This window comes from Nocardioides cavernae (assembly GCF_016907475.1).
Taxonomy (GTDB): Bacteria; Actinomycetota; Actinomycetes; order Propionibacteriales; family Nocardioidaceae; genus Nocardioides; species Nocardioides cavernae.
Genome location: NZ_JAFBCA010000001.1, coordinates 2,099,130 through 2,154,716, shown reverse-complemented (window position 1 = coordinate 2,154,716; position 55,587 = coordinate 2,099,130). Strand labels below are relative to the sequence as shown.

At 72.1% G+C, this 55,587-nt stretch carries 55 protein-coding genes (2 of these 55 running past the window's edge); 11 read left to right on the top strand and 44 right to left on the bottom strand.

The features are described from left to right. The 4 genes from JOD65_RS10060 to JOD65_RS10045 all read right to left on the bottom strand — a co-directional run. On the bottom strand, positions 1-262 hold the 5' end (the start) of the coding sequence (locus JOD65_RS10060; protein WP_191196585.1) for a type 1 periplasmic-binding domain-containing protein. It extends 1,136 nt beyond the left edge of the window; 262 of the gene's 1,398 nt are visible here — the first part of the coding sequence; the start codon lies at positions 260-262; its stop codon lies beyond the left edge, outside the window. A gap of 46 nt (positions 263-308) precedes the next feature. Continuing rightward, on the bottom strand, positions 309-1,580 hold the full coding sequence (locus JOD65_RS10055) for a hypothetical protein (protein ID WP_191196584.1): 1,272 nt from the start codon (positions 1,578-1,580) through the stop codon (positions 309-311). Then, the gene (locus JOD65_RS10050; protein WP_191196583.1) at positions 1,577-2,602 is read right to left on the bottom strand and encodes a WxL protein peptidoglycan domain-containing protein; all 1,026 of its coding nucleotides are present in this window, start codon (positions 2,600-2,602) and stop codon (positions 1,577-1,579) included. Before JOD65_RS10050 ends, JOD65_RS10055 begins: the two co-directional genes overlap by 4 nt. Positions 2,603-2,718: 116 nt before the next feature. Next, positions 2,719-4,392, bottom strand: coding sequence for a hypothetical protein (locus tag JOD65_RS10045; protein WP_191196582.1), 1,674 nt, complete (start codon positions 4,390-4,392; stop codon positions 2,719-2,721). 205 nt (positions 4,393-4,597) lie between these two features. Here JOD65_RS10045 and JOD65_RS10040 point away from each other — a divergent pair, with 205 nt between their 5' ends. Continuing rightward, positions 4,598-5,311, top strand: a complete 714-nt coding sequence (locus tag JOD65_RS10040; RefSeq protein WP_204811083.1) for a class E sortase — start codon at positions 4,598-4,600, stop codon at positions 5,309-5,311. Between the two features lie 3 nt (positions 5,312-5,314). Beyond that, positions 5,315-5,470: a hypothetical protein gene (locus JOD65_RS10035; protein ID WP_191196581.1), complete on the top strand. Its 156-nt coding sequence runs from the start codon at positions 5,315-5,317 to the stop codon at positions 5,468-5,470. A 67-nt stretch (positions 5,471-5,537) separates the two neighbouring features. Here the strand turns inward: JOD65_RS10035 and JOD65_RS10030 are convergent, their stop codons facing one another. The 14 genes from JOD65_RS10030 to JOD65_RS09965 form a co-directional block, all read right to left on the bottom strand. Next, complete coding sequence (locus tag JOD65_RS10030) at positions 5,538-6,281, bottom strand: maleate cis-trans isomerase family protein (protein WP_191196580.1); 744 nt, start codon at positions 6,279-6,281, stop codon at positions 5,538-5,540. Beyond that, positions 6,278-6,961: a hypothetical protein gene (locus tag JOD65_RS10025; RefSeq protein ID WP_191196579.1), complete on the bottom strand. Its 684-nt coding sequence runs from the start codon at positions 6,959-6,961 to the stop codon at positions 6,278-6,280. The genes JOD65_RS10030 and JOD65_RS10025 overlap by 4 nt, the downstream gene beginning before the upstream one ends. Then, a complete protein-coding gene (locus JOD65_RS10020; protein ID WP_191196578.1) occupies positions 6,961-7,791 on the bottom strand; it encodes an SDR family oxidoreductase in 831 nt (276 codons plus the stop codon). The genes JOD65_RS10025 and JOD65_RS10020 overlap by 1 nt, the downstream gene beginning before the upstream one ends. Beyond that, positions 7,788-8,762 carry a calponin homology domain-containing protein gene (locus JOD65_RS10015; RefSeq protein ID WP_204811081.1) on the bottom strand — a complete coding sequence of 325 codons (975 nt, stop codon included), beginning with the start codon at positions 8,760-8,762 and terminating at the stop codon, positions 7,788-7,790. The genes JOD65_RS10020 and JOD65_RS10015 overlap by 4 nt, the downstream gene beginning before the upstream one ends. Further along, positions 8,759-9,517, bottom strand: a complete 759-nt coding sequence (locus JOD65_RS10010) for a hypothetical protein (protein WP_191196577.1) — start codon at positions 9,515-9,517, stop codon at positions 8,759-8,761. Before JOD65_RS10010 ends, JOD65_RS10015 begins: the two co-directional genes overlap by 4 nt. After that, the gene (locus tag JOD65_RS10005; RefSeq protein WP_191196576.1) at positions 9,514-10,761 is read right to left on the bottom strand and encodes an aromatic ring-hydroxylating dioxygenase subunit alpha; all 1,248 of its coding nucleotides are present in this window, start codon (positions 10,759-10,761) and stop codon (positions 9,514-9,516) included. Before JOD65_RS10005 ends, JOD65_RS10010 begins: the two co-directional genes overlap by 4 nt. Before the next feature lie 14 nt (positions 10,762-10,775). Further along, the gene (locus JOD65_RS10000) at positions 10,776-11,771 is read right to left on the bottom strand and encodes a dienelactone hydrolase family protein (RefSeq protein ID WP_204811079.1); all 996 of its coding nucleotides are present in this window, start codon (positions 11,769-11,771) and stop codon (positions 10,776-10,778) included. Further along, positions 11,768-12,577, bottom strand: coding sequence for an oxidoreductase (locus JOD65_RS09995; protein WP_191196575.1), 810 nt, complete (start codon positions 12,575-12,577; stop codon positions 11,768-11,770). Before JOD65_RS09995 ends, JOD65_RS10000 begins: the two co-directional genes overlap by 4 nt. Positions 12,578-12,732: 155 nt before the next feature. Then, positions 12,733-14,175: an aldehyde dehydrogenase family protein gene (locus tag JOD65_RS09990; protein WP_191196574.1), complete on the bottom strand. Its 1,443-nt coding sequence runs from the start codon at positions 14,173-14,175 to the stop codon at positions 12,733-12,735. A 10-nt stretch (positions 14,176-14,185) separates the two neighbouring features. Beyond that, positions 14,186-15,412, bottom strand: a complete 1,227-nt coding sequence (locus tag JOD65_RS09985) for an FAD-dependent oxidoreductase (RefSeq protein WP_204811077.1) — start codon at positions 15,410-15,412, stop codon at positions 14,186-14,188. Beyond that, positions 15,409-16,302, bottom strand: coding sequence for an isocitrate lyase/PEP mutase family protein (locus tag JOD65_RS09980; RefSeq protein ID WP_191196573.1), 894 nt, complete (start codon positions 16,300-16,302; stop codon positions 15,409-15,411). The genes JOD65_RS09985 and JOD65_RS09980 overlap by 4 nt, the downstream gene beginning before the upstream one ends. Next, positions 16,299-17,765 carry an aldehyde dehydrogenase family protein gene (locus JOD65_RS09975; protein WP_204811075.1) on the bottom strand — a complete coding sequence of 489 codons (1,467 nt, stop codon included), beginning with the start codon at positions 17,763-17,765 and terminating at the stop codon, positions 16,299-16,301. The genes JOD65_RS09980 and JOD65_RS09975 overlap by 4 nt, the downstream gene beginning before the upstream one ends. 35 nt (positions 17,766-17,800) lie before the next feature. Beyond that, positions 17,801-19,123: an acyl-CoA dehydrogenase family protein gene (locus JOD65_RS09970; RefSeq protein WP_191196571.1), complete on the bottom strand. Its 1,323-nt coding sequence runs from the start codon at positions 19,121-19,123 to the stop codon at positions 17,801-17,803. Then, complete coding sequence (locus tag JOD65_RS09965; protein ID WP_191196570.1) at positions 19,120-20,442, bottom strand: flavin reductase; 1,323 nt, start codon at positions 20,440-20,442, stop codon at positions 19,120-19,122. Before JOD65_RS09965 ends, JOD65_RS09970 begins: the two co-directional genes overlap by 4 nt. A gap of 169 nt (positions 20,443-20,611) precedes the next feature. Between JOD65_RS09965 and JOD65_RS09960 the strand changes: the two genes are divergently transcribed. Then, the gene (locus JOD65_RS09960; protein WP_191196569.1) at positions 20,612-21,319 is read left to right on the top strand and encodes a GntR family transcriptional regulator; all 708 of its coding nucleotides are present in this window, start codon (positions 20,612-20,614) and stop codon (positions 21,317-21,319) included. A 6-nt stretch (positions 21,320-21,325) separates the two neighbouring features. Here JOD65_RS09960 and JOD65_RS09955 read toward each other — a convergent pair whose 3' ends face one another. Continuing rightward, on the bottom strand, positions 21,326-22,954 hold the full coding sequence (locus tag JOD65_RS09955; protein ID WP_191196568.1) for a nitrilase-related carbon-nitrogen hydrolase: 1,629 nt from the start codon (positions 22,952-22,954) through the stop codon (positions 21,326-21,328). 75 nt (positions 22,955-23,029) lie between these two features. Between JOD65_RS09955 and JOD65_RS09950 the strand changes: the two genes are divergently transcribed. After that, complete coding sequence (locus JOD65_RS09950; protein ID WP_191196567.1) at positions 23,030-24,400, top strand: MFS transporter; 1,371 nt, start codon at positions 23,030-23,032, stop codon at positions 24,398-24,400. Between the two features lie 15 nt (positions 24,401-24,415). Here the strand turns inward: JOD65_RS09950 and JOD65_RS09945 are convergent, their stop codons facing one another. The 3 genes from JOD65_RS09945 to JOD65_RS09935 are packed head-to-tail and all read right to left on the bottom strand — an operon-like array spanning position 24,416 to position 26,897. Beyond that, on the bottom strand, positions 24,416-25,036 hold the full coding sequence (locus JOD65_RS09945) for a cupin domain-containing protein (RefSeq protein WP_191196566.1): 621 nt from the start codon (positions 25,034-25,036) through the stop codon (positions 24,416-24,418). Further along, positions 25,033-25,680 carry an isochorismatase family protein gene (locus JOD65_RS09940; RefSeq protein ID WP_191196565.1) on the bottom strand — a complete coding sequence of 216 codons (648 nt, stop codon included), beginning with the start codon at positions 25,678-25,680 and terminating at the stop codon, positions 25,033-25,035. Before JOD65_RS09940 ends, JOD65_RS09945 begins: the two co-directional genes overlap by 4 nt. After that, entirely contained in the window at positions 25,680-26,897 is a 1,218-nt protein-coding gene (locus tag JOD65_RS09935; RefSeq protein WP_191196564.1) for a CaiB/BaiF CoA transferase family protein, read from the bottom strand. The genes JOD65_RS09940 and JOD65_RS09935 overlap by 1 nt, the downstream gene beginning before the upstream one ends. A gap of 56 nt (positions 26,898-26,953) precedes the next feature. Between JOD65_RS09935 and JOD65_RS09930 the strand changes: the two genes are divergently transcribed. Then, the gene (locus JOD65_RS09930; RefSeq protein WP_204811073.1) at positions 26,954-27,850 is read left to right on the top strand and encodes a hydroxymethylglutaryl-CoA lyase; all 897 of its coding nucleotides are present in this window, start codon (positions 26,954-26,956) and stop codon (positions 27,848-27,850) included. Between the two features lie 57 nt (positions 27,851-27,907). On the opposite strand, the gene ilvC is transcribed toward JOD65_RS09930, so the two are convergent. The 5 genes from ilvC to JOD65_RS09905 all read right to left on the bottom strand — a co-directional run bounded on the left by ilvC (position 27,908) and on the right by JOD65_RS09905 (position 33,365). Continuing rightward, complete coding sequence (gene ilvC, locus JOD65_RS09925) at positions 27,908-28,936, bottom strand: ketol-acid reductoisomerase (RefSeq protein WP_307821065.1); 1,029 nt, start codon at positions 28,934-28,936, stop codon at positions 27,908-27,910. A 31-nt stretch (positions 28,937-28,967) separates the two neighbouring features. Further along, on the bottom strand, positions 28,968-29,516 hold the full coding sequence (gene ilvN / locus JOD65_RS09920) for an acetolactate synthase small subunit (protein ID WP_191196562.1): 549 nt from the start codon (positions 29,514-29,516) through the stop codon (positions 28,968-28,970). A gap of 79 nt (positions 29,517-29,595) precedes the next feature. Then, entirely contained in the window at positions 29,596-31,350 is a 1,755-nt protein-coding gene (locus JOD65_RS09915; protein WP_191196561.1) for an acetolactate synthase large subunit, read from the bottom strand. Positions 31,351-31,610: 260 nt separating this feature from the next. After that, entirely contained in the window at positions 31,611-32,294 is a 684-nt protein-coding gene (locus JOD65_RS09910; RefSeq protein WP_191196560.1) for a 4a-hydroxytetrahydrobiopterin dehydratase, read from the bottom strand. A gap of 54 nt (positions 32,295-32,348) precedes the next feature. Then, a complete protein-coding gene (locus JOD65_RS09905; RefSeq protein ID WP_191196559.1) occupies positions 32,349-33,365 on the bottom strand; it encodes a S66 family peptidase in 1,017 nt (338 codons plus the stop codon). Between the two features lie 25 nt (positions 33,366-33,390). Between JOD65_RS09905 and JOD65_RS09900 the strand changes: the two genes are divergently transcribed. Continuing rightward, entirely contained in the window at positions 33,391-33,840 is a 450-nt protein-coding gene (locus JOD65_RS09900; protein WP_191196558.1) for a DUF6973 domain-containing protein, read from the top strand. On the opposite strand, the gene JOD65_RS09895 is transcribed toward JOD65_RS09900, so the two are convergent. Beyond that, positions 33,837-34,442 carry a TetR/AcrR family transcriptional regulator gene (locus JOD65_RS09895; RefSeq protein ID WP_204811071.1) on the bottom strand — a complete coding sequence of 202 codons (606 nt, stop codon included), beginning with the start codon at positions 34,440-34,442 and terminating at the stop codon, positions 33,837-33,839. The genes JOD65_RS09900 and JOD65_RS09895 overlap by 4 nt on opposite strands. 43 nt (positions 34,443-34,485) lie before the next feature. Here JOD65_RS09895 and JOD65_RS09890 point away from each other — a divergent pair, with 43 nt between their 5' ends. Next, the gene (locus JOD65_RS09890; RefSeq protein ID WP_191196557.1) at positions 34,486-35,193 is read left to right on the top strand and encodes a hypothetical protein; all 708 of its coding nucleotides are present in this window, start codon (positions 34,486-34,488) and stop codon (positions 35,191-35,193) included. Here JOD65_RS09890 and JOD65_RS09885 read toward each other — a convergent pair. The 8 genes from JOD65_RS09885 to JOD65_RS09850 form a co-directional block, all read right to left on the bottom strand. Next, the gene (locus JOD65_RS09885) at positions 35,174-35,638 is read right to left on the bottom strand and encodes a deoxycytidylate deaminase (protein ID WP_191196556.1); all 465 of its coding nucleotides are present in this window, start codon (positions 35,636-35,638) and stop codon (positions 35,174-35,176) included. The genes JOD65_RS09890 and JOD65_RS09885 overlap by 20 nt on opposite strands. Further along, positions 35,635-36,051 (bottom strand): VOC family protein, encoded by a 417-nt coding sequence (locus tag JOD65_RS09880; RefSeq protein WP_191196555.1) that lies wholly within the window; start codon positions 36,049-36,051, stop codon positions 35,635-35,637. Before JOD65_RS09880 ends, JOD65_RS09885 begins: the two co-directional genes overlap by 4 nt. A gap of 1 nt (position 36,052) precedes the next feature. After that, on the bottom strand, positions 36,053-36,814 hold the full coding sequence (locus tag JOD65_RS09875) for a GNAT family N-acetyltransferase (protein WP_191196554.1): 762 nt from the start codon (positions 36,812-36,814) through the stop codon (positions 36,053-36,055). Beyond that, the gene (locus tag JOD65_RS09870; RefSeq protein ID WP_191196553.1) at positions 36,811-38,031 is read right to left on the bottom strand and encodes a kynureninase; all 1,221 of its coding nucleotides are present in this window, start codon (positions 38,029-38,031) and stop codon (positions 36,811-36,813) included. Before JOD65_RS09870 ends, JOD65_RS09875 begins: the two co-directional genes overlap by 4 nt. A gap of 49 nt (positions 38,032-38,080) precedes the next feature. Next, a complete protein-coding gene (ilvD, locus tag JOD65_RS09865) occupies positions 38,081-39,772 on the bottom strand; it encodes a dihydroxy-acid dehydratase (RefSeq protein ID WP_191196552.1) in 1,692 nt (563 codons plus the stop codon). Between the two features lie 64 nt (positions 39,773-39,836). Next, positions 39,837-40,484 (bottom strand): helix-turn-helix domain-containing protein, encoded by a 648-nt coding sequence (locus JOD65_RS09860; RefSeq protein WP_191196551.1) that lies wholly within the window; start codon positions 40,482-40,484, stop codon positions 39,837-39,839. A gap of 317 nt (positions 40,485-40,801) precedes the next feature. Beyond that, on the bottom strand, positions 40,802-41,260 hold the full coding sequence (locus tag JOD65_RS09855; RefSeq protein ID WP_191196550.1) for an SRPBCC family protein: 459 nt from the start codon (positions 41,258-41,260) through the stop codon (positions 40,802-40,804). 74 nt (positions 41,261-41,334) lie between these two features. Continuing rightward, positions 41,335-42,435: a WD40/YVTN/BNR-like repeat-containing protein gene (locus tag JOD65_RS09850; RefSeq protein WP_191196549.1), complete on the bottom strand. Its 1,101-nt coding sequence runs from the start codon at positions 42,433-42,435 to the stop codon at positions 41,335-41,337. Between the two features lie 62 nt (positions 42,436-42,497). Here JOD65_RS09850 and JOD65_RS09845 point away from each other — a divergent pair, with 62 nt between their 5' ends. Genes JOD65_RS09845 through JOD65_RS09835 form a run of 3 tightly spaced genes read left to right on the top strand, consistent with a single transcriptional unit; the run spans position 42,498 to position 45,177 of the window. After that, positions 42,498-43,061, top strand: a complete 564-nt coding sequence (locus tag JOD65_RS09845; RefSeq protein ID WP_191196548.1) for a PadR family transcriptional regulator — start codon at positions 42,498-42,500, stop codon at positions 43,059-43,061. Between the two features lie 13 nt (positions 43,062-43,074). Beyond that, on the top strand, positions 43,075-43,986 hold the full coding sequence (locus tag JOD65_RS09840; RefSeq protein WP_307821064.1) for an EamA family transporter: 912 nt from the start codon (positions 43,075-43,077) through the stop codon (positions 43,984-43,986). 36 nt (positions 43,987-44,022) lie between these two features. Beyond that, the gene (locus JOD65_RS09835) at positions 44,023-45,177 is read left to right on the top strand and encodes a PQQ-dependent sugar dehydrogenase (protein WP_191196547.1); all 1,155 of its coding nucleotides are present in this window, start codon (positions 44,023-44,025) and stop codon (positions 45,175-45,177) included. Positions 45,178-45,203: 26 nt separating this feature from the next. Here the strand turns inward: JOD65_RS09835 and JOD65_RS09830 are convergent, their stop codons facing one another. From JOD65_RS09830 to JOD65_RS09815, 4 genes are read right to left on the bottom strand one after another with little or no spacing between them, the layout of a single operon-like run. After that, positions 45,204-46,028: an ECF transporter S component gene (locus JOD65_RS09830; protein WP_191196546.1), complete on the bottom strand. Its 825-nt coding sequence runs from the start codon at positions 46,026-46,028 to the stop codon at positions 45,204-45,206. Further along, a complete protein-coding gene (locus tag JOD65_RS09825; RefSeq protein ID WP_307821062.1) occupies positions 46,025-47,641 on the bottom strand; it encodes an ABC transporter ATP-binding protein in 1,617 nt (538 codons plus the stop codon). The genes JOD65_RS09830 and JOD65_RS09825 overlap by 4 nt, the downstream gene beginning before the upstream one ends. Continuing rightward, positions 47,638-48,738, bottom strand: coding sequence for an energy-coupling factor transporter transmembrane component T (locus tag JOD65_RS09820; RefSeq protein WP_191196545.1), 1,101 nt, complete (start codon positions 48,736-48,738; stop codon positions 47,638-47,640). The genes JOD65_RS09825 and JOD65_RS09820 overlap by 4 nt, the downstream gene beginning before the upstream one ends. A 5-nt stretch (positions 48,739-48,743) precedes the next feature. Continuing rightward, positions 48,744-48,890 (bottom strand): hypothetical protein, encoded by a 147-nt coding sequence (locus JOD65_RS09815; RefSeq protein WP_191196544.1) that lies wholly within the window; start codon positions 48,888-48,890, stop codon positions 48,744-48,746. Positions 48,891-49,005: 115 nt separating this feature from the next. Between JOD65_RS09815 and JOD65_RS09810 the strand changes: the two genes are divergently transcribed. Further along, positions 49,006-49,638 carry a hypothetical protein gene (locus JOD65_RS09810; protein WP_191196543.1) on the top strand — a complete coding sequence of 211 codons (633 nt, stop codon included), beginning with the start codon at positions 49,006-49,008 and terminating at the stop codon, positions 49,636-49,638. 274 nt (positions 49,639-49,912) lie between these two features. Here JOD65_RS09810 and JOD65_RS09805 read toward each other — a convergent pair whose 3' ends face one another. The 4 genes from JOD65_RS09805 to gatA all read right to left on the bottom strand — a co-directional run. After that, complete coding sequence (locus JOD65_RS09805) at positions 49,913-51,676, bottom strand: prenyltransferase/squalene oxidase repeat-containing protein (protein ID WP_191196542.1); 1,764 nt, start codon at positions 51,674-51,676, stop codon at positions 49,913-49,915. Positions 51,677-52,006: 330 nt separating this feature from the next. Further along, a complete protein-coding gene (locus tag JOD65_RS09800) occupies positions 52,007-53,419 on the bottom strand; it encodes a prenyltransferase/squalene oxidase repeat-containing protein (RefSeq protein ID WP_191196541.1) in 1,413 nt (470 codons plus the stop codon). Positions 53,420-53,581: 162 nt separating this feature from the next. Continuing rightward, complete coding sequence (gene gatB, locus JOD65_RS09795; RefSeq protein ID WP_204811069.1) at positions 53,582-55,075, bottom strand: Asp-tRNA(Asn)/Glu-tRNA(Gln) amidotransferase subunit GatB; 1,494 nt, start codon at positions 55,073-55,075, stop codon at positions 53,582-53,584. Between the two features lies 1 nt (position 55,076). Continuing rightward, positions 55,077-55,587, bottom strand: the end of a protein-coding gene (gene gatA, locus JOD65_RS09790; protein ID WP_191196540.1) for an Asp-tRNA(Asn)/Glu-tRNA(Gln) amidotransferase subunit GatA. It continues 1,031 nt past the right edge of the window; 511 of the gene's 1,542 nt are visible here — the last part of the coding sequence; its start codon lies beyond the right edge, outside the window — the gene reads right to left on this strand; its stop codon occupies positions 55,077-55,079.

Below are 55,587 nucleotides of genomic sequence, written 5' to 3'. Positions count from 1 at the left end.
CGGTGACCTTCTTGACGCCCTCGAGGTCCGTGCCGACGAAGACCACCTTGACCGCGTCGTCGGTGACGCCGGCACCGACGCCCTCGGCGCTGGCCGAGACCGTGCCGCCGGCGACCCGGTCGCCGACGACGGCGCCCGGCATGACGGTGCCGCACCCGGCCAGCGCGAGGCCGGCGGCGACGACCACGGCGGCACCGCGCAGCAGAAGTGACCGGTCGTGGTCTCGACCGGCCCTGCGGCTCGCGCGCGCCTGCTCCACCATCGGGTCTCCGTCCTCTGTTCGTTGCGACAATATACGATATCGAGTTCTAGGCGGAACCTTTCTGCCGATCGCGTCGCTCCAGCCATCGATCGGCCGCCTCGATGTCAACCACGGCATCGGCAGACACGCGGGCGCCGTCGCGGACCTGCGCAGGCGGAGGATCGAGCAGCTCGTCGATCAGACTGCGACCACGGCCACCGCGCCTGGCCAGCCACCGCTCGACGGCCGCCAGGTCGACGACCGCTGCGCCAGTGTCGTCAGAGGGCGCGTCCGGCAGGCGGGTGCCACCAGCGAGCAGCGCCGCCAGGTCGCGCGCCTCGAGCCGGCCGTCGACCTTCCTCAGCACCCTGGACCGGCTCGCAGCCCGCGGGCTGACCAGGAAGCCGCCGAGCGCTTCGACGTACACCACGTCGGGCAGGGCGTAGCCCTCGGCCGTGGCACGGTGCCGCGCAGCTTGGGCTGCCGCGTCGGCACGACGACGGGCGGTCATCCGGCGCCGGATCCCCCAGACGAGCAGCACCAGACCGAGCACGTTGAGCGCGATCAGACCCCAGGGGTAGGCGGTCCAGGTGGTGCTGGCGGCGGTCGCCGGGTCGTCCCCGACCTGCGCGACGACCCGGTAGTCACCGAAGGCGGCGATCGGGAGGCCGACGGTGACCGACACCTCGACGCTCTGCAGCGGCTCGATGGTCAGGTCGGTCGTGGTCGTCGAGGTCGGCTCGGTGGACGCGCTCTTCCCGACGCCGAGGCGCACCTGCGGGTTGACCGCCGGCGCCGTGCCGGTGTTCTGCAAGGTGAGGACGACACGGCGCTCGGGCGCAGCCCCGAAGAGTGCGGCCGGGCCGCCGCTCCCCTCCAGGCGGACCTCTGTCACCTCGAGCCGGGGCGCAGGGACGACCGGTTCCGGCGGGGTTCCGACGGGGTGCCCGATGACCGTGAAGGGTGCATCCACCGCCACCGTCGATCCCTGGTAGGACGCAACGCGCACCACGCAGGGGCAGGGCGCGGGCGGCCGGCCCACCAGGAGGTCGAGCTCGATCATGCCGTTCTCGGTGGCGCTCGCCAGGACTGCTCCTGACTGGTCGCAGGTGCTCGAGCCCCCGATCGCAAGGTCACCGCAGAGCACCGCCTGCACCTGGGTGAAGGCCGGCCACCCCGACCCGACCACCTCAACCGTGGTGCCCGGGGCCGCGGAACCCGGCACCACAGTGGCCGTGAGCGACTCCGTGCGCTCCACAGTCACATCGTCGTCAGCGAAGGCCGCTGCGGGAGGGAGCGCCAGGAGTGCAGCGAGCAACGCCGTGAGGAGGCGCCTCACGGGACCGATGAGACGGTGATCAGAGGGGCATCCCTGACGGAGTCGAAGCTTCGCTGGCGCTCGTTCCGGCGGCGGCGCCACCACCATGCGGCCCCGACGAGGAGGAGAGCCAGGAGGGCCATGGCCAGCCACGGAATGACCCAGCTGACGGTCTGCCCGGTGTCACCCACGCCTTCGCTGATCTCCAGCGAGACCGATGTCGTGACCCGGTCCAGGAACCCGATGCCAGTGACCGCCTCGGTGAGCGTGACCGTCTGGCCGGGCAGCAGATCGACGAGAGCCTCTGGGCGCACGGTGTCCAGCTCGCGACCGAAGAGGCCCGTCAGCGCTATCACAGTGCCGGGCGCCAGTCGCACGTTGCCGGTGTTCTCGATCGTGTAGGTGACCGTGCCGTTGCCCGAGCCGGTCCAGGGAAGCCAGCCTCGCTCGTGGTCGAGCCCCACCTCAGTCACGGTGACGTCGGGTGTCACTGGGCCAGCGACCCGGAGGTAGAGCCGCGCCCCCACGGCGCGCTGCACGCCGATCTTGAGGTCGTCGGCATCCTGGGTGCCCTCGATCGCCGTGTTGAGCGCGACGACGCCTCCCACGTGGTCGCCGGGCGTCGCGTTGTCCGGGACCTTGATGGTGAAGGGGACGTCAGCCTGGGTACGCCCGGCGACAGTCAGGCGGCGGAAGGGCATCCGGATCCAGGCACCGACGTCGGTCTGGGGCTCCTCCAAACCCTTGAGGGCGAAGAAGCCGCTCGCGCGGGTGTTGTAGCCATCGGCACCGTAGAGGTCGAACGTGATGGGCTTGTCCGTGAAGTTCTGGATCCGCACGCTGTCCTTGACGACCTGGCCGGGCTCGCCCTCCAGCACGAAGTAGTTGCGCGGCGTCGCTGTCTCCACCTCCGGGGGGGTCGGCGTCACCGACCAGGCCCCGTTGTCGGCCGCCACGGCCTCGGTTCCTGCCAGGAGCACGAGCCCCACGCCGAGGATCAGGGCGGTCAGGGTGGCCGTCACACGTCGTGCCACGAGGGTCATCGCGGGTCTCCTCGTTCGTCAGTCGATTCGATGGGGCTGGGGAATGACTCCACCCGGATGGGTCGCCGCCCGAGCGGCGCCCATCCGGGCCATGGAGCGTCAGACGAGTCGCGACATCACGACAGCGTCAGGGTGATCGTGCCGGTGTAGCTGCCGGCAGCCTGGTTGGCTGCCACCGCCAGCGTGAGACCGGCGTCGGCGACGGTGTCGCCACCGCTCGTGCCGTCGGCGCCGAAGCCACCCGCCACCACGGAGCAGAGCGGCAGGGCAGTCGCCGAGTCGGCGAACGCACCACCTGCACCCGCGGTCACGGTGTCGTTGTTGTTGCCTCCGGCCGTGCACGTCGGCGCCCAGGTCAGCTTGTCCGGTGTGATGGAGAAGCCGCCGTTGCTGAGCCCCGAGAACCGGCCGACCAGTGACCACCCGAGGGTGCCACCGCGGTAGTCCTTGACGGTGACGTCCTGGAGCGAACCGCTCGAGGTGGTGGCGGTGCCGTCCAGCGTGACGGCGGACATGACAACCGGACCGGACACCTTGGACATCTTCAGGTCGCCGGCGTTCACCGTCAGGTTGACCGTCTCCACGAGGGAGCAGCTGCCCGTTGTGGCTGTTCCGACCTTGGCGACGCACGCGTCACCGAAGGACTGGGACGCGAACAGGACGGTGGGCGGGGGGCCATTCGCGTGGATTCGGCTGGCACCGATGAACGCGGTGACCGTTGACTGGCCGGCCGAGACCGTGAAGCTGCCGGTAATGGCTCCGGTCGAGTCCGCCGTGACGGTGGTGGGCGCGTCGCTGGTCGGGTTCGGCGGGATCGGCGGCGGCGCGAGGTAACCACCGACGCTGACCGACTGGTTCGGGTCCCAGTTGGAGCCGGAGAACGTGACGTTGTTGCCCGTTGCGGTGATGTTGAAGGTGACGTTCGCCAGGATCGTGATCGGGACGAGGCGAGTGTCCGCACCGCTCGTGACCTTGAGCCGCCGGGACCCAGTGGTCGGAGAGGCACCAACGTTGAGGGTTCCGGTCCCTGCGCCACCGGTGACGGTGAAGGACGACGTTCCGGTGTCACAGTTGTTGCCTGCGGAGTCGCACAGCTGTGCGCTGGCCGAGCCGTCCGTGAAGTCGGTCACCGAGAACGAGATGACGTCGTTCCTGCGCGCGTGCGTGGTGACCGTCTGGTTGCTCACCGCCGTGATGGAGGCAGCGGGGGCGTTCACGGCGGTGAAGCTGGTGGTGATGTTGGTGTCCACCGGCGTCGTCGCCGGGTTGACCCCACCGCTCGGATTGATCCGGACGCCGGTGGCCTGGCCGTTGCAGGCGACCCGGGTCAAGAACGACGGGATGTCGTAGTAGACCTTGCGGAGCACGATGTTCTGCGTCCCGGCAGCGGTGATGTTGTAGGACCCGTTGATCGTGTCACCCGGGATGGGCGCAGCGCCTCCGGCGCTGAACGCCTTCGAGATCGCGGGCAGGTTGGTGCCGTTGACCGAGAAGTAGTAGTAGACCGTGCCGCTGGCGGGCGGACCGCCGTTGGTCGGACCTTCGTTGAAGGTCATGCTGAAGTTGCGCGTACCACCGACAGCGTTGCTACCGCTCGAGGTGAGCGTGTAGTCGGCCGGACCGGGGTTCGCCCACGGCGCCAGGGTCGACGACGTCTGACTGGCCGGAACCGTGTCCTCGATGTTTGACGGCGTCGTGGGCGAATACACCCAGCACCCGCCGGTGGGCGTCGCAGCCGAGGCGGGTGCGGCGCCGAGTACGGCGAGGCCGCCGGCCACCACGGTTGTCACGGCTGCCGCAGCAGCCAGTTGAATTCGTGATCTCATCTACCCGTTGTCTCCTTGTCGGGTATGAACGTTTCGTGTCGAAACGCTCGCCGTGAGTCGCAGAACCTGTCCCTGCCGTGCGCCTCTGGGTGCGCAGTGCGCTCAGGGTGTCCAACGTCACACGATATTGTCAATGATATATTCTAGCGAATCGCAACTTTGAGGGCGGGTGAGCGCGATCGTGCGAGTAGTGGTCCGGACCACCGCCGAGCTGCTGCTCACCCTTGGCCTGGTCGTGGTGGCCTTCGCGGCCTACCTCGTGGTCTGGAGCGACGTGCAGAACGCGGCGGCCCAGAGCACGCTCCGGGAGACCTTCGAGGCACGGGTCGCGCAGGCGTCCCGGACCTCCCCGTCCACCCCTGCTCCGCGCGCCCGGCCCGCCGCCCGCGGCCGCAGCAGGACCCCCGTTGCCACGGCCCCGCTCGCCCCGCCACCCACCGGCGGCGGGCTCGGGCTGCTCTCCATCCCCCGGCTCGGCCAGGGCTGGTCCCGGGTCATCGTCGAGGGGGTCGAGACCGACCAGCTGGCCCTGGGTCCCGGCCACTTCCCCGGGACCGCGATGCCGGGTGAGGTCGGCAACTTCGCGGTCGCCGGCCACCGAGCCACCAACGGTGAGCCGTTCGCACACCTGGACGCACTCGTCCCGGGCGACGAGGTGACGGTGCAGACCCTCGCCGCGACCTTCACCTACGTCGTCGACCGCAGCGAGCTCGTGACCCCAACCGCCACCGAGGTGCTCGAGCCGGTGCCCGGCCGACCCGGGGCGACACCGAGGAAGGCCCTGCTCACGCTCGTCACCTGCCATCCCCGCTGGGGCTCGAGCGAGCGGTTGATCGTCTCGGGACACCTCGTCGACCGAGCTCCGACGACGGGAGGTGCGTGAGGCATGTACGCCGCACTCTGGAGGCTGCTGCCGGGCCCGGTGCCGGTGAAGGTGCTGCTCGCCGTGCTCCTGGCGCTGGGCGTCCTGGCCCTGCTGTTCGCGTTCGCGTTCCCGGCGCTCGAGCCGCTGCTGCCGTTCGACCGGATCACCCTGGAGTAGACGCTGGACCCCGCGCGGGGCCGTTGCCGCGATACAGACGACCCCGCGCGGGAGATGTGGGGGCGCGTCAGTGCTCGCGCAGGAGCGTGCCGAGGCCCTGCAGCCGGTCCTCGATCCCGTTGTCGCGCAGCGCCATCCACCACGTGGCGGCGTTGATCGCGATCACCGGCTTGTCCAGCCAACGCTCGGCCTCGTCGGCGAGCGTGGTCATGCACAGGTTGGTGCCGCACTGGACGATCGCGTCCACGTCGGACTCGTTGACCTCGAAGATCGCGTCCCGCAGCTCCGCCTCGCTCACGTGGGCGATGGAGACGGCCGTCGGGCACTTCAGTCCCTTGATGGAGGCGACCTCGAAGCCGAGCTCGCCGAAGAACTTCACGACGTTCTCGTCACCGATCGGCTGGTACGGCGTGACCACGCCGATCTTGCGGGCACCGAAGAGGTGCAGCGCGCGCTCGCAGGCCTCGGCACCGGTCGCGACGTCGAGCCCGGTGATGCCGGTGATCTGCTTCTTGAAGGCGCGGTTGCCCTCCACGCCGTCCCAGAAGGTCTCGGCGCTCATCCCCATCACCATGTAGTCGGGCTCGCAGGTGAGCACCCGCTCGCACGCGCCCCCGATCTCTTCGCGGATCTGCTCGAGCAGTCGCTCCATGCCGTCGTCGGAGTCCATGTTCTGGTCGCGGATGTGGATCCGCGAGAAGTGCGAGGTGACGCCGGGGACCGACATCATCGCGAACTCGGGCTGCACGATCGTGTTGGTGCTCGGGGCGATCACGCCGAACTTGCGGCGCCAGCCGAGGCGGTCGGTCATCGGGGCACTCCTGCGGATGTGTGGTCGGGCACGGACGTGGACGGCGCGGCCGCGCGGAGCAGGCCGATCGCGCCGAGGAGGAAGCAGAGCTGGACGACGGAGTTGGTGAGCTGCTCGATCCACTGCAGCGCCTCGGACTGGTCGGGTCGTCCGGCCAGCGGCGGCAGCACGAGCGTGCCGACGATGTAGACGCCGAACAGCACCACCCCGAACGCGTCGCGCCGTCGTCGGGCCAGCAGGATCCCGAGCACGCCGACGGTCACCGCGCCGATGGCGGCGGCGATCAACAGCGGCCAGGTGTCCCCGACGGCCAGGGCGGCCACGGCGCCGAGCACCGGCAGCACGAGGTACGGCGGCCACGGTGCGGGCCGACCGCGACGTACGCCGACCAGCGCCCACACGATCCCGGCGAAGCCGAAGGCCAGGCACGGGAAGAGCAGCTGCTCCAGCACCTCGATGTTGCGGCACGGCTCGGCGGCGACCAGCAGCTTCCACACCGCCTTGGCCAGCCCGCCGAGCGTCACCAGACCGCCGGCGAGGAGCGCGGGCACCCGGACCTGCGGCACCGACCGGCCGGCAGCCAGCGCCAGCACGACCGTGCCTGCCCCGGCCAGCAGCACCGGGACGAAGTCCTCGGCGGCCAGCGCCAGGCCGTACTCGGTGCAGGGATCGATCGCCATCAGGACGCCGCGATCTCGGGGGACCCGGATGCGAAGATGTCGCGCTTCCTGAATCCGGCGGTCATGAAACGAGCCATGGCCTTCGGCGTGGTGAGCCACGCGACCCGGACTCCGTTCCTGTCGGCAGCCAGCAACCGGTCCGCCAACCAGGGGGTCACGGTCTCGACCCGGTCGCCGAGGATGTTGAAGATCTTGCGTGCCTTCTCGAAGGCCTCCGGCTGACCGTCGTAGTCGTCGACCAGGAGGTCGGTGGCCACGATGCCCGGGGAGAGGAAGCCGACCTTGACGGGTCCGTCCTTGGCCTCCTTGACCAGCGACTCGGTCAGGTAGGTCACCGCGCGCTTGCTGGCGCCGTACACGGCCATCCCGGGCTGCTTCTGCCCGCCGGAGCCGAAGCCCTCCATGTTCCAGACCCAGCCGCCGCCCGGCTGAGCCGCGAGGCCGGCCAGGGCCACCGCACACCCGTTCATCGCGCCCACCAGGTTGGTCGCGACCACGGCACCCACCGCCTCGACCGGCACCTCTGGCAAGGGCAGTCGCGGCGAGGAGAGGCCGGCGTTGTTGATCCACACGTCGACGCGGCCGAAGGTCGCGACGGCGTGGTCCCAGAGCGCCTGCACCGACGCGCGGTCGGTGACGTCGGCAGGGACGCCGCTCACCCGACCCGGCGCGGCCGCGGCGAGGGCACCGACGGCGGCGTCCACGCTCGCTGCGGACCGGCCGCAGATGACCACCCGGCACTCGCGCGCGAGGAGCTCGCGCGCCAGTCCGTGGCCGATGCCGCGGGTTCCGCCGGTGACGACGACGACGCGACCGGACGTTGTGCTCATGCGCCCTCCCAAGTGAGCAGGCCGTGCACGAAGTGCGTCGTGGTGTCGCCGCGGAAGAGCTGCCACACCACGGCGAGGTCGCGGGTCCCGGCATCGATCAGCACCTCGCGGCCCCTGATCTTCTCGACGCCGCGGGCGTCCGGCCCGACGAGGTGCTGGCTGGTGAAGAGCGCCCGGCCGTACGACGTCGCGTTGCCGAACACCTCCGGCCCCTCGTACTGGGTGCGCGCGCCGTCCCGGACCCGCTCGAAGGCGTACGTGCGCTCGAGCGCACCCGTCCAGGTCACACGGTGACGGGCCCGGCGCAGGGAGATCGGCTCGTGCTCGATGACGACCTCGACCTCGCCCAGCGCGGTCTGGTCGGCGGCGTTGACGAACAGCGACCCGCGCCAGGCACCGCTCTCCTTGGTCGGGAGCACCTGGGGCGTCGGGCCCCGCCGGGTCTCCAGCGCGATCCAGTCCTCGACGAACGCCTGCGTCTCGGGGTTGGTCCCGTGGTCGAAGGTGCGCTGGTAGATGCCGTTGAAGACCGCGCACACCGCCCAACCGTCGTGCAGCACCGAGGAGTAGACCTGGGTCGAGCCGTCGGGGAGCACCTGGTTCCAGGTGCGCAGGTCGGCCTGCCAGCCCGGAGAGTAGTAGTGGGCGTCGACGAACAGGCCGTAGGGCTGGCCGGTGCCGTAGAAGTCCGGTCCGCAGTAGACCCGGTTCTCGTCGGAGTCGACGATGCCGAAGTCGAACTGGGCGCCGAGCTCGAACCTGTTGCGCAGCGGCCCGCTGGCCTCCAGCGAGGTGTTCATCCAGTAGCGCGCGACGCCGTCCTCGACCACGCTCGCCCGGTCGACCCGCTCGAAGCCCACGTGGTTGCCGACTGCGTCGAAGAGTCCCGGACGGCCGTGCCACTCCCCCGCGATCCGCTGCTGCCACTCGCTCGTGGTGCCGGCCTCGGCACTCTCGGACACGGTGGTCACGCCGGCACCTCCGAGACGATCTTGTTGTCGAGCAGCTGCGCGCGCACGTCCTCCATCGCGTCAGGGCCGAGCAGCCGTTCGACCTGGGCCCACACCTTGTCCACGTCGGGGCTGAAGATGTTGGCCCGGTTCCGGTGGTCGCGGGCCGCGAGGTCGGTGTCTGCGAGGTCGGCCGCCACCTCGGCGGGCACGCCGGCCCCGAGCAGGCCGAACCAGTGGTCGAGATACTCCCCGACCGCGTCGCCGATGCCGGCGAAGGCGTCCTCGTCGGCCCGGTGGACCAGCATCCAGGGCGACATCATCGCGAACTGGCGGGGCCCGATCGCCGCCTTGGACAGGCCCGGGCGCGCGGAGACCTCGTCGAAGGTGTCGGTGAGCGGGGTGTGCGCCCAGTCGACGTAGGTCAGGTGGGTCGCGAGATCGGCCCGCGGGATCAGGTCGAGGTGGAAGGCATAGGAGCCCTGCCCCTGGACCGAGTCCAACGTGAAGTGCGGGACCGCCACGTCGGCGGGCGCGAACGCGAACACCATGTGGCTGTCCAGGCCGATCGCCGGCACCGCGAGGCCGACGTAGACGACCTTGGCCACGGCCTCGCCGCTGAAGACCCGCACCCGGCCCACCGGCTCGGGTGACATCGGGGACCTGAGCGTGCGGAACGGACCGCCGTCGGGGCCGACGACCTCGGTGAGCCCGGCGCGCTCGACGATCGCGGCGAGCGTGCCGATGCAGAGGCTGCCCGGGAGACTCCGGCTCATACCGTGACCTCCGTGGTCGGCATGGACTCCGGCTCGTCGTCGTCGACGTCCGGGGTGGCCTGGGTCGTCGGGGTCGACGTCGGCGTCCGCCGCGCGGCCTCGGACTCCAGCAGCTGCCGGCTGCGGACCTCCTTGAAGTTCCAGGCACTCGCGAGCTCGGGTACCTCGCGACGGATCGGCGAGGGGATGACCCGCGCCTCCACCCGTGCCGACGTGCCCTCTCCCACGATCGTGTTGCCCTCGACCGACCAGCCCGCCTCGATCAGCTCGCGGCGGCGGCGGCGGTAGAGGACCTGGTTGTAGTCGCTCTTGACGTGCAGCTCGTCGGACAGGTCGAAGGGCAGCAGCTCCGGACGCACGGTGTCGACCACGGCCTCGTCCTGCTTGAGGACCTTGAAGACCCGGCGCCTGGCGTCCTTGTCGGCCCATTTCCCCTTGAAGAAGGTGCGCAGCGCGATGAACTTGACGAGGGTGGTCTCCTCGTCGATCGGGATGTTGACGTCGAAGATCTTCAGCTTGCCCATGGGCAGGTCGACCTCGAGGAGGATCGCGTTCGGCAGCCACCACGTCGTCGAGACCGGCACCAGCGGCCGGTTCAGGAGGTCGCCCTTGTCCGGGTTCATCTTCCCCCAGATCCCCTGCGGCTTCGGTGGGTTGAGCTTCACCGAAGCCTTGCAGTGCCACGGCGAGGTCTCGACCTCGAACTCGGGCACCTCAGGCTTGTCCGGATTGCCGAAGGAGCCGGCGTGCACGAACGGCGTGTGCGCGATGTCGACGCCGTTCTCGAGGATCCGCTCGTAGTTGGACTTCCAGAGGAAGGTGCCGGTCACCGCGCGGTACGTCTCGGTGTCGTCGACGGCCGACCAGTCGGGGATCGGCGGACGCTCCTCCTCGGGCAGGTCGCCCATGAAAACCCAGATCATCATGTGCTTCTCGACCACGGGGTAGGCGTCGATCCGCGCCTTGCGCGGAATGCCCTTCTCCGGGTGCGCCGGGATCTTCTGCACCTCACCCTCGGGGCTGTACTCCCAGCCGTGGTAGGGGCACACGATGCAGTCGCCCTTGACCGTGCCCTCCGAGAGCGCTGCGCCCCGGTGGACGCACAGGTCGGACATCGCCACGACCTTCCCGTCGCTGGGCTTGCGGTAGAGCACCAGCTGCTGGCCCAGGACCTTCACCTTCTTGGGGCTGCCGACCTGGACGTCGGAGCTGAACTCGACGCCGTACCAGAAGTTCTTGAACATCGCGGTTTGTCCTCCTAGCGTCGCCGGATGTCGGCGATCTCGGGTTCGGGGTGCTCGGCGAGGTGCTCGAGCCGGCCCTTGGCGGCGGTGTCGCCGCGCAGCTGGGCGTGCAGGAATGTCGTCACCACGTGGGCGAAGGTGTCCCGCAGCCGGTCCTGGTCAGCGTCGGTCGGGGTCTCCAGGAAGCCCCGGGCCGTCGACGGGTCGTCGGGGTGCGCGGCCAGCATGTGTCCGGCTCCGGCGAGCCGCACCAGCCAGGCCTCGGTGGTGGCCGGCAGTGCCTCGGCCCAGGTGCGCTCGATCGGGTCGTGGCCGGCGGCGCCGGCCCGCTCGCCGTACCGGATCGCGCTGGCGGCGACGACTCCGTCGTCGGTGCCGGCCACCAGCAGCACCGGCGCCTGCACGGGCGCTGGCAGCAGGGTGCTGGGCGGGTAGCCCAGCATCTGGGAGGCCATCGTGTGGGCGCCGTAGGTCACCACCGCCCGCACCTCCGGGAACCAGGCCGGAGCCGCCGACTGGAGCGCGACGGTGCCGCCGGCGGAGTGGCCGACCAGGCCGACCGAGTCGAGGTCGAGCAGGCCGGCCAGCGGCCCGGCGTCAGCAAGCCGGCTGACGGCCTCCAGCACCGGACGCAGGGCATGGGTCGTCGGCCGTTCTCCGTAGTGATCGGGCCCGCACGCCGTGATGTCGACGCCGGGGGTCAGCCCGTGCTCCCCCGGGAACAGCTCGCCGACCCAGTCGTAGCCGACGACGACGAAGCCGGCCTCGACGAGCCGCACAGCCAGCCACCGGTAGGACTCCGCGGCCACGTTGACACCGGGCACCAGCACCACGACCGGGTACGGCGCCGCGGCGGTGTCGGCGGCGAGCCGGCCGCTCATCCGCTCGACGTCGTCGCGCGGAGCGAGAGCGGGGTAGCGCACGGTGAGGTGCACGGTGTCGTACGGCGCCTCCGCGCCCGGCACGTGCGCCGCGCTGCGGAGCGCCCGGACCAGCACGGGCGCGGTCATCGGTCCAGCGGGCGGGCCAGCACCCGGTCGCCGCCCCACAGGGCCCGCACCAGGCGGTGGGTGGTCTCGGGGCCGAAGAACCGGTCGCCCATCACGTTGGCCGGGTCGCGCTCGGCGATGTTGCGGCGGATCGCCTCGTCGGCCGCTGCGAGCGCGGGACGCTCCTCCGCGGGGACCGCCTCGGCCTCGTCGACCCAGCGCAGCCAGCGGTCGAGGTGCTCCTCGGCGAGCTCGGTCACCAGGTCGGTCATCTGCTGGTCGGCCGGGGCCATGTAGCAGAAGGCGGTCGGGGACAGCCCGGCGCGCACGAATGCGCTGCGGCTCACGAACGGCTCCATCTCAGGGTGGTCGTTGCGCACCTGCTCCCACCGCTCGTTGACCGGCTCGAAGTAGCGGTCGAAGGACTCGGTGTCGGTCACCAGGTAGCTCCGCGGGACCGAGTCGAGGTAGACCCAGCCCTGCGGGAAGCAGCCGAGCGCCATCCCGAAGTGCGGGACCTTGACCTGCGGGCCGAGCCAGATCGTCAGGTGCACGTTGCAGAAGCCCTGGGCGGCGTTCTCCATGTGCGAGTGCACCATCCAGTCGATCTCGGGCCCGGTGTAGGCCCGGACCCGGCCGCGCGGGCCGGTCTCGGAGCCGAAGTCCTCGAGCACCTCGGTCGAGGGATCCCGCTCGAGCTCGAACCGGTCCGCCACCTTCGCCCGGAGCCGCTCGACCAGCGCCTGCCAGGCCCCGAACACCTCCGAGACGTCGGTCGGCGCCGCCTCGTCGAGGTGCTCCTGGACGAACTTCAGGCTCTGGCTCATCAAGGTCTCCTGCGGTGGTGAGGGTGGGTGCAGTCTCAGGGTATATATGATCTACGTTTCCGAGAAGGACATCCACGGGTATTTCTCCACATCGGGTCGCATGCCGTCCGCGAAGTGACCTGATCGTGACCCGGGCCACACGGTGTGCGGCCGGGTCAGCCGGTCGGGTACGCCGTCGCGCCGAGCCCGGTGCCACCCGGCCTGAACGGCCCAGGCGCGTGCACGACGCAGGTCTGGACGTGCTCGAGCAGCCCCTCGTCGCCGTACTCCCGCCCCCAGCCCGAGCGCTTGACGCCGCCGAACGGCGCACGCAGGGCCAGGCCAGTGCGGTTGTGGGTGTTGACGAAGGTGAATCCGGCGTCGAGTCGGCGCGCCAGGTCGAAGGCGTGGTCCTCGTCGGCCGACCAGACCGAGGCACCGAGGCCGAGGTCGCCGGAGTTGGCGCGGGTCAGCGCCTCCTCCTCGGTGCGGAAGGAGAGCACGGGCAGCACCGGGCCGAACTGCTCCTCGGCGACCAGCGCGTCGTCGTCCCCCGTCCCGAGCACCAGGTGCGGGGCGAGGTAGTGGCCCCGGCCGGGGTCGGTGGCGTCGTCCTGCCGGCCGATCCGGATGGCATAGGCACCTCCTCCGACGGCGCGCTCGAGCAGGTCTCCCACCCGGCACGCCGCGGCTGCCGACACCAGGGGTCCCATGGTGACCCCGGGGTGCATCGCGTCACCCCAGCACAGCACCCGGTCGGCGGCGGCGCGAAGGCCGTCGATCAGCTCGGCGTGCCGGGATCGGTGGACGTAGAGCCGCTTGACCGCCATGCAGACCTGGCCGCTGGTGGCGAAGGCGGCCATCACCATCCGGTCCATCGCTGCGTCGTCCAGGACCACGTCGGCGAGCAGGATCGCCGGGTCGTTGCCACCCAGCTCGAGCAGGGACGGGGTGAGCGAGCGGCCGGCCAGCTCCCCGATCGCCCGGCCGGCGGCCTCTCCGCCCGTGAAGGCGACCCGGTCGACGCCGGGATGACCGACCAGCGCGGCGGAGGTGGTCGCGTCGCCCTGGACGACCTGGAGCGCGCCGTCCGGGAGCCGGTCGGCGACCAGGTCGAGGAACCGGGCCACGGCGAACGGCGCCAGCGGGGAGGGCTTCACGACGACCGTGTTGCCGGTGGCCAGGGCGGGGCCGACCTTGAGCACGGCGAGGACCACCGGCGCGTTCCAGGGCGTGACGGCCGCGACCACGCCGTAGGGACGGTGCCGCAGGAGCAGGCGACCGAGGTCGTCGTCCACCTCGCGGTCGACGAGCAGCCGGGCGGCCGTGTCCGCGGCCCAGCGGAGGACGGTGACGGCGAACGCCACCTCACCGCGGCAGTCGGGCAGCACCTTGCCGGTCTCCCGGGCCATCAGCTCCGCGATCGCGTCCTGCTCGGACGCCACCCGGTCGGCCGCCGCGTGCAGCAGCCGCGACCGTTCGGGGACCGGGACCCGGGCCCACGCCGGCTGCGCGGCGCTCGCGCGACCCACGGCGGCGCCCACCACGGCGGCGTCGGCGATCTCGACCACACCGACGCACTCGTCGGTGCGAGACGGGTTCTCCCGGGCCAGCCTCATCCGACCGGCCTCATCCGCCGACCGCGTCAGCTGCGGGTCGTCGCTCGCGCAGCGAGTCGATCATCGAGGTGCGCAGGAGGTAGTCGCGCGCCGCCTCGGGGTCGGCCGCCAGGTGGCGCAGCGAGGCGTGGTGTGCGTCCCGGGCCTCGGCGTCGGTCTCGCGCAGCTGCTTCCAGTTGTCGTGGGTGACCGTCCTGACGTAGGAGAGCGCGACCTCGCGGCGACGGTCCAGCACGCCGTCGAGCTCGTCGATGACGCCAGTGCCGGTGATGACGTCGCCCAGCGCCGCACCGACGAGCACGGCGTCGTGCAGGCCGCTGTTCATGCCCATGCCGCCCAGGGGGTTGTTCACGTGGGCGGCGTCGCCGACCAGCAGGGTGCGGCCTACCCGGAACCGGTCGGCGACCCGCTGGTGCACGCGGTAGAGGGAAGCGTGCAGCAGTGCCCACGGGCGACCGAGGTCAGCCACTCCGCGCAGTCGGGCCTGGACCCGGGCGGGTGCGGTCTCCTCGTGGTCGGCGGTGTCGGGATCGGTCGGGAAGAGGATCCGCCAGTGCTCCGGGGTGCGCAGCAGCACCAGCCACTCGTCGGGGTCGAAGACATAGTTGACCGAGGCGATGCCGGGCAGCGCGGCGGTGAGGTCCTCGGTGGTCGAGACCACGAGGAAGCGCTCGGGGTAGGTGATGCCCTCGAACTGGACCCCGATGGCCCGACGCACGGCCGAGCTCGCTCCGTCGGCGCCGACGACCCAGTCGCCGCGCCACTCCCGCCCGGCGGCGGTGCGGACCACCGTCGTCAGTCCGTCGTCGACCACAGCGACGACCTGCTGACCGAAGTGGACCGAGGCGGACGGGCACGCGAGCAGCTGCTCGAGCAGGATCGGAGTGAGCTTGCTCTGCTCGCACTGCACGCGGAACGGGAAGGGCGTGTCCGCGGCCAGGACGCCGAGGTCGAGCTCGGCGATCGGGCCGCCACGGCGGTCGCGGTACTGGAAGGCGGTGGAGATGATGCCGCGCTGGAGCAGCGGCTCGAGCACGCCGAGCTCGGCGAGCATCTCCAGGCTGGGCGGGTGGTAGGTCGAGGCGCGGGACTCGGTGGCGAGACCGTCGCCGGCCTCCAGCACCGTCACCCCGATGCCCCGGCGTGCCAGGCACAGGGCCGCGGTCAGTCCGACCGGGCCGGCTCCGACGACCAGGACCTCACCCACGGTGCGGCCGGCTCCGCCCGGCGCCGTCATCGCGCGTCCACCGGATCGGCGTAGCGGTGCTCCAACCGGAGCTGGCCGGGCAGGTCGAGCAGGTCGGTGAGCTCGGTCCAGTCCATCCGCGGGGTACCTCCTGCGTGACCCGAGGCCACGATCGCGTCGTAGGACGCCGCGGCCGCGCGCGCCGCGGCCAGCAGCCCCGAGACGGGGTGGATGACCAGTCGGACGCCGAGCGCCCGCAGCTCGTCGTCGTCGGGGCCCTGCTCGACCGGGCCGCCGGCCTCCGAGCGGTTGTGCACGAACGGGACCTCGCGCCCGTGCGCGGCCCGGACCGCGGCACCGACCCGGGCGATCACGTCAGCGCCGGCACCCTCCACGAACAAGGCGTCGGCACCGGCCGCCGCGAAGGCCAGGCAGCGCTCGACCACCGCGTCGACCCCGTCCACGGAGAGCGCGTCGGTGCGGGCCACGATCACCAGGCCGCTGCCGGCCTCGACCGCGGCCCGGACCCGACCCGCGGCCTCGGCGACGCCGACGACCGCCTTTCCGGCCAGGTGGCCGCAGCGCTTGGGGGCTACCTGGTCCTCCAGGTGCAGCCCGGCGAGGCCGGCCGCGGCGTAGGTCTGGGCAGTACGCCGCGCCTGCAGGGCGTTGCCGTAGCCGGTGTCCGCATCGGCGAGCACCGGCAGCCCGTCGAGCACTCCGGTCACCTGGGTCGCGCGGGCCGCGATGTCCGACCCGTTGACGAAGCCCAGGTCCGGCACACCCAGCGCGACCGCCGAGGCGACCGCGCCGGAGAGGCAGACACCGCGGGCCCCGGCCCGGGCGGCGAGCCGCGCCGTGACGGCGTCGTAGACACCGGGCAGGTGCACCAGGTCCGGGCCGGCCAGCAGCACCCGGAGCCGCTCCGGAGGCGTGCTCATCGCGCGTGCAGGGCGTGGCCGCCCTCGACCCCGACGACGCGGGCGCCGGTGAAGGCACGGATGGTCTCCACGGTGCCCTCCTCGCCGAGGCCGGACAGTCCCCAGGCAGGTCGGGGCGTCATCAGGTGCAGGCTCATGATCGAGGAGCCGTTGACCTTGACCTCCCCGGCGCGCACCCGGCGCGCGAAGGAGAGCGCCCGCTCGGTGTCCTCACCCAGCACGTAGCCCTCGAGGCCGTAGGGGGTGCCGTTGGCCACCGCGAGGGCCTGCTCCTCGGTGTCGTAGGTGTGCACGGTCGCGACCGGGCCGAAGATCTCGTGGACCGACTGCTCCACCGGCACGCCGGTGAGCAGCGTCGGGGCGAGGAAGTGGCCCGGGCCCTCGGGCACGTGCGTGCTGGCGTGGGCCACGCCGCCGGCCCGGGTGCGTTCGGCGATGGCCGCACGGAGCCGGGCCAGGTGCACCGAGTGGACGACCGGTCCCAGGTCGGTCGCCTCGTCCAGGGGGTCACCGGCCTGCAGCAGGGCCAGGCGCGCGAGCACCAGCTCGAGGATCTCCTGTGCGCCGGCAGCGGGCAGCACCAATCGACCGAGCGCCCGGCACCACTGGCCGTTCAGCGTGGTCAACAGGTCGACAGCGGACCGGGCGGCGTCCTCGGGGTCGGCGTCGGGCAGCACGACCAGCGGGTTGTTGCCGCCGAGCTCGAGCTGGAGGGCGGTGAAGTCGGAGGCGCAGGCCGCGGCGATCGCGCGGCCACCCGCCAGACCGCCGGTGAAGGACACCGCCCGGATCCGCTGGTCGTTGACGAGGCGGCCGCCGACACCGGGGCCGCCCTGCACGAGCTGGAACACGCCACCGGGCAGGCCGGCGTCGGCGAGCACGGAGCCCACGGTGCGGGCCAGCTCGGTCGTCGCGTAGGGCGCGAACTCGCTCGGCTTGAGGATCGTGGCTGCTCCCGCCGCCAGCGAGCTGGCGACCTTGTGGGCGGCCATCGGGGCCGGGGCGTTCCACGGCACCAGGCACAGGGCCGGGCCCAGCGGCAACCGGTGCACCTCGACCGGGTTCCCGGCGGGGCCCTCGTGGTGCTCGAGGAGGATGCCGGCCCGCAGCATCTCGGCAGCCAGCCGGAAGGCCCCCGGGACGATGACTCCCACGATCGAGGTCTGCCGCACCGGGACTCCGGTGGCGAACGCCTCGAGCTCCGCCAATCGGGACAGCTCGGCCTCGAGCGCCCCGGCAACCGCGTCGAGGACCTCGGCACGAGCGACCGGTGGCCGGTCGGCCCACGCACCCGACTCGTGCGCGTCGTGCGCGGCCTGCACGGCCCGCTCGACCGATGCCTCGTCGCTCGCGACGGCAGCATCGAGCCTCTCGCCCCGGAACGGGTCCTCCAGCACGAGGTCCAGGCGCTCGTCGGGGACGTGCCACTCCCCGTCGACGAGCTGGCCGACCTCAGGAAGCACCAGGCTCCCCGTGCGCTCGTCTCGAGACGTGGCCGTCACCCTTCCTCCCGGCGTGCGCCGGCCCGGGCAGGGGTGCGCGCGAACGTGTCACTCGTGGTCAGTCCGGCCCATGATTCCTTCTCGACCAACATCTTGGCCATGTCCAGCCGGCCGCGCTCGGCCGGGAACGCCTGGACCAGGCCCATGGACGTGTCGCGGACGGCGCGTCCGATGATGTTGTCCATCAGTGCGCCGGAGGTGCCACACATCTTCAGGGCATCGACGGCCACCGAGAACGAGCGCTCGCAGATCGCGCCCTTCGCCAGCTTCCAGCTGGCCACGACCTCGGGCTTGGGGAGGATCGGTGGGTCACTGGCCTCGAGGTCGATCTGGCGGCGCAGCCACAGGTGGGCCTCGGCGAGCGCCTCCTCACCGTTGCCGACGAGGACCTGGTGCATCGGGCTGGACGCGATCGGCTTGCCGGTGTCGGCGAAGGTCGCCGACATCGTCCTCCCGAACGCATACTCCCAGGCGCCTCGGGCGATGCCGGCATAGATCGCGGCGATCGCGACCTGGTTGCCGACCCACGAGCCGCGCGACATCTGGGTGGCGCGCGTGAACGCACCGGGCACGGTCAGGGCGTCCGCGTCGGCGACGAAGCAGTCCTCCATGACCAGGCCGTGGTTGTCCGAGGCCCGCATGCCCAGGCCGTTCCAGCGCGCCCGCGGCCGGATGCCCTCGGAGTCGCGGGCCACGAGCGCCAGGCTCAGCCCGTCGATGCCCTCGACGTCCTCGCGCCGGACCGTGACGAGGTAGTGGTCGGCAGTGCCGGAGAGGCAGCCGAAGGACTTCTCGCCGTTGAGCAGCCAGCCGCCTTCGGTGCGACGGGCGGTGGTGTTGATCAGCACGTTGGCGGTGCTGGCCTTGACCGCCTCGCTCGCGAAGTTGGCCAGCAGGCGCTTGTCGCGACCCATCGCGAAGAGCACCTTCTCGGCGAACGCTCGGACCACCTCCACCTCGTGGTCCTCATAGACGCCGGCGTCGATCGCCGCCAGGGGCAGCAGGCCGCGCGAGGAGGCCGAGCAGTGGAAGAAGTAGGCCAGCGCGGTCGAGCCGCAGGCGGTGCCGAGCGCGTACGTCGTCGCTGCGAGGTCGCGCAGCCCGCCGCCCAGGCCGCCGTACTCCACCGGGACGACGAGTCCCAGGAGACCGGCCTCCGCCAGCGTCTTGACGTGCCCGGGCGGGAACTCACCGCAGGCGTCTGCCTCGAGGGCTGCCTCGCGCAGGGTCGGGAGCACCGACTCCACCCGCTCGGCGCGCTCGCGCTCCTCCTCGGTCAGGTCGGGGAGGAGGTACTCGGCGGTGAGTCGTGTCGTCATCCTGCGGCTCCTACGGTGTCGGCGAGCCGGGGGCTCGGCGTGCTGTCCGGTTGCGCCGGGTCGCGGTCGGCGACCTGCCGGGGCAGGTCGGGGGTGGCGTCGAGGCGTTGGCGCACCCGGCGGGCGAGCCGGGTGATCGCCGGCGCATCGACCGGTGTCTCGACGTCGACGGCACCGAGCAGTCGAACGAGGTCCTCGGTGGCGACCGCACCGTCGACGCCGCCGAGCGTGGTGTCGAAGTGGTGGACGCCGCTCTTGAGGGCGGTGAGCGCCTTGACCAGGCCGAGTCGGTCGGCGTCGTGCAACGCCACGCGCAGCGGGACCGGCCGCGCCAGCCCCACCGCCTCCTGGAGCGTGGCGCGCACCTCCAGCGGCGTCGCCGAGCCGAGGGTGTCCTGGAAGGAGATCTCGCTGATGCCCAGGGCGGCGAACGCCTCCACGGCTGCCAGCACGGCCTCGAGCCGCTCGTGGTGGAACGCGTCCGGGATGACCACCGCTCCCACCGTCGGATGTGCGCTGAGTGCCGCCACGGCGCTCTCGACCGAACGTGCGTCGGCGGGATCGGCGTAGACCTCGACCGTGCGGACCCCGCGACCAACCGCCTCACTGGCCGCAGCGGCAGAGCCCACCAGGGCCGAGGTGTTGTGGCCGTCGTCGAGGCGTCGGGCGCGTCGCCCGGAGTCCCGCGCAGGGTCCCCGGTCAGGTCCATCACCCGGACGCGGACTCCCGACTCACGGACCCGCTTGGACGTCCGGGTGACCCACGCGTCGTTCTCCCCGCGTGAGGTGAGGGTGGACACCAGTCCGCCGTCGGACAGGGTGGCGACGTCGGGGAGGACGTCGGCGAACTGGCCCCAACCCCGGGAGTGGAAGAGCAGCGGCGCGGTCCGGCGCGCGGTGTGGGCAGCCACCACCTCGCCCACGAAGATCGTGTGGTCGCCGCCCGGGTGCTCGTGGACCACGCGGCAGTCCACCCAGCCCAGCGCGGAGTCCAGCAGCGGCGTGCCGGTCCCGGCTACCGACCAGGTCTCGCCGAGGAAACGCTCGGAGACCTCACCCGCCATCCCGGCGAAGCGCCGGGCCACGTCGGCCTGGTCCTTGGCCAGCACGCTGACACCGAAGACGCCGCTCTCCTGGATCAGCCCGTGGGTGTAGAGCCTGCGGTCCAGGCAGATGGAGACCAACGGCGGGTCGAGGCTCACGCTGGAGAACGAGCTGGCGGTCATGCCGTGCCAGGAACCGTCGACGACCGTCGTGACGACCGTCACGCCGCTCGGCCACTGGGCCAGCACGTCACGGAACATCGCGGGCTCCACCATGGCGACCCCCTCTCATGACAGAATATACAATATCAATGTTGCAATCGCGCAAGATGGAACGGAAGAACAGTTCGTTGTCGTGGGAGCATCAAATCGGCGAGGATCTATGATTCCGCCCGCCGACTCGATCCCGGGACCGGCGGACACCTGGTGAGAGGACTGCAGACCCATGGCGCGACGCGCGCGAGCCGAGTCCACCGTTCGTCCGATCGAGCACCTGTCCCTGGTCGATCGCGTCACCGACGAGCTTCGGCGAGCCGTGCTCGTCGGGGACATCCAGCCCGGGTCGGCGGTGTCGATCGTGGAGCTGTGCGAGCAGTTCGACGTCAGCCACATCCCGGTCCGTGAGGCGCTGCGGCGGCTCGAGAGCGAGGGCATCGTCAGCCTCCGCCCGGGGCGTTCGGCGCTCGTCGCCTCGCTCAGCCTGGAGGACCTCGACGACATCTACCGACTGCGGCGCACCATCGAGGGCGACCTCGCGGTCGAGGCGGTCAAGGAGATGACCCCCGAGCGCCTCGACGACGCCGAGCAGGCGCTGGACTACTACGTCGGGATCGAGCGCGAGCCGGCCGCCCTGGCCGCCGCTCACCACGCCTACCACGCCAGCCTGCTGGCCGACGTCATGGGCGCCATGGACCGGCGGGTCCTCGAGCTGCTCTGGCACGCCGCCGATCGCTACCTGCACCTGCTGATGGCCGAGCTCGACAGTGCGCCCGAGACGCAGGAGGGACGCATCGACGAGCACCGCCACCTCCTCGAGCTGGCCAGGGCCGGGAAGGCCGAGGAGTTCCGCGACGCCTGGGTGGCGCACCTCGATGCCAGCGCAGAGGAGCTGCGCGCGGCCCTGCGTCGTCGCCCCGCGGAGGACGCGGACTGACCTGGGTCAGCGGGCGAGCGCTCCGGCCAGCGCCCAGGGCCGGCCGTCGACCAGGTCGGTGCCTCGGGTGACGAACCGGTTGACCGCGCAGGCGGGCCGTAGCGTGCCCACCGTCAGCGGCCCGGTCGACCTCACCGGTTCGGGGCGGCTGATCACGCCGGAGAACGGCCGGGACCACTCGGTCCACAACGTGAAGTCGGCCGACAGCGGGACCAGGCCTCCTGCGCCGTGCTCGCCCACCGGGCTGGCGACGGCGAGGTTGAGCCGGTTCTCCGCGGCTCGCTCGAGCAGCAGGGGCTCGAGGTCGGAGGCTGTCGCGACCGTGAAGGGCACGGCGACCACGTCGGCGTCCGCCAGGGCCGCGAGCCTGAACGTCTCCGGATAGAGCGCGTCGTCACCGACGACGACGGCCAGTCGACCCCACGGAGTCGCGAGGACCAGGAGCTGCTCGCCGGTGGCGGTGGCCCAGGACGAGTGCCGAGCGCTGTCGTGCAGCTGTGGCTGCCGCAGCCGCACGCCGTCGGCGCCCACGACCAGCCCTGCATGGGTTCCTCCTTCGGCCGCCGTGGTCACCACGAGGGCATCGCGGTGGGGACCGGCCGTGATCGCCGAGGCGATCTCGTCGGCCGAGGGGCCGGCGAGCTCGGGCAGGACCACGAGGTCTGCACCGGTGCCGAGCGCCTCGACCAGCAGCTCGTGGACGTCGTCGCCGGGGGCCGGGCAGATCACGGCTGCCTGCATCTGCGCCGCACCACCGGGCGCCCGGCGACCCACCGGTGCCTCGATGATCGCGGCGTAGAGCTCGGGGCGACGCGCGGCGAGGACGTCGGTGCCGTCGGGGCGCTGCTTGTCGTCGGCGTCGTGCACGTCGATGTCGGCGACCACGACCGCCTCGCCGGTGCGCGGACCGATTGCGACCACGGTGCCGTCGGGCGCGACGATCTGGCTCTCCCCCGCGCCGTGCAGCAGGTCGACCGGTACGCCGACCTTCTCGGCCACCACCTCGATGCTCCGCTGGGGCACCAGTGGGCCGACCTTGTTGGCGGCGACCACCCAGACGCGGTTCTCCACGGCTCTGACCGGCACGTGCAGCGACGCCTCGTCGAGGGCGAAGGAGTTGAGGCTGTTGAGCAGGACCTGGGCGCCGCCCACGGCCAGCATCCGTGGGGTCTCGTTGATCACCCCGTCCATGCAGGAGTACATCCCGAGCCGGCCGTGCTCGGTGTCCACCACTGCCGAGGCCTCGACGGCCGGGTCGAGGTGGTCACGCTCGCTGCCCATCAGCACCTGCTTGTCGCTCGAGGCGAGCAGGTCGCCGGTCGGGCCGAAGAGCAGGTTGGTCCCCGTGGTGCGCCCGTCGGGTCGCGCCAGCGTGCAGTTGGCCATCAGGTGGATCCCGTGCTCGGCCGCCTTGGCCGCGAGCGCCGCCACGAACGGCCCGTCGAGGGTCACGGCCATCCGGCGCGCGTGCGCGCGGTCGTCGTACCACGAGACGTGGTTGCAGAACTCCGGCAGCACCACGACCCGGGCGCCGCGGGCGACGGCCCGGTCGGTCATCCGCAGGCAGGTGTGGAGGTTGGCCGTGACGTCCTCGGTCACGGAGAACTGGACGGCGGCGACGCGCAGGGTGGTCAACTCATTCTCCTATATCTTTTACGATATCTGGTTTAGCCTGACACACCTGCCACCCGCACGATAGGAGCATCGCCGATGTCGGACGTCGAGGGCGCCGAATCCACGCAGTCGCCCGACCAGGTTCAGGTCGAGGCGTTCCCCGGGCGGGCCGCCGTCAGCGTCGACCTCGGCAGGGGTGCGCCGTTCGGCTGGTGGCCCGCAGTGGTGGTGGCGCTGGTCGCCTTCATCGACCGCGTGGAGTTCAACCTGGTCGCCGGCGCCCTGCCAGCCATCCAGGACCACTTCGGCTTCGGCGACACCATGGCCGGTGCGATCCCGACCGCAGCGGCAGTCGCGGGCGTGGTCCTGCTGCTCCCGGCGGGCCGACTGGCCGACACCGGACGGCGTACGTCGATCATCGCCCTGGTCGTGCTGGTCTGGGCCGTCTGCTCGGTGCTCAGCGGCCTGGCCACCACGTTCGCGCTCTTCTTCATCACCCGGATCGTGCTCGGCGCGGCGGGCCAGCTCTACAACCCGCCGGCCTCCAGCCTCCTCGCCGACTACTACCCGGGCCAGACGCGCGGGAAGGCGTACGGCCTGGAGCGGGCGGGCTACTACATGGGGCTGCCAGTGGGGGTCGCCGTCGGCGGCGCACTCGCCGAGGCCGTCGGCTGGCGGGCGGTCTTCTTCATCGTCGCGGTCCCCGGCGCGCTGGTCGCGCTCCTGGTCCTCACCGTCCGGGAGCCGCTGCGCGGCCTGGGCGACCGGATCGACCAGATGCGCGGCACCGCTGCTGGCGAGACCCACGCGGCACCCACGCTCGCGGACCGCCACTCGATGATGCGCGAGGCGCGCGAGCTGCTGGACATCCGAGCACTCAGGGGCGTGATCGCCAGCCTCTCGCTGCTCTACCTCGGACTGGGCGGCCTCTTCTACTGGCTGCCGACGCTGCTCCAGCGCACCGAGGACCTCGGCTACGACGCCGCAGCCGGCCTGGCCGGCGGCGTGGGCGGAACGGGCATCGTGATCGGCATCATCCTCGGCAGCCGGATCGGCGACCGCGGCCACGGCGTCAGGTCCGCCTGGCGGCTGCGCACCGCCCTCTGGTTCCTGCTGCTCGGTGCCGTCTCGCTCACCGGCGCGGTGCTGCTGCCCGGCCTGCCCCTACGCCTGACGCTGGTCGCGCTGGCCTGCGTGGGCTTCGCCGGCGCCATCCCGAACCTGACGGCGGCATCGGCGGACGTCGTGCCGGCCAGCCGTCGGGGGCTGGGCTTCGCGCTGCTCCAGTTCCTCATGACGCTCGGCGGCGCGGCCGGTCCCCTGCTGGTCGGGGTCGTCTCCGATGCGGTGGGCTCGCTCCCGCTCGCCCTGCTGGCGCTGCTGCCGCCGCTCTTCCTCACGCTCATCGTGCTGCGGCGCACGATCGGGCACTACGACCAGGATGCCGCCCGGGCGATCCGGGGCTGACCGGGCGGCGGATCCCTAGGCCCAGCGCCGGACGACGGCCGGGCCGCTGTGGGCCGGGACGAGATCGCCGGAAACGACGTGCGCCCAGCGACGGTGGGCGGTCCAGAGCACGTCGACGTCGCACGGGAAGGTCTGCTCGGCGAGGTCGTCGTGCACGGTGACCGACCCGGACATCACGTCGTTGGCGGAGCGGGAGAGGCTGCCGTCGAGCGGCGCGACCCTGATCGAGCCCGCGGCCTCGGCCGATCCCTCGCTCCACCCGCCACCGGGGCCTGAGAACCACACCAGCGCCCGGGTCCCGTCGACAGTGGAGCTGGCCGACCGGGTCGCGCGGGGCTCGATGAGCAGATAGCTGCCGGCCGTCGCCGTGTGCCCGCTGATCGTCAGCGCGCCGGTCAGGAGCACCATCTCCTCGCCGGCGGGCTGGTGCCCGACCGCGTCGCGCCGCCAGGCCGGTGGGAAGCGCACCATCACGGTGCGCGTCTCCCGCTCGGGGTCGTGGTGCAGCATCACCAGCTCGGCGGCCTGGTCCGAGCCGGAGATCGCATGGCTGCGCCAGACCAGGTCGGAGCCATCGAGGTCGACGGTCCGTGGTGCGGTCGGGGGCACGAGCGGGCTGGGGTCGGTCGGGATCATCGGGCTGCTCCTCCGGGGTGGGTGGTGAGGTGGTCGAGCACCTCGCGCTCGCCGAGCACGTCGGCGTACTTGGCGTCGAGGTCGAACAGGTTCTGGGCGTGTGCCCAGTCGGCCCGGTCCCCGCACGCCTCGGCGACCACGATCGGGCGGAACCCGTGCTGGAGGGCGTCGAGGGCGGTGGCGCGCACGCAGCCGCTGGTGGAGAAGCCGACCACCACCACGGTGTCGACGTCCCAGGCGTTCAGGGTGGAGGCGAGGCTGGTGCCGAAGAACGCCGAGGCGTACTGCTTGGCGACCACCACCTCCCCCGCCAGCGGCGCGGGGTCGTCGGGGAACTCCGCCAGCGGCGATCCTTCCTCGAAGACGACGAGCCCGGGCACCTTCTGGCCGAAGAGCCCGGCGTCGGCGCGCCCGGGCATCAGGCGCACCCGGGTGAACACCACCGGGTGTCCGGCAGCACGCGCTGCCCTCACGACCCGGGCAGCGCTCGCCCGGGCGCCCTCGAAGCGGCCGGCGCCGTCGGCCAGCGGCGAACCGGGCTCGAGGTAGGCGCGCACCACGTCGACCACGACGACGGCGGGACGCGCCCCGAAGCCGAGGCGGCCCATGAACCCGGCAGCGGCGTAGTCGTCGGACAGGTCCATCAGATGACGCCCCGGTCCGCGAGGTCGCCACGCTCGGCCTCGGTCAGCCCGAGGAGCCCTCCGTAGACCTCGTCGTTGTGGGCGCCGAGCGCGGGACCGGTCCACCGGACAGATCCCGGGGTGGCGGACAGCTTGGGGACGACGTTCTGCATGGCCACCGATCCGAAGGTGGGGTCCTGGACCCGGACGATCGCCTCGCGAGCGGCGAAGTGCGGGTCGGTCAGCATGTCGGCCGCGCGATAGATGCGGCCGGCCGGGACGCCGGCGGCATGCAGCAGCTCGAGCAGTTCGTCGGCGTCGTGCGCGGCCGTCCAGACGGCGATGTGGTCGTCGAGCTCCTGCTGGCGGTCACCGCGGCCGACGTGGTCGGCGTACGGGCTCCCCGGCGCGGCGAGCTCGGGCTCGTCCATCGCGGCGGCGAGTCGCCCGAAGACCGAGTCCTGGTTGGCGGCGACCAGGACCATCTGGCCGTCCGCGGTCGGGTAGACGTTGCTGGGCGCGACGTTCGGCAGCACCGCACCGGTGCGCTCTCGCTGGTAGCCCGCGACGTCCCACTCGGTGACCGTGCTCTCCATCATCGCGAGCACCGCCTCGTAGATCGCGCTGTCGACGACCTGACCCTCACCGGTCTGGTCACGGTGGCGCAGTGCCGCCAGGGCGCCGACCGCGGCGTGCATGGCCGCCAGCGAGTCGCCGATCGAGATGCCGGTGCGCGAGGGCTGCCGGTCCGGCTCCCCCACGACGTGCCGCAGACCCCCCATCGCCTCGCCGATCGAGCCGTATCCCGCCCGGGAGGAGTAGGGACCGGTCTGGCCGTAGCCGCTGACCCGCACCAGGACCAGGCCGGGGTTGAGCTCGCGGAGCCGGTCGTAGCCCAGCCCCCAGCGCTCGAGCGTGCCCGGGCGGAAGTTCTCCACCACGATGTCGCAGTCCGCCACCAACCGGGCGAAGAGCTCCTGCCCCTCCTGCTGCCGCAGGTCGAGGGTGACCGACCGCTTGTTGCGGGCCACCACCGGCCACCACAGCGAGGCGCCCTCGGCCTTCTCCCGACCCCATTGCCGCATCGGGTCGCCCACGCCCGGCGGCTCGACCTTGATCACGTCGGCGCCGAGATCGCCCATGAGCTGGCCGGCGAAGGGCCCGGCGAGCAGCTGTCCCGCCTCCAGCACCCGAACACCGGCGAGCGGCCCGGTGGCCGCAGGGGTTGCAGTCGTCATGAGCGGATCGTATATCAGATATGCTTCGCACATCTGATATGAGGAGGTGCGCCCAGGTGCCGGACATCGAGATCGTCGAGGTCTCCCCCCGAGACGGCCTGCAGAACGAGGCGAGGCTGGTCTCGACCGAGGACAAGGCCACCCTCGTACGCCGCTGCCTGGACGCCGGCGTGCGCCGGATCGAGGTGACGGCCTTCGCGCGTCCCGACCTGGTGCCTCAGATGGCCGATGCCGAGGACGTCATCGCGGCCGTCCGGGACGACCCCCGCCTGCGCTCGATCGGGCTGGTGCTGAACCGCCGCGGGCTCGACCGCGCGGTCGCCGCGGGCTGCGACGAGGTGACGGTCGTGGTCGTCGCCTCGGACGGACTGGCGCTGCGCAACCAGGGCGTCGACACCGCCGCGCAGGTCTCGACCTGGCAGCAGGTGGCCGCTGACGCACGAGCCGCGGGCCTGGCCACGACCGTGATGATCGCGGCGGCATTCGGCTGCCCGTTCGACGGCGAGGTCCCCTCGGCACGGGTCCTCGACGTCGCCCGGGCCTGCCTCGAAGCCGGACCGGACGAGGTGGCGATCGCCGACACGATCGGGGTGGGCGTCCCCGCCCAGGTGCGCGAGCTGGTCGGAGGGATCCGCGGACTCGATGCGTCGGTGCCGATCCGGGCGCACTTCCACAACACCCGCAACACCGGCTACGCCAACGCGATCGCCGCGATCGAGGCGGGTGTGAGCGTCCTCGACGCGTCGGCCGGCGGTATCGGAGGCTGCCCGTTCGCCCCCGGCGCGACCGGCAACATCGCCACCGAGGACCTCACCTACCTGCTGGACCGCTCGGGAATCGCCACAGGGGTCGACCGCGAGTCCGTCGCCGCCACCGGCGCCTGGATCAGCGCGCGGCTCGGACTCCAGCAGGCGCCCGCCCTCCTGGGCCGGGCCGGCGGGTTCCCCGCGTAGCCGGCCCTGCCCAGGAGGGTGCGCGAGACGGCTCCAGGGCCGTCCCGCCGCTGAACCTCAGCGGGCGGAGCTGCCCTCGGTGTAGTCGGAGTCGTGCGACTTGACCCACGCCATGAGCTTGCGCAGCTCGCGGCCGGTCTGCTCGATCGGGTGCGACTCGCCCTTCTTGCGGAACTCGGTGAACTCTGGCGAGCCGTTGTCCATGTCGGTGATGAAGCGCTCGGCGAACGCGCCGTTCTTGATGTCGGCGAGCACGTCCTCCATGTTCTTCTTCACGTCGGGCGTGATGACCCGCGGGCCGGAGACGTAGTCGCCGAACTCGGCGGTGTCGGAGACCGACCAGCGCTGCTTGGCGATGCCGCCCTCGTACATCAGGTCGACGATGAGCTTGAGCTCGTGGAGGCACTCGAAGTAGGCGACCTCGGGCTGGTAGCCGGCCTCGGTCAGCACCTCGAAGCCGTACTGCACGAGCTGGGAGGCGCCGCCGCAGAGCACGGCCTGCTCACCGAACAGGTCGGTCTCGGTCTCCTCGGTGAAGGTGGTCCTGATGCCGCCGGCGCGCAGGCCGCCGATCGCCTTGGCGTAGGAGAGCGCGAGGTCCCAGGCCTTGCCGGACTCGTCCTTCTCGACCGCGACGAGGACCGGCACGCCGCGCCCGTCGACGTACTCGCGACGCACCAGGTGGCCGGGGCCCTTGGGGGCGACCATGAAGACGTCGACGCCCTCGGGCGGGGTGATGTAGCCGAAGCGGATGTTGAAGCCGTGGCCGAAGACGAGGGTGTCGCCGGGGGTCAGCGCCGGCTCGATCTCCTCGGCGTAGAGCTTCCGCTGGTGCTGGTCGGGGGCGAGGATCACGATCAGGTCGGACTCCTCGGCCGCCTCGCGCGGGGTGAGCACGCGCAGGCCCTCGGCCTCTGCCTTGTCGCGGCTCTTGGAGCCGGGCTGCAGCCCGATCCGCACGTCGACGCCGGAGTCGCGCAAGGACAGCGCGTGGGCGTGGCCCTGGCTGCCGTAGCCGATCACCGCGACGTTCTTGCCCTGGATCAGGCTCAGGTCGGCGTCGTCGTCGTAGAACATCTCAGCCACTGGGGGCTCTCCTTCGGTCGTTTCTCTGGGGTCAGTTGGCGATTGCTGAAACGGGGGCGGGCACGGCGACGGGGCGGTGGGTGCGTTCGCTGATCGACCGCGAGCCGCGCCCGATCGCGACCATGCCCGACTGCACGAGCTCGCGGATGCCGAAGGGCTCGAGCACGCGCAGCAGGTCGGCGAGCTTGTCGGCGTTGCCGACGGCCTGCACGGTCACCGCGTCGGGTGCGACGTCGACGACCTTGGCCCGGAAGAGCTGGACGGCGTCGAGCACCGCGCCCCGGGTGGTGGCGTCGGCGCGGACCTTGACGAGGAGCAGCTCGCGGTTGACCGATCCGGCGCCGTCGAGCTCGACGATCTTGATGACCTCGACGAGCTTGTTGAGCTGCTTGGTGACCTGCTCGAGCGGGGACTCGTCGACGTTGACCACGATGGTCATCCGCGAGATCTCGGGGTGCTCGGTCGGGCCGACGGCGAGGCTGTCGATGTTGTAGCCGCGACGCGAGAACAGGCTCGCGATGCGGGCCAGGACGCCCGGCTTGTTCTCGACGAGCACCGACAGGGTGTGCTTGTTGCTCATCGACGTCCTCGCTTCGCTCCGGGCGCCGACGAGGCTCCCTGTGCACTGTTCCTGATGGTGGTCTCGCTTCGCTCGTCCACTAGATGTCGTCCTCGTCGAACTGGGGCGCCAGGTCGCGCGCGTACTTGATCTCGTCGTTGCTGGTGCCGGCGGCCACCATCGGCCACACCATCGCGTCACGGTGGACGCGGAAGTCGACCACGACCGGCCGGTCGATCGCCATGGCCTTCTCGATGGTCGCGTCGACATCTTCGGGCGACTCACAGGCCAGCCCCACGCAGCCGTAGGCCTCGGCGAGCTTGACGAAGTCGGGGATCCGCTTGGAGTGCAGGTCGGTGTTGGAGTAGCGCTCGTTGTAGAAGAGCGTCTGCCACTGCCGCACCATGCCGAGCGACTCGTTGTTGATGATCGCGACCTTGATCGGGATGTCGTTGATCGCGCAGGTCGCGAGCTCCTGGTTGGTCATCTGGAAGCAGCCGTCGCCGTCGATCGCCCAGACCGTGCTGTCGGGTCGTCCGACCTTGGCGCCCATGGCTGCCGGCACCGCGAAGCCCATCGTGCCGAGACCGCCGGAGTTGATCCACGTGTTGGGGTTCTCGTAGCCGACGTAGTGCGCCGCCCACATCTGGTGCTGGCCGACACCGGAGGCGTAGATCGCCTCGGGGCCGGCGATCGCGCCGAGCCGCTCGATGACGTACTGCGGGGCGAGCGAGCCGTCGGCCGGGGTGTCGTAGCCGAGCGGGTAGCGCGTCTTCAGTCCGGCGAGGAAGGCCACCCACGCCTCGTAGTCGCCGTCGGCGCCCTCGGTCGTGAGCAGCGCGACCAGCTGGGCGACGACCTCCTTGCAGTCGCCCACGATCGGCACGTCGGCGTGACGGTTCTTGCCGATCTCGGCGGGGTCGATGTCCGCGTGGATGACGAGCGCGTTCGGCGCGAACGAGTCGAGGTTGCCGGTCACGCGGTCGTCGAACCGCGCGCCCAGGCTGATGATCAGGTCACTCTTCTGCAGGCCGGCGACGGCGGCGACGGTGCCGTGCATGCCCGGCATGCCGAGGTGCTGCGGGTGGCTGTCGGGGAACGCCCCGCGCGCCATCAGGGTCGTCACGACCGGGATGCCCGTCAACGCGGCCAGCTGCGCCAGCTCGCGCGACGCGCGGGCGCGGATGACACCGCCGCCGACGTAGAGGACGGGGCGCCGGGCCTCGCGGATCAGCCGGACGGCCTCCTTGATCTGCTTGGAGTGCGGCGTCGTCACCGGTCGGTAGCCGGGCAGGTGCAGCTCGTCGGGCCAGGCGAACGTCGTCTGCGCCTGCAGGGCGGACTTGGCCACGTCGACGAGCACCGGGCCCGGACGACCGGTCGAGGCGATGTGGAAGGCCTCGGCGATCGTGTGCGGGATGTCGGCGGGGTCGGTGACCAGGAAGTTGTGCTTGGTGATCGGCATCGTGATGCCGCGGATGTCGGCCTCCTGGAAGGCGTCGGTGCCGATCATCGCGGCGCCGACCTGCCCGGTCACGGCCACCATCGGCACCGAGTCCATGTGGGCGTCGGCCAGCGGCGTGACGAGGTTGGTCGCGCCGGGACCGGAGGTCGCCATGCAGACACCCACCCGGCCGGTGGCGGCGGCGTAGCCCTGGGCGGCGTGCCCGGCGCCCTGCTCGTGGCGGACCAGGATGTGGCGGATCCGCGTGGAGTCCATCAGGGGGTCGTAGGCCGGGAGGATCGCACCGCCCGGGATGCCGAAGATGTCGGTGACACCGGCCGCCTCGAGGGACGTGACGAGGCTCTGCGCGCCCGTGACCGATCCGCTTCCCTGTGCGCCCTGCTCCGTCATGTCCTTCTCTCCTGCGTGTGCGGTGTCCGGCGATGAGCCCATGAAAAAACCCCTCGGCCCGGTGGGCGACGAGGGGTGACGCGCGTGCGTTGGCCGACTGGCCTCAGCTCACGCGTCGCGTGCGTACAAGAATCTCGGTGCGCATGCGACAACCGTCGTCGCCGGGGTGGTCCGGCGTCAAGCAAGTGTGACAGGCGTCCCAGTATCTGGAACGGGAGTCTCGCCATGTGGCGCGACGCGCTCCGGGCGAGGCCGGCCGGTCACCCGCGGTCGAGCGGCGTGCAGATGCAGGAGCGGTTGCCGTCGGGGTCCTCGACGACCCAGAACGACGGCGCCTCGGCGTCGCTCACCAACCGGCCACCGGCGGCGAGGACGGCCTCCAGGCGCCGCTCGCCCTCGTCGTGGGGCACCCACACGTCGAGGTGCCAGCGCTGCTCGGGGTCCTGCGGGGGAAGGGTGGACTCGCCGCGCTCCCCCTTCTGGAACCACAGCCCCGGCACCTGACCGCTCGGGTCGACGGGCTCGCCGTCGTCGACCTCGCCCCCGAGTAGCGCGGCGTAGAAGGCGCCGAGCCGCTCAGGTGCGGCCGTGTCGAGCCCGGGCTCCAGCGCGGTGAGCCCGGAGGTGTCGGCGCTCGCGCCGAGCTCGGCCGCGAACCCGCTGATCCGCCGGGCCAGGTCGACGTCGCGGCTGGTGATGCCGCCGACGTCGTGGCTGCTGAGCGTGACGATGACCTCGGGGTAGGTCAGCGAGACGTCGGGGTGGTGGTTGGCCTCGTCGGCGGCGGCCCCGATGCGGTCGACGAGGGCGACGCCCGTCGCGAAGTCACCGGTGCGGAAGCGGGCCCGGAGCTGGTTGAGCACCTTGCGCCAGTCGTCGAGGCCAGCCTCGAGGATCTCGTCGTGGCTCAGGCGCGCCTTCGGGTCCGTGGTCGCATCGCTCATGCCACCGACCCTGCCACCGTCCACCGACAGCGACCAGCCCCTTTGTCGCCGACGTCAGGCGAGGGTCTGGGTGATCTCGCGGGTGTCACCGTCGACGACGACCCGGGCGAGCGCCCCGTTGACGAGCGGCAGGTGCGGCGGGACGTGCCCGATCTCGAGGTCCCACACGACCGGGACGTCCAGCCGGCCGAGGGCGTCGAGCACCGCCTCGCGCTGCGTGAGGTCGGCGTGGTCGGGGGCGTTGGTCCGGCCGACCAGCACGGCGGCCGCCCGGTCGAACCACCCCGCCAGCCGCAGGGAGTGCAGGTAGCGGCAGATGTTGACCGCGTGCTCCTCGCAGGCCTCGACGTAGACGATCGTCGGCTCGTCGAGGTCCTCGGCCCACGCGCGCACGTCGCCGTACGGCGTGCCGGCGAGGTTGGCGACCGTCTCGGCGCAGCCGCCCACCAGCCGGCCGGTGACGTCCAGCCGCCCCCCGCCCTCCACCTCCCAACGGCCCTGTCCGACGTGCGACCACTCGGTGGCCTGCGCGTCCTGCTCGAAACGGACCCAGGTGGCGACCAGTCCGGAGTCGCGCTGCACGAACGGGCCCGGGCCGCCGGCCAGGTCGAGCCAGTGCAGCAGGCCGTCGGGCACCACGTACGGCGTGTCCGCGAGGTTGTCGCCGTGGAGCGTGGCCCAGCCGAGGCGGGTCGTGACGGGCAGGAGGAGGGTGGACAGGTCCGAGTAGCCGACGAGCCACGTGGGCTCAGCCTCGGCGAGCACGTCCCAGTCGAGCAGGTCGACCATGTCGATCGCGGTCTCGCCGCCCCATGGAGGCACGACGCAGTGGATGTCGGGGTCGGCGAGCATGCGGGTCAGCTCGGCCGCACGCTGTTCTGCGGGGGCGGAGGTGAGGCCGTCGCCGTAGAGGCACTCCCCCACCACGACGTCGTACCCGCGACCGCGCAGCCAGTCGAGGCAGAAGTCGATCCGGGCCGCCGAGGCACCCGTGACGCCGGCGGACGGTGCAGTCACGGCGATGCGGTCACCGGGGCGGAGCGGGGCCGGGAAGCGGAGTGGTCGGGCCATGCCACGAGTCTGACACTGTGTGTCCATGGGTTTCGGTGACGTCGTGCAGCAGGCCATCCACGCCGGGACCGGGGTCCCGCGGCTGTACGCCGCCGCGACCAGGGCCGGCCTCGGGCCCTCGGGCGCCTTCGAGGTGCTGCGCGTCTCTCAGGCCGCCCTGCAGGCGGCCGCGACGCACGGCCGCGGCGTCCCCGGGCGCACCAACGCGATGCGCCACTTCATGTGGCAGGCGACGCTCACCGCGCGCTTCGGGGTCGACGTCGCCCGCTCGATCGCGGCCGCGCAGGAGGCCGGCACCCCGAGCCGCCGAGACTCCCGCATCGACGCGCACAACAACGCGGCCGGGCAGGCCTACGGGACCGAGCACGCGGAGGACCTCGCCGGGCTCACGCCGTCGGAGGCGATGAGCAGCCTGGTCCCCGTCGCCCTGGGCATGTGGGAGTCGGGCGAGCTCGTCTGGGTCCGCCAGCCCTAGGACCGCGCCTCGGGCGCAAGCAGTCGTCGTACGACGTCGAGGAGCGTGGCCCGCTGCGCGTCGGCCGTGAAGTCCGCGTCCACCGCGAGCCGGCCGAGGAAGCCGTCGAGCACGACCATCAGCCACGCCGTCAGGTCGCGGGCGGAGCGGTCGCCGCGCACCTGCCCGGCCTCCTGCGCCCGGGCGACCCAGGGCTCGAGCCCCTCCTGGAGCACCTGGCTGTCGAGCGCGAACGCGGCCTCGACCTCCGGCTCCCCCATCACCGCGCCGACCGCCCGGACGAACCCGGCCAGCCGGGGCTCCGACATCTCCTCCGCGGTGTGGTCGACGTAGGCCTCGACGACCGCGAGCGGGTCGGCGTCGTCCGCGCGGGCGGCGAACCACGCCCGGGTCTCCTCGGTGCCGTGGGCCAGGATCGCCAGCAGCAGCGACTGCTTGGTCGGGAAGTAGTGGAAGAAGGTGCCGGACCCGATGCCGGCCTCCCGGCAGATCGCCGCGGTCGAGGTCCCGACGTAACCGGTGGCAGCGAAGCAGGTGAGGGCGGCGTCGATGATCACCAGCCGGCGCGCGAGGTGGCGCTCGGGGTCAACGGTGCGGGCCACCCGTCACATCCTTTCTTGGAGTGGATGCTCTAGTATTGCACGCATGGGGGACACCGAGCGCTGGCACCTCGTCCGCGACGGCGACGAGCATGCCGTCGTGGTCGAGCGCGGCGCGCTCGTCCGGGAGGCCGTCTGGAGCCGTGACGGCGTCGAGGTGGGCCGGAAGAAGACCTCCGACGAGACCTTCGTCGTCGCGCCGAAGGGTGCGGACGGGGCCGTCCGCCTGAAGTTCGGGGTGACCGGGCCGGCACGGCGCGTCACGCTGCACGACTCCGAGACCGAGGCGCACGCCGGCCTCGGAGGCACCGACCTCGAGCCCGAGGCCGGGTCGAAGGCAGCCGCGCGCGCCGAGTGGATCGGCGCGCACCCCCACCTCCACACCGCGCGGCAGACGGCGATCGCGGCTGCTGGCGTCGGCGTACCCGTCCTGGTGGTCTGGCTGCTGACGCTCGTCCCGTGGCCGAGCATCCCGTGGCCCGACGTCGACCTGCCGTCGATCCCCTGGCCCGACCTGCCCTCCATCCCGTGGCCCGACATCCGCCTCCCGGCGATCCCCTGGCCCGACATCGACCTGCCGGACCTGCCGCCGTGGGTCGACACCGTGCGGAAGTTCGCCATCCCGGTCCTGATCGCGTTCTTCATCGCGCGGGGCGAGGTCAAGCGCCGGCGCAAGGCCGAGGAGAAGCGGGAACTCGACCTTGAGTCTCCTGGAGACTCACGGGCAAGCGGGTCTACCGACTCCAGGTCGTGAGGCCCTCGCGGTCGTGCTCGCCGTCGGGCCAGACGGCACGGATCACGCCGGCAGCGGCGAGCGCCTTGCGGCAGCCCGGGCAGGGCGGGTCCGTGATGTAGGCGGTCGCACCCTTGGTGTCGCGGGTCGCGAACAGCAGGGCGTTGACCTCGGCGTGGATGGCGATGCAGAAGCCCGCCGTGCCCGGCCGGTCGTAGTCCCCGAGCCCCGGCACGACGTCGTACCCGAGCTGCCCCCGCGGGCACGCACCGGCCAGGCAGTCGTCCTCGCCGGGCGCGGCGCCGTTGTAGCCGGTGGCGATGATGCGGTGGTCGATCGTGAGGACCGCGCCCACCCGTCGGCGTGTGCACTTGGCCCGGGCGGCGACGGCGTCGGCGATGCCGAGGAAGTAGTCGTCCCACCCGGGTACGGCGTGTCCGGTGCTCCCGGCGCTGGCGGTGCTCACGGGAGCACAGACTGCCCGATCTCGCCCGGGTTGTAGGCCACTTCCCAGCGGAAGCCGTCGGGATCGGCGAAGTAGCCCGAGTAGCCACCCCAGTCGCGCTCGCTCGCCTCGCCGACCTGCGACGCCCCGGCGGCCCGGGCCTGCTCGAGGACGGTGTCGACGCCCTGCGTGGTGGCGAGGTTGTGGGACAGCGTGACCGGGGGTACGCCGCCGCGCGCCGGCGCCTGGCCGACCTCGGCGACGAAGCCGCTCTCGGTCCACAGGCTCAGCACGACCTTGTCGGCGACCTTGAACATCAGCACCTCCCCCGGCACGTGGATCTCGGGCTCCCAGCCCAGGCCGTCGACGTAGAAGCGCCGGGTGACCTCGAGGTCGGTCACGACGAGGGTGATGAAGCTGACGCGCTGGTCCATCTCAGGCCTCCTGCTGGTCGGGTCGCGGGGCCCGGGCGGCCAGGCGGGTGCGCTGGCGGCCGGTGTCGTCGAAGTTGTCGTCGTCGAGCCACGCGTCGAGCGCCGTGCGCACGCGCGGCCACTCGCCGTCCGTGATCGAGAACCAGTCGGTGTCGCGGTTGCGGCCCTTGTAGACGAGGGCGTTGCGGAACCGGCCCTCCCAGATGAATCCGAGCCTGAGCGCTGCGCGACGCGACGGCGCGTTGAGGCTGTCGCACTTCCACTCGTAACGACGGAATCCCAGGTCGTCGAAGACGTGACGCATCAGCAGAGCCTGCAGCTCGGTCGCCGCGCGGCTGCGCTGGAGCTGGCGGCCCAGGGCGATCGCTCCAACCTCGATCGAGCCCATCTGCGGGTCGATGCGCATCAGTCCGCAGAAACCGGCCGCCCGGTCGGTCTCGGTCGGGACGATCGCGACGAACACCCGCTCGTCGTCGGTCGCGAGCTGCTCGACGAGTGCGACCATCTGCTCGCGGTCGCGAGGGCGCTCCCAGGCCAGGTACGTCCAGAGCGCGTCGTCGTCCACGCGGCACAACGCCGCGAACAGGTCGTCGGCGTGCTGGGCGCCGATCGGCTCGAGGCGGACACCACGCCCCTCGAGGACGACGTCCTTCGCCGGCGCGGTCGCACCCGTCCACTCGACCGGACGGCCCAGCGGCTGCCCGTGGTCGTTGGTCGTCCGGGTCCGCGTCGCCGACAGCCGCACCCCCACCGGCCCGGTCATCGCAGGGCCTCGGCAACCGCGGCGATGCCGCGCTCGACCTCGTCGAACGACGTCGACAGCGGGGAGAGCCCCAGCCGCAGGCCGCCCGGGTCGCGGTAGTCCGGGATCACGTCCCGCTCCCACAGGAGCGCGGTGACCTCGCGCATCCGGTCGTGCTGGAGGGTCACGTGGCCGCCCCGCAGGGCCGGGTCGCGCGGGGAGGCGAGGGTGACGTCGGGCAGCGTCGCGTCGGCGAGCTCGACGGCGTACGACGTCAGCGCGACCGACTTGGCGCGGATCGCCTCGATGCCCGCCTCCTCGACCAGCGCGAGCATGTCCTGCATGGCGACCATGCCGAGGATCGGCGGGGTCCCGGAGATGAACCTCCGCATGCCCGGCGCGGGCGTGTAGCCGGGCCCCATCAGGAACGGGTCGGCGTGGCCCATCCAGCCCTGGATCGGCTGCGTGAGCTCGTCCTGCAGGCGCGCGTTGACGTAGCCGAAGGCCGGGGACCCGGGACCTCCGTTGAGGTACTTGTAGGTGCAGCCGACGGCGAGGTCGGCGTCCCACGCGTCGAGGGCGACGGGCACCGATCCCGCGGAGTGGCACAGGTCCCAGAGGACGAGTGCGCCGGCGTCGTGGCTGATCCGGGTGAGCTCAGGGGCGTCGGCGAGCCAGGCCGAGCGATAGGCGACGTGGTTGAGCACGACGAGGGCGGTGCGCTCGCCGACCGCCTCGCGGAGCTGGTCGGCGGTGACGCCCTCGGAGGTGTCGACCTCGATCCACCGCAGCGTCAGCCCGCGCTCGGCGGCGATGCCCTCGGCGACGTAGCGGTCGGTGGGGAAGTTGTCGGTGTCGATGACGATCTCGGTGCGGCCGGGGTCCGTGCGCACCGCGTGGTCGACGGCCGCGCGCATCAGCTTGTAGAGCCACACCGTGGTCGAGTCGCCGACAGCCGTCTGGCCCGCGGCGGCGCCGAGGCAGACGCGCGCCAGGTCGTCGCCGAGCGTGGTCGGCAGGTCCATCCACTGCTCGTCCCACCCACGGATGAGGCGGCCGCCCCAGTCCTGCTCGACGAACGCGCCGAGCCGGCCCGCCGTCGCGGCGACGGGGCGGCCGAGGGAGTTGCCGTCGAAGTAGACGAGGTCGCTCGCGGCCCCGACGAAGCGGTCGCGGAAACGGGCGAGGGGGTCGTCAGCGTCGAGCGCGGCTGCGCCCAGTTGGATCAGGTTGGTCACCACGGCAACCTATCCGCCGCCCGGACCCTCCGGTGGGCCCGGCCGTACGTCAGTAGCAGACCGCTCCGTGCGCGGCGCTCTGGACGACCTTGCGGTACTTGCCGAGCACGCCACGGGTGTACTTCGGCGGCAGCGGCTCCCAGCCCTCGGCTCGGGCGGCCAGCTCGGCCTCGTCGACGTGCACGTCGAGGGTCATGCTGGCCACGTCGAGGGTGATCTGGTCGCCGTCGCGCAGGAATGCAATGGGGCCGCCGTCGCTCGCCTCGGGGGCGATGTGACCCACGCAGAGGCCGGTGGTGCCGCCGGAGAAGCGGCCGTCGGTGATCAGCAGGACGTCCTTGCCGAGGCCGGCGCCCTTGATCGCCCCGGTGATGGCGAGCATCTCGCGCATCCCCGGGCCGCCCTTCGGGCCCTCGTAGCGGATGACGACGACGTCGCCGGCGGTGATGGCGCCCTCGGCCAGGGCGTCGAGAGCCTTGCGCTCGCCGTCGAAGACCCGGGCGGTGCCGGTGAAGGTGGAGTCGTCGAAGCCGGCGCTCTTCACCACGGCCCCCTCCGGCGCGAGCGTGCCCTTGAGGATGGTCAGTCCGCCGGTGGCGTGGATCGGCCGGTCGAGCTGGCGCAGGATCTCGCCGTCGAGCGGCTTGGGGTCGAGCTCGGCGAGGTTCTCGGCCATCGTCTTGCCGGTGCAGGTCAGCACGTCGCCGTGCAGGTGGCCGGCGTCCAGCAGGGCACGGAGCAGCACCGGGATGCCGCCGACGCGGTCGAAGTCGGTCCACACGAAGCGACCGAACGGCTTCATGTCGGCCAGGTGCGGGACGTTCCGACCGATGCGCGTGAAGTCGTCGAGCGTGAGGTCGACCTCGGCCTCTCGGGCGATGGCCAGCAGGTGGAGGACGGCGTTGGTCGAGCCGCCGAGCGCCATCGCCATCGCGATCGCGTTCTCGAAGGCGGGGCGGGTCATGATCTGGCGGGCGGTGATGCCCTGGCGCAGCATGTTGACGACGGCCTCGCCCGACTTGTGCGCGAAGCCGTCGCGGCGGCGGTCGACCGCCGGCGGGCTCGAGCTGCCGGGCAGCGACATGCCGAGCGCCTCGGCAACGCTGGCCATCGTGTTGGCGGTGTACGCCCCGCCGCAGGCGCCCTCACCCGGACAGATCGCACGCTCGATCTCGTCGACCTTCTCGCGGGTGATCTTGCCGGCCAGGCAGGCACCGACGGCCTCGAAGGCGTCGATGATCGTGACGTCCTTGCCGTCGACCTGCCCGGGCATGATCGTGCCGGCGTAGAGGAAGACGCTGGCCAGGTCGAGCCGTGCGGCAGCCATGAGCATCCCCGGCAGCGACTTGTCGCACCCGGCGAGGAGCACCGAACCGTCGAGACGCTCGGCCATCATCACGGTCTCGACCGAGTCGGCGATGACCTCGCGGCTGACGAGCGAGAAGTGCATGCCCTCGTGGCCCATCGAGATGCCGTCGGAGACCGAGATCGTCCCGAACTCCAGCGGGAAGCCGCCGCCCGCGTGCACGCCGTTCTTGACGGCCTTGGCGAGCCGGTCGAGGGACAGGTTGCAGGGGGTGATCTCGTTCCAGCTCGACGCGACGCCGATCTGGGGCTTCTCCCAGTCGTCGTCGCCCATGCCGACAGCACGCAGCATGCCCCGCGCTGCAGCCGCCTCGAGCCCGTCCGTGACGTCGCGGCTACGGGGCTTGATGTCGGGTCCGTCGGCTGCATGGGTCATGCCTGCAGGCTAGTCGGCACGCCCGTCGTCGCTTCGCCGTGTCTCATCCCGGTCGCCCGGTCCGTCAGGCCGCCCGCCGCGGTCTCCACGCCTCCCGTCGCTCGTCCAGGAACCGCACCTCGGCGACGAGCTGGCCCAGCGCCGGGTGGTCGTCCGGGGTGCCATGCAGCTCCCGCTCGATCCGCTTCCGGAACGGCGAGACGTGGTAGCGCACCGCCGGGTCCCCCAGCCGTCTGGACCGGTCGCGCCAGGAGTACGCCTCGACAGACGTCATCGCCCGCAACCTCCGCGGGACCCACCACCCGGTGGCGCGCAGGTCGACATGGGCCGGGAAGCGGCTGCCACCGTGGGTCCGCGCCCCGTCGGCGCGCATCGGCCCGACCTCACGCCCGTCCTCGTCGTGGACGGTGACCTGCAGCCGGGCGAGCCGCAGCAGCCGCTCGACCACGGATGCCCGCGGACTCGTACGCCCGGTCTCCCACCGCGCCACCACCGACTGCGACACCTCCAGGATCGCGGCCAGCCCACGCTGGGACACGTCCAGGATCCGCCTGATCCGGCGGACCATGCCCGGCATCCCTCCGTCGAACGGACCCATGAACCAGTAGTCCCGCTCGGCCTGTGTCCAGTTCGCCAAGCAGTCCCAGGTCGACCCGTCGACCTCCGCCGTACCGTCCTGCTGGTCCTCGTCCTCGCGACCCACGAGATCCACGGCCCCGCCTCTCGTACCGGCACCCGCGGGTCGGGCACCTCGTACTCCCAGCACACCCACGGGCACCCACAGCGGTCAGCCTTCGTCCACAACCGTGGCCCAGGCCCGGAGATCCTGGCCAACTGTGGACGATTCGTGGCACCTCTCCGACCGCCCGGGCCGGGACGGTCAGGCCGGGCTCGACCGCCGGCCCCTCCCGCCCGTCCTTGCCGGTGAGTCGCTCAGAGACTCACGGGCCACTGCCGACGGCAGCCGGGTCGGACACGGCCGCCAGGACCGTTGAGTCGCTGACAGACTCACCGGCAAGGGCGAGTGGGTCAGGCGCCGCGCTCGGCCTGGGTCTTGAGGTCGCCGAGGCCGCGGTCGAAGTCCTTGGCGATCGCCTTGTCGAAGAAGAGCTTGCCGCCCACCGACATGATCGCGCTGCGGGAGCCGGTCATCGTCCAGGTGACGTCGGTGGAGTCGCCGACCGGGGCGAGGTCGAAGCGGGTGACGTTCGTGGCCTTGAAGGGCTTGAGGAAGACCAGGTCGACGACGACCGAGGTCGGGGTGGACTCCGTGATCGCCATCTCGCCCTCACCGGCCTTCTTGTTGCCGGCCCAGTGGTACGTCGACCCGACGCCGTGGTCGGGGCCGGAGTACTCCCGGTTCAGGTCGGGGTCCAGGCCCTCCCAGGGCGACCACTTCTGCCACTCACGGAAGTCGTCCAGCAGGGCGTGGATGCGGTCCGGGGACGCGTGGACGCGGATGCTCCGCGACAGCGAGAAGTCGGCCATGGCGTGAGGTTAGACCTCGGTCGGCGCGTTCGGCAGAGCCATGTCAGATCCGGGTCACGTCAGATCAGCTCAGGTCATATCCGCGCGGCACGGACCACGAGGACGTCCGGCAGGTCCTTGTGGATCTCCTGCCACGACGCGCCCTCGTCGGGCGAGGCCCAGACGCCGCCGTTGCGGCCGCCGAAGTAGAGGCCGGGCTGGTCGTGGTCGTCGGCGCAGAGGGCGTCGCGCATGACGGCGGTGTAGTAGCCGTCGGGCAGGATCCCCTCCCCCAGCGGCTCCCAGGACGCGCCAGCGTCGGTGGTGCGGTAGACCCGCGCCTTCCCGTCGACGGGCCAGCGGGCCTCGGCGCCCGTGATCGGGAAGTTGTACGCCGTGTCCGCGCGGTGCGGGTGGGCCACCATGGCGAAGCCGAACTCGGTCGGTAGCCCCGGGGCGATGTCCTGCCAGGACGCGCCGCCGTCGTCGGAGCGGTAGACCCCGCCGTGGTTCTGCAGGTAGAGCCGCTCGGGATCAGCGGCGTCCCGGGCGACCTTGTGCACGCACTGGCCGAACTCGGGGTAGTTGCGCTCACCGGGGAAGAACTCCGCCTTCACCCCGGTGTTCGACGCCTTCCAGGACGACCCTCCGTCCTCGGTGACGTACACCCCGCCGGTGGACAGCGCCGCGAGCACGCGCGAAGGGTCGGAGGGGTGCGGCAGGATCGTGTGGAAGGCCTGTCCGCCGAAGCCCTCGTTCCACTCCGGTCGGTGCGGGTGGTCCCAGAGGCCGCGGACGAGGGAGAACGTCTCGCCCCGGTCCTCCGAGCGGAAGACCGCGCCCGGCTCGGTGCCCGCCCAGACGACGTCGTCGCCGCCGTCGGCCGAGGTGCCGGGCTGCAGCTGCCACACCCGGGCCAACGTGGTGTCCGTGTCCTCAGGGAAGCGGGCGGCGCCGTTGGGCGTCTCGTCCCACGTGGCACCGAGGTCGTCGGAGCGCCAGACCTGCGGGCCGAGCCAGCTCGACGAGGCGCCCGCGAGCAGGCGTGGCGTGCTGCCGCGGGTGTCGACCATGACGGAGTAGACCTCTTCCATCGGGAAGTGCGGCCCGGTCCACTCCCATGACGTGCGGGCCTCGTCGGAGGTCCCGAGCCACATGCCCTTGCGGGTTCCGACCATGAGCAGGGTGCGCGACATCGGGGCCTCCGCGACGGCGAGTTGGTGACTATTCCGATTAGGAACATTACTCTCGGAGGGCGATGAGTCAAGACGTCCCGGTGACGGGTTACGCGATCCTCGGCCTCCTCACCTTCGGCGACGAGCTGACGGGGTACGAGGTCAAGCAGCGCGCCGACGTCACGCTCCGCTTCTACTGGGTCTCCCCCGCGATGAGCCAGATCTACACCGAGCTGCGACGCCTCACCGGCCTCGGGCTGGTGCGGGCGGACGCCCGCCCCGACGACGGCCGCGAGGTGACGACGTACGCCATCACCGACGCGGGCCAGCAGGCGCTCAAGGACTGGATGGACCAGACGCCCGCCGGTTTCCCCGTCCTCAAGCACACCGTGCTGCTGCGGTTGCTGATCGGCCACGCGAGCGAGCCCGAGCAGACCCGACGCATGCTGCTGGACTACCTCGACGAGCTCGAGCGGGCGACGACCGACCTCGCCGAGGTGAGGGAGGCGCTGCGCGGCGCGGACCGACCGGGCGAGCCGTTCCGGTTCCCGTCGCTGGTCGCCGACTGGGGGCTGGACTACTTCGCCGCCGAGGGACGTCACGCCCGCCGCGCGCTGGACAGCCTCGAGGACGGCGCACCAGGCTGAATAGGCTTGCCCGGTGACCCACCGACCGAGCCCGACCCTGCTCGGACCGGTCGGTCTGGTGATGGTCGGGATCCTGTCGGTCCAGCTCGGCGCGGCGATCGCCAAGGGGCTGTTCGGCGAGATCTCCCCTACCGCGATGGTGTGGCTGCGCCTGGTGACCAGCGCGCTCGTGCTCGCCGCCGTCGCCCGTCCTCGGTTCACCGGCCGGACGCAGCGGGACTGGCTGGTCGTGCTCGGCTTCGGCGCCAGCCTCGCGACGATGAACTGGGCGATCTACCAGTCCTTCTCCCGCATCCCTCTCGGCATCGCCGTGACGATCGAGTTCATCGGGCCGCTGTCCCTGGCGCTCCTCGGCTCGCGCCGCGCCCGCGACCTGGTGTGGGTGCTGCTGGCCGCGATCGGGGTCGCCCTCCTCGGCTTCCAGCGGACCGGGCTCGACCTGGTCGGTGTCGCGTACGCCCTGCTCGCCGGCGCCGCGTGGGCGGCGTACATCCTGCTCAGCGCGAGCACCGGGCGGCGGTGGGCAGGGTTCGACGGCCTCGCCGTGGCGAGCATCATCGCCGCGGCCGCGATGACGCTGCCCGCCCTGCTCAGCGCGGGTACGTCGCTGTGGGACGGCCGGGTGCTGCTGATCGGTGCGCTCGTCGGGCTGCTCAGCTCGGTCATCCCCTACAGCTGCGAGCTCGTCGCGCTGCGCAGCCTGCGGCCGGCGGTGTTCGGCATCCTGATGAGCCTCGAGCCGGCCGCGGCGGCGCTCGCCGCGATCGTGGTGCTGCAGGAGCACCTGTCCCCCGTCCAGTGGCTGGCCATCGGGTGCGTCGTCGCCGCGTCGATCGGCGCGACCCGCTCCGGGTCGGCGCCCGGGGAGCACCCCGGTCACCGGGGCGAGGAGCATTCGGCCACACCCGGCACACTGGCGACGTGAAGGGGGCCACATGAGGGGGGCGACGTGAAGTCACAGATGAGATCGCGACTGGCCGTGGGTTCGCTGGTCCTCTCGCTCGGCGCTGTCGCGGGTTGCTCGGGCACCGACACCGAGCCGATCCCGCGCGTCACCCAGCCCACCGACCTGCCCAGCCAGCCGACCCCCACCGACACCCCGACCGACGGCGAGTCCGAGCCCGGGACGCCGCCCGGCTCCCCCGGCGGCCCGCCCGACGTGGTCGACACGCTCGTCGAGGGACTCGAGGTGCCGTGGGGCGTGGACTTCCTCCCGGACGGTGAGGCCGTGGTCACCGAGCGCATCTCCGGGCGCGTGCTCCGCATCGGGACGGACGGCGAGGTGTCACCGCTCGGCGCCGTCGCGGGCGCCGTGCCCCAGGGTGAGGCCGGCCTCCTCGGCGTCGCGGTGTCCCCGGACTTCGAGACCGACCGGACGCTGTTCCTCTACCTGACCACCGACACCGACAACCGGGTCGTCCGGGCCGAGCTGGACGGCGCGCGGCTCGGACGTACGACGGTCGTCCTGGACGGCATCCCCGCCGGCTTCATCCACGACGGCGGACGCATCGCCTTCGGCCCGGACGGCCAGCTCTACGTCACGACCGGCGAGACCGGCGACCCCGAGCTGGCCCAGGACCCGCAGAGCCTGGCCGGGAAGATCCTCCGCATCACGCCCGACGGCGACCCCGCTCCCGGCAACCCGGACCCCGACTCGCCGGTGTGGTCGCTCGGCCACCGCAACGTGCAGGGACTGGCGTGGGACGACGACGGGCGCCTGTGGGCCTCGGAGTTCGGCGACTCGGAGTGGGACGAGCTCAACCTGGTCGAGAAGGGCGGCAACTACGGCTGGCCGCTGGTCGAGGGTGCCGGCGGCGACGCGTCGTACATCGACCCGCAGCTCGTGTGGCCGGTCGACCAGGCCTCGCCGAGCGGGCTGGCCTTCGCCGACGGCCACCTGTGGATGGCGGGCCTGCGCGGCCAGCGCCTGTGGCGCATCGCAGTCTCCGCCGACGGGAAGGCGTCGAAGCCGCGGGCGTTCTTCGGCGACGAGTACGGGCGGCTGCGCACCGTGGTCGCCGCCCCCGACGGGCTGCTCTGGCTGACGACCTCCAACCGCGACGGGCGTGGCGAGCCGACGCCGGACGACGACCGGATCCTCCGCGTCCAGCCCTGACCGGGTCGGGCGGCGAGGCCCGGACGTCAGCCGGGTCGTACGACGGCGCGACGTGCCGCCCGGCGCAGCGTGGTGAGGATCGCCGGGCCGAGCACGGCGATCGCGATGCCGGTGGTGATCGCGCGCCCGGTGTCCCAGCCGCCCGTCGAGGTGAGGAGCGTGTAGATCAGGAACCGGTGCGCGTTCTCCAGCACCGGCGCCCCGGCGACGTAGGCCAGCGCGCCCTCGTGGCCGGGGACCACGATTCCGAGGGTGAACGGCCAGAAGCTGAGGTTCATCAGCATGCCGTAGAGGTAGGACGCGACCACCGCGTAGGCGCCCAGCATGCCGATCTCGGCGCGGCCGCTCACCCGCCGCGGCAGCAGGCCCGCGCCCATGCCGACCCAGGCAGCGCAGATCATCTGGAACGGCAGCCACGGCCCGACGCCCGCGGTCAGCAGCGCGGAGGCGAACAGCGACGTACAGCCCAGGACGAAGCCGAAGCCGGCACCGAACACGCGACCACCCAGCACGAGGAGGAAGAACACCAGCTCGATGCCGGCCGTCCCGGCGCCGAGCCCGCGCATGACCGCGTTGATCGCGGAGAGGACCCCGAGGACGGCGAGCACGCGTGAGTCCATGCCGCCCTCCCCCATCTCGGCGAGCACGACGACCATCACGAGCGGGAGCAGCGCGAGGAACATGAAGGGCGGCTCGACCCGGTCCCCGGGCTGGGCCACGAGCAGCAGCGGCCAGCACAGCATCATCAGGCCGACGGCAGAGGCGAGGACCAGCACCGCGGCGGTCCGCGGCCCGATGGGCAGGGCGACCTCCGGCTGGGTCGTGGACCGGGTGCGCTCGAGGATGCTCATGCGAGTCCCGCCCCCGCCCGCGCCAGCGCCGCCGCGACCTCCTCGACGACCAGCCACGGCGGTCCGAGGACCTTGGTGACCTGCGGGGCGAACGACGGCGACTCGGCGAGCACCCGTCGCGGCGTGCCGTGCGACACGATCTCGCCCTCGGCCATCACGACGACCTCGTCGGCGACGTGGGCGGCGAACTCGACGTCGTGCGTGGCCAGGAGCACGGCGTGGTCGTCAGCGGCGAGGTCGGCGACGATGCGCGCCAGCTCCGCCTTGCCGGCGTAGTCGAGGCCACGGGTCGGTTCGTCCAGCAGCACGACCGGCGGCCGGGCGCTGAGGACGATGGACAGCGCGAGCGCGAGCCGCTGTCCCTCGGAGAGGTCGCGCGGGTGGATGGCGTCGTCGACGCCGGGGGCGAGCCGGTCGAGCAGGCCGCGGCAGGTCCCGGGCTCGGCGTCGGTGCCGGTGTCGGCCGCGGCGCACTCGTCGGCGACGGTCTCGAGGTAGAGCAGGTCGGCGGCGGTCTGCGGCACCAGCCCGACGTGCGTACGACGCTCGGCGGGCGCGAGGTCGGCCGGGTCGTCGCCGGCCACGTTGATCGTCCCCGACCGTCTCCTGCCCGAGCCCTGCAGCGCCCAGATCAGGCTGGACTTGCCCGAGCCGTTGCGGCCCATGAGGACCGTGACCCGTCCCGGGGACAGCGTGAGGTCGAGCTGGCGTACGGCGACGTGCGAGCCGTGCACCACCGTCACGCCCCGGGCGACCAGCAGCGGGTCGGACGCCGGCGACGACTGCGGCTCGGGCGGGGCCATCTCGGGCAGGGAGCGGGCCTGGCGGCGCGCGTCGCGGACGGTCAGGGGCAGGGGCTCCCATCCGGCGAGGCGGCCGAGCTCGACGAGCGGCGGCGCGACCGGCGAGTCGACGAGGATCTCGCGGGGCTCGTCGACCCGGATGCCCCCGTCGCCGGTGACGAGGCAGATCCGGTCGGCGAACGGGACCACGCGCTCGAGTCGGTGCTCGGCGAGGAGCACCGTCAGGCCGAGGTCGTGGACCAGGCGTGTGATGGTCGCGAGGACCTCTTCGGCCGCCGTCGGGTCGAGGGCGGAGGTGGGTTCGTCGAGGACCAGCACGCGGGGGTGGGTGGTCAGCACCGCCCCGATGGCGACGCGCTGCTGCTGGCCGCCCGAGAGGGTGCGCAGGTCGCGGGCGCGCAGGTCGGCGATGCCCAGCAGGTCGAGCGTCTCCTCGACCCGGCGGCGCATGGTCTCCGGCGCGGTGCCGAGCTGCTCCATGCCGTAGGCGAGCTCCTCCTCGACCGTGTCGGCGACGAACCCGGCGAGCGGGTCCTGGCCGACGTACCCGACGAGGTGGGCCCGCTCGCGCGGCGGCTGGTCGACGATGCTGCGCCCGTCGAGCAGGACGTCGCCCGTCAGGACCCCACCGGTGAAGCGCGGCACGAGGCCGGTGACGATGCCGAGCAGCGTGGACTTGCCGACGCCGGTGCGGCCCGAGACGAGGACCAGCTCGCCCTCCTCGAGGGAGAGGTCGACGCCGTCCAGCACCTGGTGCTGGGCGTAGCGGAAGCCGATGTCGCGCAGCTCGATCACGCCGTGGCCGTTCACGCGGTCACCTCGCGTCGGACGGGGGCGGTGGCGGGGACGGGGGTCGCGACGGCCGGCAGCGCGCCGAGCACGCCGAGCGCGAGGGCGAGCGGCGACAGGTACGGGACGACGGTCACGCCGGGATAGGCGACGACGACCTGCGTGTGGCTGACGTAGTAGCCCAGCACCGCGACGGCGATGCCGATACCGACCGTGAACAGCTCGGCACCGCGCCACGGGTCGGGCCGGTAGCGGGTGCGCTGCACGCGCCGTCCGGCGCTGACCAGTCCGACGACCGCGACCGCGACGCCCGCGCCGAGCATGGGCAACGCGAGGACCTGCGGGGCGGTCGGGTCGAGCCAGGCGTACGTCCCGACGCAGATGCCGGTGAGGGCGAGGAGCAGCAGCGCCCCGGTCACCCACCGCTCGCGGACGGTCGCGCCGCCGGAGCGACCGTAGCCGCGGGTGTCCATGCCGGCTGCCAGGGACAGGGACCGCTCGAGCGCGTCCTCGAGGACCGGCACCAGGAAGCGCTGGAGTCGACCCACGCCGGTGGTGGCGCCGCCGCGCAGCGCTTGGGCGGCCCGGACCCGACGGGCGCTGTCGGCGAGCTGCGGGAAGATCGTCACCGCGACGACGAGGGCGGTGCCGATCTCGTAGAGCGCCGGCGGCACGGAGGCGAGCACGCGCTTGGGGTTGGCCAGCGAGTTGGCGGCACCCACGCAGATGATGATCGCGGCGAGCCGGAGCCCGTCGTACAAGCCGGCCAGCAGCGCCTCGCTGGTCACCGGACCGAGCAGCCGGACACCGGCTGCCCAGTCCGGCAGCGGGATCTCGGGCAGGTCGAGGAGCACGTGGCCGATCTCCTGGCCCCCGAAGATGATCCGGAAGACCACCCGCATCACCACGGTGAACAGTGCCAGGAGCACGTAGAGCCGGAACGACCGGCCGAACGGATGACCGGACCGACGCGCCATCACCACCACCGTCGCCGACCCCATGATGAGGAGCAGCAGCAGCGGGTTGGTGGTGAACGATGCCGCCGTGGCCAGCCCGATCGCCCAGGCCCACCAGGCGAGCGGGTGCAGGTCACGCGGCAGGGCCGCCGATCCGGTCACGCGCGTCAGACCCCCCGTCTGCGACGCGCGATGACCGCGCTCCCCGCGATGGCGAGCACGAGCAGCCCGATCACGCCCCAGGTGAGGGCGGCCGGCACCCGAGCGGGACTGTCCGCCTGCGGGTCGGTCGCCTCGGAGGACGCGCTCGACACTGAGTCTCCCGGAGACTCAGAGGCGGAACCGGAGGGATCGTCCCCGGCGCTGGAGGGTGAGTCGCTGGGAGACTCATCGTCGTCGGAGCCCTTCTTGGACCCCTTGCCGGACGTCTTGTCGGACCCCTTGTCGCCCTTCGCGCCGGCCTCTCCCGGGCCGGCACTGCGCTGTGAGTCTCCTGGAGACTCACTGGCCATCGGCGAGTCGGAAGGCGTCCCGGACGCGGAGGGCGACGAGGACGTCGACGGGCTGGACGGGCTCGACGACGGGCTGGAGCCCGAGCCGCCGGAACCGCCCGAGCCACCCGAGCCACCCGACGGCGAGGACGGGCTGCTGGGCTGGGAGCCACCGCCCGAGCCGCCACCCGAGCCGCTGCTCGACCCTGACCCGCTGCCGCCACCCGAACCGCCCGAACCGCCGCCCGAGCTGGGCGACGAGGTCGGCGACGAGGTCTGCGACGGTGAGGGCGTGGGTGAGGGCGTGGGCGTCGACGTGGGGACGGGAGGAGCCACGCCCGGGGGAACACTGGATCCGGCGGCCCGGTCCTGCTGCCAGGACCAGCCCACGGAGCCGCCAGCGGGGACGGTCAGGCTGCCGACGCCCGAGGACGAGTACGTCCACGACGACTTCGAGCCGTCGGCCCACCACAGGCCCCAGTACGCGTTCGCCGGCGAGGCGTTCACGCACGGGTCGCTCGTCGGTACGCCGTTCACACGGCACACGAAGCCGGGCTGCCGGGTGGCGTAGCCGATGCTGACGCCAACCGACGCGAAGATCGCAGTGGCGCTCTTGCCGCCACCGTCCTCCGCACACGCCGTGACGGTGCTGCCGCCCAGCTCGCGGTAGTCCACGACCACGCTGACGCCTCCCGCAGAGGTACAGGTGGCTGCGCCGGCGGGAGGCAGGACCCCCACCGGCGCGCTGACGACGGCCAGCCCGGCCGCGGCCAGGCCAGCGACCGCGGTCGAGAGCCTCACCGTGATCCGGGCTGACGAGCGTCGTGCCTGCCGAGACATCGAGGTCACGCCCGCTTCAGCCAGAACGCCGTGCGGACCGGGTCCTTGCCGGGCGTGCGCTGCACGCCGACGACCCGGAGCTTGCCGGACTTCAGGGCGGGGCGAGCGGCCCGGAGCACCTTCAGCACGACCTTCCCGGACGCGCCGGGCGCGATGGCGTACGTCGTGCGAGCGACCACCACGCGACGGGCCTTGCCGCGAGCGTTCTCCACCTTCTGCTTCGACCGGACCACGATCGTGCCCTCGCAGGGAGCCGCACCCTCGCAGGCGACGTCGAGACGGAACCGGTTGCGCTTCACCCGCTCCACCTTCGCCGCTGCCAGCTCGCCCGTCACAGGCGCGGCCGTCGTCGGGGTCGTGGTCGGGGTCGTCGTCGGGGTCGGGGTCGTCGTCGGGGTCGGGGTCGTGGTCGGGGTCGTGGTCGGAGGCGTGCCCGCCACGGTGGTCGTCGACGTCTGCGTGCCCGTCACGGTGGTGACCGAGAACGTGTACGCCCCGGCACCGGCCGGGAGCTGGAAGTCGACGGGCAGGTCGGCGCCCGTGCCGGTCACCGACTTCGCCACCGAGCCGAGGGCGACGCACCCGTGCTCACCGGCTGCGAGGCCTGCGACCGTGGCTGTCACCGCTGCCCCGTCCGCGGCGGTGGCCGGGGTGGTGATGCCGAGCGGAGCGTCGGCAGTCGGCGCCCACAGCAGGGCCGGCGTGGCCTGGAACGTGGCGAAGCGCCAACTGGTGCGCTTGAGGCCCACGCCGTCCAGACGTGCGCTGGCGTAGTCGTCGGCGTTGAAGGCGATGGCGCCATTGGGCGCCTTCGACGCGCACGCACCTGCATCGGCTACCTGGAGGCTTCGCACCCAGGCAGCGGCCTTGCTGGCCGCGTCGTCGCGACCGGCGAGGCCGAGTGCCCAGCCGGCGAGACCGGTGCCGTTGGTGTTGGCGCCGGCGGCTCCGCCGTCGCCGGGGAAGGAACCGTCCGTCAGCTGCGCCGACTCGAGCCAGTCCGCGGCGCCGTCGATCGCGGCTGCGACCTCCGGCGTGGTCAGACCGGACTCGACGAGGGAGATCAGCACCAGTGCCGTGACGTCAGGGTGCAGATCGGTGGCGGGACATGCCCCGTCGAGCGAGAGAGGGAAGAACCCTGCTTCACACTGGCGCGCGACGAGCGTGTCGGTGGCGGCCGTGGCCTCGCTCGAGCCGGCCGCGGTCAGCGCCTCGACGGCGAGAGCCTGGCCGATCGAATTCGCGTAGTCAGTCGGGTAGCTGCTGTCATCGGAGATCCGACCGGTCACGTCGTCGGTGAGGGTCTCGAGCTGGTCGAGGAGGTCGATCTCGGAGTACCGGTTGGCGGCGTCGCCACCGAGGCGCTCGACGAAGGCGGCAGCCTTCGCGGTGGCGTTGGCGTAATAGCCCTCTCGCAGGTAGATCGGGTCCTCCCCGATCGGGACGTTGTAGTCGTACTCGGACGTCTTGACGTAGCCGAACTTGTACGGGTCGTTCACCGAGACCAGCAGGGGTCCCAGGCCGTCAGCGACCCCCCCGGCGTCGGCGTCGCGGCCGAGCGCCTCGAGGGCCAGCGCGGCGTCGATGCCCGACCCAGCATCCGGACCGTAGTCACCGATCACGACGCCGTCGGTGAGCTCCCCTGCGATCCAGTCGCCTGCAGCGTCCGCTGCCTCAGCAGGGGTCGCGGCGACAGCCGGGGCGGACAGGGGTTGTGCCAGCGTGGCGGCTGCGAGCGCGACGGCTGCCAGCCCTGAGGTGAACTTCATGGTTCCTTCCCTCGCTGCGACAACGAGGGAGGCGGAATACCGGCTCGCCCCGTTGCATTCCTCGACAACGATGGTGATCAAGACGCGTCGAGGTGGGTCTTCCGGCTCGCACGGGATCGCTCCCGTGCCCACGGTTGCGGGTCAGCGCCGGTTTCGGACCGGCTTTCCCCAGCTCGGGCGTGTGTGGTGCCGGCCCGGGCGGGCGCGGCTTGCGAAGCGTAACCCCCGTCGGTCCACGGACGCACCTCGGCCCGGCGCCACGAGATGAGCTCCGTGGGCGCCGGGCCGAGGGGTGGTGCTGGTGGTGCGTCGGGTGCCGTCAGCTACGCGTCAGTTGCGCACGCGGAGCGACGTACGAGCCTCGTCGTCCGAGGTCTTCACCAGGGCGACGCGACGCTGGTTGCCCGTGGGCAGCTGCAGCTTGCGGACGATCTTGTCGCCGGACGTCTTGCCCTTCACACGGACGAAGTCGCCCTTGACCTGCAGGCACGCGCTCTCGCTCGGCGCGAGGCCGAACACGCGGAACTGCACGCGCTCGCCGGCACGGGCCTGCTTGCGCACGGACACGATGCGGAGCTTGTCCTTGCTCGCCGGGGCGAACTGCAGGCCGAGGATCGCCTGCGAGGTGGCACGGCGCCACTCGTCACGGGCGTCGGCCGGGATACCGCTGGTCTTGGCACCGGTCGCCCGGTCCTTGCGGTAGGCCACGGCACCGGTGTCCTTGGTCAGCGCGGTGCGGCACTTGTACTTGTCGACCGGCTGGTTCTTGCGGACCCACAGCGCCGCCTTCAGGGCCGCGTCGCGGTTCTTCAGCAGGCCCAGGGCGTAGCCGCCGAGCGCCGTGGAGTTGGTGTTGATCTTGCTCACCGGCGCAGCAGCGCGGAACGCGCCGCTGCCCCGCTGCCGGTCGGCCAGCCAGGTGCCGGCCTTGGCGAGGGCACCCACGACAGCCGGGCTCTTGTCGCCCGACTCGACCAGGTTGATGACCGCGAGCGCGGTGACGTCCGGGTCGGCCGCGCTGCCCGCGACGCCCTCGGCGCACGCCTGGCTGGGCACGTCGGGCTTGTCGAAGTCGGCACGGAAGTAGCCCGACGCGCACTGCTGCTTGAGCAGGAAGTCGCGCGCGGCACCGGCCTCGCTGGAGTTCGCGAGAGTCAGCGCACGCGCGGCGTACGACTGGCCGACGACGTTGGCGTAGTCGCCGAACTCCGACTTGTCGGAGATCCGGCCCACGAGCGGGTTCGGCGTGGTGTTCGGCGCCGTGCCGGTGGTGGCGTCGGCGGTGCGCTCCTCGAGCCGGGTGATCAGGTTGACCCCTCCGTAGCTCGTCGGGTTCTTCTTGGCGACCCTGGCGAACGTGGCCGCCTTGCCAAGCGCGCCGGCGTAGGACTCCTTGGTCCCGTCGCCGACGTAGTCGGCGATGCGCGGCTCGAGGGAGTTGTTGATCGCCGTCACGGTGCCGCCCTGGCTGGCGACGGTCGAGAGGGCCATCCCGGTGTCGATGGTGAGGCCGAAGTCCGGACCGGACGAACCGACCATGAGGCCGTCCCTGAGCTCCCCGGCGATCCACTCGGCGGCGATCGTGGACGGGGTGCTGTCGGTGCTCGCCGCGGCGGCCTTGGCGGCGCGCAGGGCGGGCGTGGGCTCAGCGGATGCAGGCGGAGCGGCGAGTACGCCGACCCCCAGCGCTGCGGTCGACAGGGCGACCAGAGCCGTTCGGACAGGTCGAATGCGATGGTGCATGACTTCCTTCCCGCTCGCCGAGGTCGTCACGGCCGCATGCCGCGGCCGACCACTCCCCCGATGCTGCGAGCGTTGGTTGGTGATGTGACCAATGGGACTCACCAGCACCCTAACAAGTTGTCTAGACCGCGATTCAGCCGCATCTTCCGACCAAAGTAGGGGTCAGGAGAGCTTCTCCAGGATCAGCTCGCGGACCCGGCCGGCGTCGGCCTGGCCGCGCATCTCCTTCATCACCGCGCCGATGAGGGCCCCCGCGGCGGCGACCTTGCCGTCGCGGATCTTGTCGGCGACGTCGGGGTTGGCGGCGATCGCGTTGTCCACCGCGGCACCGAGCGCGCCGTCGTCGGACACCACGGCCAGGCCACGCTTCTCCACGACCTCGTCCGGGGTGCCCTCGCCCGCGAGCACACCCTCGAAGACCTGGCGGGCGAGCTTGTCGTTGACGACCTTCTCGTCCACCAGCGCCTGGATGCGGGCCACGTCGGCCGGGGTGATCGGCAGGTCGACGATGTCGACGCCGTCCTCGTTGCTGCGGCGGGCGAGCTCGCCGAGCCACCACTTGCGGGCGGCCTGCGGGGCGGCGCCCTCCGCGATGGTCTCGGCGACCAGCCCGAGCGCGCCGGCACCGATGGTGTCGCGCATCTCCATGTCGGTGAAGCCCCACTCGGCCTGCAGGCGGGCGCGGCGTACGGTCGGGTTCTCCGGCAGCGTGCCGCGCAGCTCGTCGACCCACTCGCGGCTCGGGGCCACGGGGACGAGGTCGGGCTCGGGGAAGTAGCGGTAGTCCTCCGCGTCGGACTTCTCGCGCCCGCTCGTGGTGATGCCGGTGTCCTCGTGCCAGTGACGTGTCTCCTGGAGGATCGAGCCGCCGTCGCGCAGGATCACCGCGTGCCGCTGCATCTCGTAGCGAACGGCCCGCTCGACCGACCGGAACGAGTTGACGTTCTTCGTCTCCGTGCGGGTGCCGAGGGTGCCGCTGCCCTTCGGGGCGAGCGACAGGTTCACGTCGGCACGCAGGTTGCCCTGGTCCATCCGCGCCTCGGAGACGCCGAGCGCCACGATCAGCTCGCGCAGCTGCGCGACGTAGGCCTTGGCGACCTCCGGTGCCTTCTCCCCCGCGCCGAGGATCGGCCGGGTGACGATCTCGATGAGGGGGATGCCGGCGCGGTTGTAGTCGACCAGCGAGTAGTCGGCGCCGTGGATGCGGCCGGTGGCACCGCCGACGTGCAGCGACTTGCCGGTGTCCTCCTCCATGTGGGCACGCTCGATCTCGACGCGGTAGGTCTCACCGTCGACGTCGACGTCCATGTAGCCGTCGAAGCAGATCGGCTCGTCGTACTGGGACGTCTGGAAGTTCTTCGGCATGTCCGGGTAGAAGTAGTTCTTCCGGGCGAACCGGCACCACTCGGCGATGTCGCAGTTGAGCGCCAGGCCGATGCGGATCGCCGACTCCACCGCCTTGCCGTTGACGACCGGCATCGCGCCCGGCAGGCCCAGGCACGTCGGGCAGGTGCCAGCGTTGGGCTCGCCGCCGAAGACCGCCGGGCAGCCGCAGAACATCTTCGAGGCGGTGTTGAGCTCGACGTGGACCTCGAGGCCGAGGGCGGGGTCGTAGGCCGCCAGCACGTCGTCGAAGGGCATCAGGGTCTCGGTCACGTCACTTCACCTCGGCGGTCGCGGCGCCGGCCAGGGCGGGTGCCTTGTCGAGCAGGGGTCCGCCCCACTGGTCGGCGTACAGGGCTTCGAGCGCGGCACCCACGCGGTAGACGCGGTCGTCGGCCAGCGCCGGCGCGAGCACCTGGAAGCCGCTGGGCAGGCCGTCCTCGTCGGCGAGGCCGTTGGGGACCGAGATCCCCGGGACGCCGGCGAGGTTGGCGGGGATGGTGGCGAGGTCGTTGAGGTACATCGCCACCGGGTCGTCGAGCTTCTCCCCCAGCTTGAACGCCGTGGTGGGGGCCGTCGGCGACACGAGCACGTCGACGTCGGCGAAGGCGGCGTCGAAGTCGCGGCTGATCAGCGTGCGGATCTTCTGGGCCTGACCGTAGTAGGCGTCGTAGTAGCCGCTGGAGAGCGCGTAGGTGCCGAGGATGATGCGGCGCTTGACCTCGTCACCGAAGCCGGCGTCACGGGTCGCGCGCATGACGTCCTCCGCGCTCGGGTTGCCGTCG

Bases quoted from the DNA above. Each gene is read 5' to 3' on its own strand.
- JOD65_RS09945 (WP_191196566.1), bottom strand. From the start codon at position 25,036: ATGATCCCGACCGACCCCAGCCCGCTCGTGCCCCCGACCGCACCACGG.
- JOD65_RS10005 (WP_191196576.1), bottom strand. From the start codon at position 10,761: ATGTTCAAGAACTTCTGGTACGGCGTCGAGTTCAGCTCCGACGTCCAG.
- JOD65_RS09990 (WP_191196574.1), bottom strand. From the start codon at position 14,175: ATGAGGCTGGCCCGGGAGAACCCGTCTCGCACCGACGAGTGCGTCGGT.
- JOD65_RS09905 (WP_191196559.1), bottom strand. From the start codon at position 33,365: ATGGCCCGACCACTCCGCTTCCCGGCCCCGCTCCGCCCCGGTGACCGC.
- JOD65_RS09970 (WP_191196571.1), bottom strand. From the start codon at position 19,123: ATGACGACACGACTCACCGCCGAGTACCTCCTCCCCGACCTGACCGAG.
- JOD65_RS09830 (WP_191196546.1), bottom strand. From the start codon at position 46,028: ATGAGCATCCTCGAGCGCACCCGGTCCACGACCCAGCCGGAGGTCGCC.
- JOD65_RS09960 (WP_191196569.1), top strand. From the start codon at position 20,612: ATGGCGCGACGCGCGCGAGCCGAGTCCACCGTTCGTCCGATCGAGCAC.
- JOD65_RS09935 (WP_191196564.1), bottom strand. From the start codon at position 26,897: ATGACGACTGCAACCCCTGCGGCCACCGGGCCGCTCGCCGGTGTTCGG.
- JOD65_RS09875 (WP_191196554.1), bottom strand. From the start codon at position 36,814: ATGACCGGGCCGGTGGGGGTGCGGCTGTCGGCGACGCGGACCCGGACG.
- JOD65_RS10035 (WP_191196581.1), top strand. From the start codon at position 5,315: ATGTACGCCGCACTCTGGAGGCTGCTGCCGGGCCCGGTGCCGGTGAAG.
- JOD65_RS09910 (WP_191196560.1), bottom strand. From the start codon at position 32,294: ATGAGCGATGCGACCACGGACCCGAAGGCGCGCCTGAGCCACGACGAG.
- JOD65_RS10025 (WP_191196579.1), bottom strand. From the start codon at position 6,961: ATGGCGATCGATCCCTGCACCGAGTACGGCCTGGCGCTGGCCGCCGAG.
- JOD65_RS09965 (WP_191196570.1), bottom strand. From the start codon at position 20,442: ATGGTGGAGCCCGCGATGTTCCGTGACGTGCTGGCCCAGTGGCCGAGC.
- JOD65_RS09995 (WP_191196575.1), bottom strand. From the start codon at position 12,577: ATGAGCCAGAGCCTGAAGTTCGTCCAGGAGCACCTCGACGAGGCGGCG.
- ilvN (WP_191196562.1), bottom strand. From the start codon at position 29,516: ATGAGCAACAAGCACACCCTGTCGGTGCTCGTCGAGAACAAGCCGGGC.
- JOD65_RS09835 (WP_191196547.1), top strand. From the start codon at position 44,023: ATGAGATCGCGACTGGCCGTGGGTTCGCTGGTCCTCTCGCTCGGCGCT.
- JOD65_RS09890 (WP_191196557.1), top strand. From the start codon at position 34,486: ATGGGGGACACCGAGCGCTGGCACCTCGTCCGCGACGGCGACGAGCAT.
- JOD65_RS09880 (WP_191196555.1), bottom strand. From the start codon at position 36,051: ATGGACCAGCGCGTCAGCTTCATCACCCTCGTCGTGACCGACCTCGAG.
- JOD65_RS09940 (WP_191196565.1), bottom strand. From the start codon at position 25,680: ATGGACCTGTCCGACGACTACGCCGCTGCCGGGTTCATGGGCCGCCTC.
- JOD65_RS10010 (WP_191196577.1), bottom strand. From the start codon at position 9,517: ATGAGCCGGAGTCTCCCGGGCAGCCTCTGCATCGGCACGCTCGCCGCG.
- JOD65_RS09850 (WP_191196549.1), bottom strand. From the start codon at position 42,435: ATGTCGCGCACCCTGCTCATGGTCGGAACCCGCAAGGGCATGTGGCTC.
- JOD65_RS09845 (WP_191196548.1), top strand. From the start codon at position 42,498: ATGAGTCAAGACGTCCCGGTGACGGGTTACGCGATCCTCGGCCTCCTC.
- JOD65_RS10050 (WP_191196583.1), bottom strand. From the start codon at position 2,602: ATGACCCTCGTGGCACGACGTGTGACGGCCACCCTGACCGCCCTGATC.
- JOD65_RS09950 (WP_191196567.1), top strand. From the start codon at position 23,030: ATGTCGGACGTCGAGGGCGCCGAATCCACGCAGTCGCCCGACCAGGTT.
- JOD65_RS09900 (WP_191196558.1), top strand. From the start codon at position 33,391: ATGGGTTTCGGTGACGTCGTGCAGCAGGCCATCCACGCCGGGACCGGG.
- JOD65_RS09805 (WP_191196542.1), bottom strand. From the start codon at position 51,676: ATGAAGTTCACCTCAGGGCTGGCAGCCGTCGCGCTCGCAGCCGCCACG.
- JOD65_RS09980 (WP_191196573.1), bottom strand. From the start codon at position 16,302: ATGAGCACGCCTCCGGAGCGGCTCCGGGTGCTGCTGGCCGGCCCGGAC.
- JOD65_RS09915 (WP_191196561.1), bottom strand. From the start codon at position 31,350: ATGACGGAGCAGGGCGCACAGGGAAGCGGATCGGTCACGGGCGCGCAG.
- JOD65_RS09800 (WP_191196541.1), bottom strand. From the start codon at position 53,419: ATGCACCATCGCATTCGACCTGTCCGAACGGCTCTGGTCGCCCTGTCG.
- JOD65_RS10000 (WP_204811079.1), bottom strand. From the start codon at position 11,771: ATGACCGCGCCCGTGCTGGTCCGGGCGCTCCGCAGCGCGGCGCACGTG.
- JOD65_RS10030 (WP_191196580.1), bottom strand. From the start codon at position 6,281: ATGACCGACCGCCTCGGCTGGCGCCGCAAGTTCGGCGTGATCGCCCCG.
- JOD65_RS10020 (WP_191196578.1), bottom strand. From the start codon at position 7,791: ATGAGCACAACGTCCGGTCGCGTCGTCGTCGTCACCGGCGGAACCCGC.
- JOD65_RS09985 (WP_204811077.1), bottom strand. From the start codon at position 15,412: ATGACGGCGCCGGGCGGAGCCGGCCGCACCGTGGGTGAGGTCCTGGTC.
- ilvD (WP_191196552.1), bottom strand. From the start codon at position 39,772: ATGACCCATGCAGCCGACGGACCCGACATCAAGCCCCGTAGCCGCGAC.
- JOD65_RS09855 (WP_191196550.1), bottom strand. From the start codon at position 41,260: ATGGCCGACTTCTCGCTGTCGCGGAGCATCCGCGTCCACGCGTCCCCG.